Below are 54,031 nucleotides of genomic sequence, written 5' to 3' on the forward strand. Positions count from 1 at the left end.
CGCTGGACCTGCGCGAGGTGCGCGGTGCACGCGACGTCGTCGCCGCGATGCACCAGGTGGCAGTGCGTGACGCCGTGCCCGGCCTCACCGACGGCGACCTCGCCACCATGCGCGACGCCGCCCGCGAGTTCCGCGCGGCGATCGAGCGGGGCGACGTCGACGGGGCGCTGCGTGCCGACGACGTCCTGCACCACGTGCCCGTCGCCGTGGCGGCGAACCGGGCGCTGGCCTCGGTGCTCGACCAGTTCACGCCCGTGCTGCGCCGGGCCGAACGGCTGCGCTTCTCGTCGCTGGGCGGGCGGGCGTCCTTCGCCCGGCACGACGACCTGATCCGGCTGTGCGCCGCCGGCGACGCGGAGGCAGCGGCCGCCGTCGCCTTCGACACCTGGTACACCCTGCCGACCGACGAGGCCGCCGACCCGCCCGGAGCCGTGCCCGCAGCCGCGCCCGCCGACACGCCGGCGCCCCTGCCTGCCGACCCGCCCGCAGCCGCGCCCGCCGACACGCCCGCGCCCCTGCCTGCCGACCCGCCCGCGGCCGTCCCCGCCGACCCGCCCGCCGCCCCACCCGCTGACGAGGAGTGACCCATGCCCCTGTCCGACTTCCCCCGCCACCCCCTCACCTTCGGCCCGAGCCCGGTCCACCCGATGCCGCGCCTCACGGCCCACCTCGGCGGTGCCGCGATCTGGGCCAAGCGCGAGGACTGCAACGCGGGTCTCGCCTACGGCGGCAACAAGACCCGCAAGCTGGAGTACCTGGTGCCGGACGCGCTCGCCCAGGGTGCGGACACCCTGGTGTCGATCGGTGGCTACCAGTCCAACCACACGCGCCAGGTGGCGGCCGTCGCGGCCTCACTGGGGCTGAAGGCGGTGCTGGTCCAGGAGAACTGGGTGAACTGGCCGGACTCGGTCGCCGACCGCGTCGGCAACATCATGCTCAGCCGGATCATGGGCGCCGAGGTGCGGCTCGACCCGGCCGGGTTCGGCATCGGCTTCAAGGACTCCTGGGCCCGCGCGATCGACGACGTCACCGAGCGCGGCGGCACCCCGTACGCGATCCCGGCCGGAGCCTCCGACCACCGGCTGGGCGGCCTCGGGTTCGCGCGCTGGGCCTACGAGGTCGAGGAGCAGGAGCGCGAGCTGGGCGTCTTCTTCGACACGGTGGTCGTGTGCGCGGTCACCGGGTCCACATTGGCGGGCATGATCGCCGGGTTCGCGGCGCTGGAGGAGGCGGGCGGCCGTCCGCGGCGCGTGATCGGCATCGACGCCAGCGCGAAGCTCGACGAGACCCGCGACCAGGTGGCTCGGATCGCCCGCTCCACGGCGGAGCTCATCGGGGTGGGCCGCCCGCTGCGCGAGGACGAGATCATCGTGCTGCCGGGGTGGGCGGGCGACGAGTACGGGATCCCCGTGGAGTCCACGCTGGAGGCTATCCGGCTGACCGGGCGTCTGGAGGGCGTGATCATCGACCCCGTCTACGAGGGCAAGTCGATGGCCGGCCTGGTCGACCTCGTGACCGGCGGCGACATTCCCGCCGACAGCACCGTCCTCTACGCCCACCTGGGCGGCCAGCCGGCCCTGAACGCGTACGGCGGCCTGTTCGCCGACCACTGAGCGCTCGCCCGCCCCGGCGTCGGTCGGGGCGGGCGGCACGCCGGGGCTCGGGGGATGTGCTGCCACCGTCGAACGAGACGCCGTGGCGGCCTAGAATTCCGGCAGGCGCGCGATGCGGCCGCGCCGGGAGCCCGCCGATCGACGTGAGGACGAGACCATGAGCACCGACTGCACGCACCTGGACCAGGTCGCCGTCCTCGAGCCCGCCGAGCGGGAGGGCTGCCCGGAGTGCCTCGCCCTGGGTGGCACGTGGGTGCACCTGCGCAGCTGCCTCGTGTGCGGGCAGGTCGGCTGCTGCGACTCCTCGCCGGCCAAGCACGCCACGGCGCACTTCGAGGCCACGGGGCACCCGCTCATGCGGTCGATCGAGCCGGGTGAGGGCTGGGGCTGGTGCTACGTGGACGAGGCGTCGGTGCCGACTGCGGTCCTGGCCTCGCTGCGCTAGGCAGGGTGCCGGGCAGGGTGCTGGGCGGGGCTTCCGCCCGCCAGGCCGCGCAGCTCGCTCAGCACGGTCCGGGATATCTCCGTGAGCGAGCGGTCCTCGCCCTCGCGGATCCACTGGATGAACGCGATGCCGAACACCGTGCTCGCGGACTCCGCGGCGAGGGTCGCCGCAGGCTCGCCGACGCCGCGGGCCCGTAGCGCGTCGCCGATCGTCGCTGCCAGGTGGGACATCTTGTGCCGTTCCCGTTCCTGCAGGGCGGGGTTCTGCACGATCACGGACTGCCGCAGGCGGGAGTGCGGTCGGCGCTCGTCGGGGAAGATCGCCGTTCCGGAGTCCAGCCCGGCGGCCACGACGTCCATCGGCGTGGCGTCGTCCGGCGCCGCCGTGATGCCCCGGAGGAACGCGTCGGTCAGCTGTTCCTGCCCGCGGAACAACACCTCGCGCTTGTCGGTGAAGTGCCGGAAGAAGGTTCGCTCGGTGAGCCCCACCGCCTGGGCGATCTCGGCGGCCGTCGTCTGCTCGTAGCCGCGGCTGGCGAACAGCTCCAGGGCAGCAGCCTGCAGTCGTCCGCTCGTACCGGGTTGCCATCGGGCCATGCGCACAGTCTAGGTGATGACAGCGACTGACTTCAGGCGTACGGTGATGTCGGTGGCTGACATCAGTCACTGACATCACTGGAAGGACTCCACCATGCAGGTATTCGTCACCGGAGCATCCGGCTGGATCGGTTCTGCCGCCGTCGACGAGCTGCTCGCCGACGGTCACACGGTCACGGCGCTGGCCCGGTCCGACGCGTCGGCGTCCGCCCTGGCCGCCAAGGGCGTCAGCGTGCAGCGCGGCGACCTGGACAATCTCGACGGCATCCGGCGCGGGGCCGCGGCCGCCGACGCCGTGCTGCACCTCGCGAACAAGCACGACTTCGCGAACCCGGCCGTGTCGAACGCGGCCGAGCGTGCCGCCGTCGAGACCATCGGCGAGGCGCTGTCCGGCACGGGCCGGCCGTTCCTGCTCGCGGCGGGCGTCGCGGGGCTGACGGACGGCCGCCCGGCCACCGAGGACGACCCGTCCCCGGCCCACGGCCCGGACTCGCCGCGCGGCGGCGCGGAGAACCTGGCGCTCGGCCTCGTCGACCGCGACGTGCACGCGGTGGCCCTCCGGTTCGCGCCCACGGTCCACGGCGCGGGCGACCACGGGTTCGTCGCCGCGGTCGTCGAGGCGGCCCGACGCCGCGGCGTCTCCGGCTACCCGGGCGACGGCACCAACCGCTGGGCGGCGGTCCACCGGTCCGACGCCGCCCGGCTCGTCGCGCTCGCCCTGGCCAAGGCCCCCGCCGGCGTGCGCCTGCACGCGACCGCCGAGGAGGGCGTGTCCACCCGGGAGATCGCCGAGGCGATCGGCCGGGTCCTCGACCTGCCGGTGGCCTCGATCGACCCGGACGACGCCGCCGAGCACTTCGGCTGGATCGGCCGCTGGTTCGGTATGGAGGGCTCGGCGACCAGCACCCGGACGCGGGAGTGGCTCGGCTGGGAGCCGACCGGCCCCACCCTGGTGCAGGACATCGCGGCCGGCGCGTACACGACGCCGGGGGAGTGACCCCCGCGGAGGTGTGTTGCTGAGAGTAGACATTGTCTACGCGGAGCAACACACCTCCGAGAGAGGGCCCGACCACGCGGCGCGGGACCAGGCTCCACCGCTCTGTGCCGCGCGTCGGCGATGGTGGTCGTAGCCTGACACGGTGGCGCGTAACCCTGACATCCCGGAGGCGTTCGACGTCCTCACCGTCGTCGTGCTGCGCCGTCCGGACCGCGCGCCCGAGCTGCCCGACGACGAGCTCGACGCCCTCCAGGCTCGCCACCTCGCCTACCGTGCCGACCTGGCCCGCCGCGGCCTGATCGTCGCGAACGGTCCGTTCGGCGAGCAGAGCGACCCGGCCTACCGCGGCATGTCCGTCTTCGCCTGCGACCCTGCCGAGGCGGCGCGCCTGTCGGACGGCGACCCGTCCGTCGTCGCCGGGCGCCTCGCGTACGACGTCATGGAGTGGTGGGTCGCGGCGGGCTCCCTCGCCTTCCCAGGCGCGGCGGGCCCGGTCGGCACCCGCCGCTCGATGCCGGACGACTGACCCGCTTGACCTTGCCCCTGCGGCAACCCTGCACGCTGCGGTCATGACCACAGCAGACAGCACCACCGGGACCCCCGCGATCGAGGTCGCCGGGCTCCGCAAGTCGTTCGGCGACCACCGTGTGCTCGACGGCGTGGACCTCGTCGTCGCCGCCGGCTCCGTGTACGCGCTCCTGGGGCCGAACGGCGCCGGCAAGACGACGATGGTCAACATCCTGTCCACGCTCCTGACCGCCGACGCTGGCGTGGTGCGGGTCGGCGGCCACGACGTCCGGCGGTCGGCCGCGCTCGTCCGGGCACGGATCGGCGTCACCGGCCAGTTCTCCGCGATCGACCCGTTCCTCACCGGCCGGGAGAACCTGCGGCTCATGGCCGACCTCGCCCACCTCGGCCGGGTCGACGCCGCACGCGACGTCGCGGCGCTGCTCGACCGGTTCGACCTGGTGGACGCCGCCGACCGCCGCGCCCTGACCTGGTCCGGCGGCATGAAGCGCCGGCTGGACCTGGCGATGACCCTGATCACCCGGCCGCGGCTCATCTTCCTGGACGAGCCCACCACCGGGCTCGACCCGCGCAGCCGCCGGGAGGTCTGGCAGGTGGTCCGGGACCAGGTGGCCGACGGCGTCACCGTGCTCCTGACCACCCAGTACCTGGACGAGGCGGACGCGCTGGCCGACCGCGTCGGCGTCCTGGACGGCGGGCGGCTCGTCGCCGAGGGGACGCCGGCCGAGCTCAAGGCGCAGGTCCCCGGCGAGAGCACGAACCTCGACGACGTCTTCCTCGCGTTGACCGGGCACGCCCCGACGGGCGACGAGGCCGGCGTCCAGGGGGTGACCGCACGATGAGCGCCACGTACGTCGTCCGCGACTCGCTGACCATGCTGCGCCGCAACCTGCGGCACCTGAGCCGGTACCCGTCGCTGGCCCTCATGCTGGTCGCGATCCCGGTCGTGTTCCTGCTGCTGTTCGTCTACGTGTTCGGCGGCACCCTCGGTGCCGGCCTCCCGGTCGACGGCGGCGGCACGCGCGCCGACTACCTGGCCTACCTGGTGCCCGGCATCTGGGTCATGACGGTGTCCAGCGTGGCGAACGGCACCGCCGTCGCCGTCGCGATCGACCGGACCGGAGGGATGTTCGACCGGTTCCGGACCATGGACATCGCCCGGACGTCGGTGCTCGCCGGACACGTCCTGGGCGCGGTGGTCCGCACGCTGCTCGCGCTCTCGGTGATGGTCGGGTTCGCGCTGCTGCTCGGGTTCCGGCCGGACGCCGGGCCGGCCGACTGGCTCGCTGCCGCCGGGCTCGTGCTGCTCCTGGCGTTCTCGTTCACGTGGCTGACCGTCGCGATGGGGCTGGCCGCGGGAAGCGTCGAGACGGCGAGCAACACCCCGCTGGTGCTGATGGTGCTGCCGATCGTCAGCAGCGGGTTCGTCCCCACGGACCAGATGCCCGCGGGGCTGCGCCAGTTCGCCGAGCATCAGCCGTTCACGCCCGTCATCGAGACGCTCCGGGCACTGGTCACCGGCACCCCGGCCGGGGCGGACGGCTGGCTCGCCGTCGGCTGGTGCGTGGTGATCGGGCTGGGCGGATACCTCTGGGCGCGGCGGCAGTTCGCCGTCGTGCCGGTTCGGTAGTCCGGGCGGCAGGCTCGGGAGAGGAGACTGGGCACATGCTGACGATCAGCCAGCTCGCGTCGTACGCCGGGGTGACGACGCGCGCAGTGCGGCACTATCACGCCAAGGGTCTGCTCCCCGAGCCCGCCCGCGACCACTCGGGATATCGGCGCTACGGTGCGCAGGCCGCCGTCGACCTGATCCGGATCAAGATCCTCGCGGACGCCGGGGTGCCGTTGGCGCGGGTGCAGGAGCTGCTGCGGGCCGACGAGGCCGAGCTCGCGGCAGCCGTCGCCGAGATCGACACGCGGCTCCGCGCGGAGATCGAGGAACGGGAACGGCACCGGGACCGGATCGCCCGGCTCGCGGCGGGGGACAGCCTGGCCCTTCCGCCGGAGGGTGCCGCCTACCTCGACCGGTGGCGTGAGCTCGGTATCCCCGAGCGGGTCGTCGAGATCGAGCGGGACAGCTGGATCCTCTCGCTGGCCGTCCTGACCCCCGAGCAGGTGGCGCAGGCGATGGCGGCCAAGAGCCGGCTGCTCGACGACGAGGAGTTCGTCGCCGTGCTCCGGGCGATCGGGGAAGGGGTCGACTGGGCGCCCGACGACCCCCGGCTGCCCGGTGTGGCGGACAAGGTGGCGGCCCTGCTCGACCGGCACGCGGACTGGGCGGACGAGTCCGCGCGCGGGATGGAGCAGGGGCTCGTCGAGCTCTTCGACTCGATCGCGCTCGACTCCGTGCCCGGGGGCCGTCGTCTGGAGGCGCTGCTCGCGGAGCGCGGGTGGTCCGGCTGGACCCGGCAGGAACGGGTGAGCTGAGCGCATCCTGCCGGAGGCGGAGCCGGCCCTACCCTGGTGCCATGGCCATCACGACGCGCACGACGCCGTCCGGCGCGCCGCCCGCCCGCCTGGCGCGGGGCCGCGCGACCGCCGCGCGCGAGGCCGACAACCGGCGCCTGCTGCGCGCGCGTGACGCCATCGACCGTTCCTTCGCGGAGCCGCTCGACGTCGCGGCGCTCGCCGCCGTCGCCCACGTGTCGCCGTCGCACTTCATCCGCGCGTTCAAGGCGGCGTTCGGCGAGACACCGCACCGGTATCTCCAGCGGCGCCGGATCGAGCGGGCGATGGCGCTGCTGCGGGACACCGCGACGCCCGTGACCGAGGTGTCGGTCGCCGTCGGGTTCCAGAGCCTCGGCACGTTCAGCCGCACGTTCCACGACATCGTCGGTGCGTCCCCGACCACCTACCGGCGGACCGCGGCGCCGCTGCTCGCGCCCGGATGCTTCACGCGGGCGTGGACCCGGCCTGCCGGCGCGCGCTGATCGAGCGATTTCGGAGAAGCGGCCGCGGCGGGGCCGACCCTAGATTGGCGGCATGCTCACATCCATCGCCATCACCGCCGTCCGCGTCCTCGACCAGCAGGAGGCCCTCGACTTCTACGTCGGCAAGCTCGGTTTCGAGGTGAGCGCCGACGTCGACATGGGTTTCATGCGCTGGCTCACCGTCGCGCTGCCCGCCGACCCCGACCGGCACCTGCTGCTGGAGGTTCCCGCGCCGCCCGCGCTGAGCGAGGAGTCGGCCGCGCAGGTGCGCGACCTGCTCACGAAGGGCGCGCTCGGCGTGGCCTGCATCCTCAACACCGACGACTGCCAGGCGGAGTACGAGCGGCTCAGCGCCCTCGGCGTCGAGTTCACGGAGCTGCCGACCCAGCAGCCCTACGGCGTCGACGCGGCGTTCCGGGACCCGTTCGGCAACCACATCCGCATGACCCAGCCCGCACGAGGTCCCGTCACCGTGACGGAGGAGGACATCGCGCGCTGGGGCGGCGACGCACCGCACGCCTGAGCCGCGCGCCGGGGCGGCCACGCGGCCGTGTGGACCAGGGTCCCGGGCAGGCGCTCCCGCCCGGCGAGCCGTGTGCTCGCCGGGCGTCGGCGCGTTCGCGGCCGGGACCATCAGGTCCGGCCTCAGGCTCCCTCGGTCGCCACGTCGAGGATCCAGGTGACGCCGAACCGGTCCGTCAGCATGCCGAAGGCCGGCGCCCACGGCGACGGCCCGTACGGCTCGACGACGGTGGCGCCGTCGGCCAGCCGCTCCCAGAGGGCGCCGACCTCCTCCGCGGTCTCGCCCCGCACCGACACGAAGAACGGGTCCTCGGTGAGCGTGGTGCCGTTCTCCCGGCGCGTGGTGCCGGCCGCGACCGGCCCGTCCTCGCCGGGCACGTCGTAGGCCATGACCCGGAAGCCGCTGTCGGCCACGACCTGGCCGAACACCACGTTGGCGGCGCCCGGCAGCTCGGCCGGCATCCCGAAGTCGCCGTAGGTGGTGACGGTGATCTGCCCGCCGAACACCGAGTGGTAGAACTCGAGGGCCGCGCGGGCCTGGCCGTGGAAGTTCAGGTGGGTGACAGTGCTGATCGACATGGTGCTCGGTCCTTCACAGAGGGGATCGGTCGCCGGGGATCCCCGGCGGTGCTCCTCAATCTGTCACCGGTTCCGGACAGGGAACGTCCGGTACTCGTGCCAGTCTGGATCTCGTGCCGATCGCATCCTCGACCACCACGTCGTCCCGCCTCCTGGCCCTGCTGTCGCTGCTGCAGGCGCGCCGCGACTGGCCGGGGGAGCGGCTCGCGGAACGGCTGGGCGTCAGTGAACGCACCGTGCGGCGCGACGTCGACCGCCTGCGTGAGCTGGGTTACCCGGTCCAGGCGGTCCGCGGACCTGAGGGTGGCTACCGGCTGGAGGCGGGCAGCGAGCTGCCGCCCCTCCTGTTCGACGACGAGCAGGCCGTGGCGCTCGCCGTCGCCCTGCGCTCCGCGGTGGTGACCGGTGCCGGGATCGAGGAGGCCGCGGCGCGTGCCCTCGCGACGGTGCGGCAGGTACTGCCCTCCCGGCTGCGGCAGCGGGTCGACGCGCTCGACGTCACGGCGGTGGACCCCGCCGGGAACGCCCACGTCGGCGCCGACGTGCTGCTGGCGCTGAGCGCCGCCGTCCGGTCCGCCGAGGAGCTGCGGTTCGACTACCGCTCGCCCGGACGCGCGGACGACGAGGCCCGTCCGGCCCGCCGCGTGCAGCCGCACCACCTCGTCGTGCGGCACGGGCACTGGTATCTCGTGGGGTGGTCGGCGGAGCACGAGGACTGGCGCGTCCTCCGCGTCGACCGGATGACCCTCCGCGTGCCGAACGGCCCCCGGTTCACGCCCCGGCCGGTGCCGGGCGGGGACGTGACGGCCTTCCTCTCGGCGCGCTTCAAGGGTTCCGAGGGGGCGGACCGGTGGCCCTGCCAGGGCGAGGTGATCCTGGCGTTGCCGGCGGAACGGGTGGCGCCGTTCGTCGCCGACGGCGTGGTCGAGCCGCTCGGCCCCGACCGGACCAGGCTGGTGGCCGGGTCGTGGACCTGGGCCGCACTGGCGGCGACGCTGGCCCGGTTCGACGCCGAGATCGAGGTGGTGGGCCCGGCCGAGCTGCGGCATGCGTTCGCCGACCTGTCGCGTCGCGCGGCCCGCGCGGCGGGGGTGCAACGGCCCGGCGCGAGCTCGCCGGTGGGCTGACGGGCGTCCTGGTATGCGGGGTCGGTCGCTTGCTTGGACCTTGCGCGCGGTGTCGGTCGGTCGCTTGCTTGGGCCCTGCACGTGGCGTCGGTCGCTTGCTCCGACCTTGCGCGCGACGTCGGTCCCTTGCTTGGACCTTGCGCGCGACGTCGGTCCCTTGCTCCGACCTTGCGCGCGACGTCGGTCCCTTGCTCCGACCCTCCACGCGACGTCGGTCCCTTGCCGCGAGATCGGTACTTTAATTGACCGATCTCGCGGCAAGGGACCGACAACGTGGTCTGCCGCGGTTCAAGTGACCGAAGCCGGCTCGCTCAGGACAGCAGTGCCTGGGGGTGTGCGAGCAGCGGCCCGAGCCACCGCGCCGGGGCGAGGGGTCAGGCGACCGTGGCGTCGATCGTCACGGGGATGTTGCCGCGGGTGGCGTTCGAGTAGGGGCACACCTTGTGCGCGGCCTCGACCAGGCTGTCGGCCGTGGCCTGGTCCACGCCGGCGAGCTCCACGTGCAGGGCGGCGCTCAGCCCGTACGCGCCGTCCTCGGTCGGCTGGATGCCCACCTCGGCGATCACGGCGGAGTCGCTGAACGTGATCTTCTGCGCGGCGGCGACACCCTTGAGGGCGCTGTGGAAGCAGGATGCCCAGCCGGCGGCGAAGAGCTGCTCGGGGTTGGTGCCCCCGCCCGGTCCGCCCATGGCCGTGGGGACGGCGAGGGTGAGGTCGAGCACGCCGTCGTCGGACGCCGCACGGCCTCCGGCGCGGCCGTCGCCGGTGGAGGTCGCGACGGCGGTGTAGATGCTGTCAGCCATGTTCCTGCTCCTTGTCATGGATGGTGCGGTAGTCCGGCCCGGTGGGACCGGGCCGCCCGCGTCCGCATGTAGACGAACTAGTACGTCTACCGTAGGTCGGAATCTGCGCACACACAAGTCCGCCGGGGTGAAATATCCAGGTTGCGCGCTGAGTTGGGCTCTGCGTGAGGCGCCGGTCGCCGTGCCCCGGCGCGGCGCGGCGCGGCGTGGCCGACGACGAGAGGTGACCCGTGCCCGACATCGTGCAGAACCCGTTCGCCATCGAACCCGGGACGGTCCAGCGCGGCCTGACCCGGGTCCGCGCCCTGAGCGCCGGCGAGGTGGTCGCCGACGCCGCCGTGCCACTGCTGGTGTGGGAGTACTCGTACGCCCCGCGGTACTTCTTCTCGCCGGGCCACGTCAGGGCCCGGCTGCGTCCGGCCGGACCGGGCAAGCCCTCGCGGGTGCTGGGGCGCAGCGAGCTGTTCGACGTGGTGCTCGGGGACCGTGTGCTCGCGGGCGCCGCCCAGCGGTACCCCGAGGCGCCGGTCGAGGGCATGCGCGGGTCGTACACGCTGACCTGGTCTGCCATGGACACCTGGCTCGAGGAGGACGAGGTGATCCACTTCCATGCCCGCAGCCCGTACGTCCGGGTCGACACGCTGCACTCCAGCCGGCACGTGCGGGTGGTGGTGCGGGGCGAGGTGGTCGCCGACTCGCACCGGCCCGTCGTCCTGACCGAGACCGGTCTGGCGCCCCGCTACTACCTGCCGCGCGTCGACGTGCGGATGGACCTCCTGAGCCCGACCGACGCCGTGAGCTACTGCCCGTACAAGGGGACGGCGCGGTTCCGGGCCCTGACCGTGGGCGGGGTCCGGGTGCCCGACGTGGTCTGGGGGTACGAGACACCGCTGCGCGAGGCGGCGGGCGTCACGGGTCTGGTCTGCTTCTGGCCGGAGAAGAGCGCGGACGTCGAGGTCTACGTCGACGGGGAGCGGATCGGGCAGCCGTAGCCCGCAGTCGCGCCATGCCCCCGGCCGGGGGCGTCAGCCCAGGTCCTCGCCGTCGAGCGCCTTCGCCGCCAGGCGCTCCTCCTCGCTGACCTCCCACACCTCGTGGGAGGCGTGCAGGGCGAGCAGGATGATCACGCAGCCCAGCACGAGGTCGGGCCACCCGGACGCCGTCCACGCGGTGACCAGCCCCATGGCGATGATCGCGACGTTCACCAGCACGTCGTTCCGGGCGGACAGGAACGCCGCGCGACCGAGCGCCCCGCCGTGGTGGTGCGCCCGCGCCAGCAGCCAGGCGCTGGTGCCGTTCACGACGATCGCGCCGAGGGATGCCACCACGAGCGGCACGACGTCGGGCGGCGTCGGCGCGGCGAACCGCTGCACCGCCTCCCAGGCCGCCACCGCGGCCGGACCGAGGATGACCAGGGCCATGGCCTTGCCCATGAGAGCGCGCCGGGCCAGCGGCCAGCTCAGCGCCACGAGCACGAGCAGGTTGATGGCCGTGTCCTCCAGGAAGTCGACACTGTCGGCGAGGAGGGAGACCGAGCCGATGGACAGCGCGACGGAGAACTCGACGAAGAAGTAGGCGAGGTTCAGGAGGGCGACGACCAGGACCGTCCGGCGCAGGCCGACGGCGCGGGGGTCGGGGGTGCTGGTCACTGCCGTTCGCGGGGTGCCGGCGCGGCCTCTCCCGACCCGTCGCCTGCGGGCGGTCCGTCTTGGCGGCCCAGCCTGGGCACCTCGTAACCGTCCTCGGCCTCGTCGGCCCAGGCCTGGATCTGCTCGTCGCTCATCGCCTGCGCGCGCAGCCTCCCGTCGGTCATGCGAACACCGTATACGGAACGTCCCTGCCGGCTGGCGTTGACGTCGCTCGTGCCGTCCGCGCCGTAGACGCCGGGGCCGACGGTCGCCATACTCGCACCACATTTCACCCGACGACCCCTGGAGGTTCCTGTGGCGGGTACGGCGACACAGCCGCTCAGCGGCACGCAGAAGCGCACCATCGCGGGCGGTGCCATCGGCACGCTCATGGAGTACTACGACTACTACCTCTACGGTCTCGCGTCGGCGGCGGTCTTCCCCGCGGTGTTCTTCACGGGTGAGGACCCGATCGTCGCGCAGCTCTCGTCGTTCGCGACGTTCGCCGTGGGGTTCTTCCTGCGCCCGGTCGGCGGCCTGGTCTTCGGCCACGTCGGTGACCGGGTCGGCCGCAAGGCGACGCTGATGATCACGGTGGTCGGCATGGGCATCGCCACGGCGGGCATCGGGCTCATCCCGCCGGAGGCGTCGATCGGCATCGCCGCGCCGCTGCTGCTGATCTTCTTCCGCATGTGCCAGGGCTTCTTCGTCGGCGGCGAGATGGGCGGCGCTGCGACGATGGTCGTCGAGCACGCCCCCGTGGGTCGGCGCGGCATGTACGGCGCGTTCCTCATCAGCGGCGCGGGGATCGCGAACGTCGCCTCCGCCGGGCTCATGGCGGGTCTCGGCCTCGGCCCGCAGTCCTGGTTCATGACGTGGGGCTGGCGCATCCCGTTCGTGCTCGGGCTCGTGCTGGCCATCGTCGCGATCGTGCTGCGCAGCAGGCTCGAGGAGTCCGACGAGTTCAAGGAGACCAGGAAGGCCCAGGAGGACGCCGGGGTGCGCACCAACCCGGTCGCCGAGGTGTTCCGGCACCCCAGGAACGCGATCATGGGCGTGCTCATCGGCCTGCCGCAGAGCATCGCCGGGTACGTGGTGCTCACGTTCGGTATCGCCTACCTGGTCAACGAGAACGACATCCCGCCCTGGCAGGGGTTCGCCGGGACGATGATCGTCGGCGTCCTGCAGGTCTTCGTGGCGCCCGCGTACGGCGCGCTGTCCGACCGGGTCGGACGGCGGACCGTGTACATCGCGGGCTGCGTCGGGTTCGCCCTGCTGGTCTGGCCGGCGTTCCTGCTGTTCGACACGAGCAACCTGGTGCTGATCTGGGTGGGCATGATCGTCGGCTTCGTGATTCCCGGCGTGGCGATGCAGGCCACCCTGCAGACGATGCTGGCCGAGATGTTCGACCCCGAGGCCCGCACGACCGGTGTGAACATCGGGTACCAGATCTCCAACACGCTGGGCGGCGGCCTCGCCCCGTTCGTCTGCACGGGACTGGTCGCCCTCGTGGGCGGGCAGATCTGGCCCGTCGTCGTGTACTGCGCGGTGATCTGCCTGATCGGTGCGGCCGCCACGGCCACCGCCACCATCAGCACCGACGGTTCGCGCCTGCACGAGCTGCGGGCCGCGCCGGCCGCTGCCGACGCCTGACCTCGACGCGGGCGGGCCTCCCCGCGAGGCCCGCCCGCCCCGGGCGAGCACGTCCGCCGGCTCCCACCGCCCTGCCGTCCGCCTGGCGCACCGCGCGCCGACGTTCACACACCCGCGCCGCACCGGACACGCAGCCGAAACAGGCCACCCCTAGCGTTCTGAATGTTCCTCTGATCAACATTCTGCTCCCGTGAGCGCAGGAGGGGAGGCAGTGTGCAGCACCAGACCGAGCCCGGGCACGTTCCCGTCGGCCTGCCCGACGGCGCCACGCGGCTCGCCGGAACGCGCGTCGCCGCGCTGCGCGGGGTCCGGACACCGGCCGGCACGCTCGTCGACGTCGAGATCGCCGACGGCCGGGTCGTCGCGACATCGGCGACCGGCACCAGCACCGGCACCGGCGTCGGCGTCGGCACCGGCCCAGCCGGTCCGCCCCGCCCGGGCAGCCCGACCGGCACCTTCCGGTCCACTTCGGGCGTCGCCGCGGACGACGGCGCCGTCCGCCTCGACGCCACCGGCTGGCGGGTGCTGCCCGCCGCGTGCGAGCCGCACGCCCACCTCGACAAGGCGCTCACCGCCGACCGCGTGCCGCCGGGTACGGGGGAGGACCTGGTGGGGGCCGTCGCCCGCTGGCGCGAGCTCGCGCCGGGCATCGACGGTGCCGACGTGCTGCGCCGCGCCCGGACCGCCGTCGAACGGTACGCCGCGCGCGGCATCACGACCGTCCGGACCCACGTCGACGCGCCCGCCGAGGGTGACCCGTTGCGCATGCTGGACGCGCTGCTCGGGCTGCGCGAGGAGCTCGCGGGGTCCGTGACGCTCCAGGTGTGCCTGCTCGGCGGGTCGCACACGCCGGACGCCGTCTTCGCCGAGGCCGCCGCGCGCGGCGTGGACGTGCTGGGCGGCTGCCCGCACCTGGCCCCCGATCCGCGGGCGGAGGTCACGCGCGTGCTCGACCTCGCCGAGCGCACCGGGCTCCCGGTGGACCTGCACGCCGACGAGCAGACGGCGCTGCCCGGCGACGGCGCGCTCGACGTGGTCGAGCTGGCCCGGCAGGTGATCGCGCGCGGGCTGACCCAGCGCGTGACGGCGAGCCACGTGGTCCGGCTCGGCTCGCTGCCGCCCGACCGGCTCGCCCCCGTGGTGGACCTGCTGGCGCGTGCCGGCCTCGGCGTGGTGACGCTGCCGATCACCAACCTCTATCTCCAGGGCCGCGACGCCACGCACCTCCCGCCGCGCGGGCTGACCGCCGTGCGGGCCCTGCTCGACGCGGGCGTGCCGCTGGCTGCAGGCGCCGACAACCTCCGCGACCCGTTCAACCCGGCCGGTACGGGCGACCCGTTCGAGACGACGTCGCTGCTCATGACCGCGGGCCACCTGACGGCCGCCGAGGCGCTGGACGCCGTGACGGCCGGGGCGCGCACGGTGCTCGGGCTGCCGCCGGCGGGCCTGTCCGCGGGGGACCGGGCCGATCTGGTCCTCGTGCCCGACGTACCGCTCGGCGACGTGCTGGCCGGCGGGGAGCACGCACGCGTCGTCCTGACGGGCGGTCGCGTGGTGGCGGACACCCGCGTCCACCGCGCCCTCGCCCTCGCCGCGCCCACCCGGTCCGCGGACCGGCCCGCCGCGACCGAGACCCCCGATCCCGACCTGCTCGTGAGGGACACCAGTGAGCACAGTGACCACGACGACCCCACGGCCGAAGTCCATGACGCGCACGCTCGTGCTCGACGACGTGACCAAGGCGTTCCCCACCGGCACCGTCGCGCTGGAGGGGGTGAGCCTGTCCGTCACGGCCGGCGAGTTCGTCTCCGTCGTCGGCCCGTCCGGGTGCGGCAAGTCCACCCTGCTGCGCCTGGCCTCCGGGCTGGACCACGTGACCGGTGGCAGCATCGAGGTGAACGCCACCTCGACGTCCTACGTCTTCCAGGAACCGACGCTCCTGGAGTGGCGCAGCGCGCTGCGCAACGTCGAGCTGGTCGGCGAGCTGCGCGGCGCCGCGAAGCCCGACCGGCGGCGCCGCGCGCAGGAGGCCCTCGACCTCGTGGGGCTGTCCGGCTTCGAGAAGCAGCACCCGCGCCAGCTCTCCGGTGGCATGCGGATGCGGGTGTCGATCGCCCGCGCGCTGGTCGCCGAGCCGGACCTCGCGCTGTTCGACGAGCCGTTCGGCGCCCTCGACGAGATCACCCGGCTGCGCATGCAGACCGAGCTGCAGAGCCTCTTCCAGCTCAAGAGCTTCGCCGGCCTGTTCATCACGCACTCGGTGTCGGAGGCGGTCTACCTGTCCACGCGCGTCGTCGTGATGAGCGGGCGACCCGGCAGGGTGGTGGCCGACATCCCCGTGCCCTGGTCCTACCCCCGCCCGCCCGAGCTCCGGTACGACGCCGGCTTCGCCGCGCTCACCGGTGAGGTCTCCGCGGCCCTCGGGGAGCACTCGTGAGCGCCGCCACGGTGCAGGAGAGCACCGCGCGCCCCCGGGACGAGGCCGCACCGCGCCCGGTCGCCCGGACGTCGTCGGCCCGGCGGCGGCTGCTCGCCGCCGGGAGCCGGGTCGGACCGCTGCTCGCCGCCGTCGGGGGCATCGTCGCCGTCTGGTACGCCGTGACCTACCTGGTGCTCAGCCCCGAGCGCCGGTTCCTGCTGCCCCCGCTGCACCAGGTGCTCGGCACCACGCTCGGCAACCCGAACGTCATGGTGCCCATGCTCGACGCGCTGTGGCAGACCGTCGGCGTGGCGCTGTCCGGGCTCGGGATCGCCGTCGTGCTCGGCATCGGGTACGCCGTCGTCATGGCGCAGGCGGGCTGGGTCGAGAAGGTGCTCTACCCGTACGCGGTGATCCTGCAGACCATCCCCATCCTCGCCCTCACGCCGCTCATCGGGATCTGGATGGGCTACGGGTTCAGCGCCCGCATCGTGGTGTGCGTGATCATCGCCCTGTTCCCGATGATCGCGAACACCCTGTTCGGGCTCCAGTCCGCCTCGGCGGCCGCGCACGACCTGTTCACCCTGAACCGCGCCACCCGTGCGCAGCGGCTCCTCAAGCTCCAGTTCCCGGCGGCGCTGCCGTCGATCTTCACGGGCCTGCGCAACGCGGCGGGCCTGAGCGTGATCGGCGCGATCGTCGGCGACTTCTTCTTCCAGCAGGGCTCGCCCGGCATCGGCGGTCTGCTGCGCACCTACACGCTGCGGCTGAACATGGACGCCCTGTTCATGGCCATCATCCTGACCGCCCTGTTCGGCGTCGTGGTGTTCTCCGTGTTCGCCGCCCTCGACCGGGCCGTCATCGGCCGCTGGTACGGACGCGGGGCCTGACACCGACCCGCGCCCGTCCGTCACGACCCCCGCCCGGTGCGTCCCCCACGCACCGGGTGGTCCCACCGCGCCCCCACGCCCCACCCAACCCAGGAGTCCCCATGTTCCTCGCCAGACCCCGACACCTCGCCCTGGTCGCGCTGTCCGCCGTCCCGCTCCTCGTCCTGACCGCGTGCGGCGGCGCCGGCACCGCCGACCAGGCGGGCGGCGCGGCCCCGATCGACGTGCCCGCCGCCGAGGCCGACGGGCCGCTCGACCTGTCCGGCGTGTGCCCCGAGACCGTCGTGCTGCAGCAGGACTGGCAGCCCGAGGCCGAGCACGGCGCGATGTACTCCCTGGTCGGTCCTGACAGCACCGTGGACACGGAGGCCAAGTCGGTCACCGGCTCCCTCGTCGCCCAGGGCGTCGACACGGGGGTGGACGTCGAGGTGCGCCCCGGCGGACCGAACGTCAACTTCCAGCCCGTGCCGTCGCTCATGTACCTGGACGACTCGATCATGCTCGGCGCCGTGACCACCGATGCCCAGATCACCGCCCTGGCCGACAACCCCGTCGTCACCGTGGCCTCCCAGCTCACCGTGAGCCCGCAGATCGTCATGTGGGACCCGGCCAGCCACGACGGCGCGACCACCATCGAGGAGGCGGCCGCGGGCGGCGACCCGCTCGTGTCGGCGGGCGACGTCTTCCCGCGTCTGCTGGCCTCGCAGGACATCATCGAGGACGCACAGATCGACCTCAGCTACGAGGGCACGCCCCAGCGGTTCGTCTCCGACCCCGCGATCCTGCAGCAGGGGTTCGCCACGGCGGAGCCCTACATCTACGAGAACGAGATCCCGCAGTGGGGCAAGCCCGTGGGGTACCAGCTCCTGTCCGACGTCGGCTACTCGGTCTACCCCGAGGCGCTCGCCGTGCGCGCCGACAAGGTCGAGGAGAACGCCGACTGCCTCGCCAAGCTGGTGCCGATCATGCAGCAGGCGCAGCTCGACTACCTCGACGACCCGGAGGCCACGAACGAGCTGATCGTCGACCTCGTGGACCAGTACCAGACGGGCTGGACCTACTCGCTCGGGGTGGCGGACTACTCGGTGCAGACGATGAAGGACCTCGACCTCGTCACCGACGACCCGGCCTCCGGCGTGTTCGGCCGCATCGACCCCGACCGCATGGCCGAGATCGTGGACACCTTCGGCCCGATCCTCGTCGACGCCGGCCAGATCGACTCCGCCGACATCGACCCGGAGTCCCTGTACACCAACGAGTTCACCGACGACTCGATCTCGATGGGGAGCTGACCATGACGACCACCACCCCCGCCGGCACTCCGGCCGGCCCCGAGCGGGCGGCGCGCGCCGCGGACGAGATCGCCACCCGGCTCGGCCCCGACCTCGTCTCCACCGACCCCGAGCTGCTGCTCAAGACGTCCTCCGACTGGTCCCGCATGTCACCCGTGCTCCAGGAGAAGGTGCCGGCCGGGCGGTACCTGCCCGACGCCGTCGTCCGCCCCCGCTCGGCGGCGGAGGTCGCCGAGGTGCTGCGGATCGCCTACGAGCACGACGTCCCGGTGACGCCCCGCGGCTCGGGCACCGGCAACTACGGCCAGGCGACGCCGTTCGACGGCGGCTTCGTGCTGGATCTGCGCGGCCTGGACACCATCCGGGTCAACGACTCGGGCACGGTGACCGCAGGGGCGGGCGCGAAGATCACCGCGATCGACGTCGCGGCGCGCGCGGCCGGCCGCGACATCTGGATCTACCCGTCCACCAAGGGCTCGACCATCGGCGGGTTCGTCGGCGGGGGATCGGCCGGCACCGGCACGATCGAGCACGGGTCCACCTCCGACGGCTTCGTGCTGTCGGTCACGGTGGCGCCCATGGACGGCAGCGGGACCACCTTCACGGTGTCGGGCCCGGACGTGACGCCGTACGTGCACGTCTACGGCGTGACGGGCGTGATCGTGGAGCTGGAGATCGCCACGGACCCGGCCCGCGACTGGGTGGCCGTCTACGCCGCCTTCGACGACTGGGCGTCGATGACGAGCGTGCACCGCTCGCTGCTCGACCTGCCCGTGCTGCCCCGGCTGGCGTCGGCGGACCTGCCGGCCCTCGTGCCGAGCCTGCCCGCGCCCGTGCCGCTCGACGCCGCACGGCACAGCCTGCGCGTGATCGCCGAGGCGTCGACCGTGGCGGAGATCGAGGCGCGCGTGGTCGCCGCCGGCGGCGACGTCGTGGCCACGCTCGCGGACTACGCGGAGACCGACAAGCTCTCCTCGATGTCCTACAACCACCCCGTGTACTACCTGCAGAAGGCGCACCCCGAGCACACGTGGTTCCACATGGAGACCGGCGGCCTCGCCCACTGGGAGCGCGCGGACGACGTCCGCGCGGTCTACGACGGCGACGTGCACCTCCACCTGGAGCTCATGGGCAGGGCGCCCCTGGCGATGGTCGTCGCGGACTACGTCTCCGAGGAGCACACGCTCGCGGGGATCGAGCGCCTGGAGGCGCTGGGTCTCGGCGTGCACTCGCCGCACCAGTGGTACGTGGACCGCAACGTCGACCTCGCCCGCGAGACCGCCCGCACCATGGACCCGAAGGGTCTGCTCAACCCCGGCAAGCTGGTCGACGCCCCGCCCGTGGACACCCGCGTCAACATCGGGGTGCGCTGATGGCCGCCCCGCGGTTCGCCGACCTCACCTGGCGGCAGATCGAGGCCCTGCCCCCCGACACCGTCGCGGTGCTCCCGCTCGGGGCGATCGAGCAGCACGGGCCCCACCTGCCGGTCTCGACCGACCTGGTGACGGCCATCGAGGCGGCGTCGGCCGCCGTCGAGTCGGTCGCCGCCTCCGGCGCGGCGTCCGTCGTGCTGCTGGAGCCGCTCGCGTACACGAAGTCGGACGAGCACGCCGGGTTCCCCGGCACGGTCTGGCTCTCGTGGGACACGCTCATGCGCGTCCTGGTCGACGTCGGCCGCTCGCTCGCCGCGTCGGGCATCACGCGGCTGATGTTCGTCAACGGGCACGGCGGCAACTCCGCGCTCGGCCAGGTCGCCAACCGGGAGCTGCGGCGCCGGTTCGGGCTGCGCACGTTCTTCGCGCACGTCTCGATGCCGCGCGACCAGGGCGGCGTCCCGGCCTCCGGCGACGAGCACGGCCTCGGCGTGCACGGCGGCCACGGCGAGACCTCCCTCATGCTGCACCTGCGCCCCGGACTGGTCCACATGGACCTCGCGGAACGCCGCGTGCCCGAGGACCTGCTCGCCTACGAGCAGATCGGCTTCGGCCGGCCCACGTCGTTCGGCTGGCTGTCGAGCGACTTCGGCCCCGACGGCCACGTGGGCGACCCGACCACCGCCACCGCCGAGGCCGGCAAGGAGCTGTTCGAGCGTGCGGTCGCGCAGCTCGCGCGGACGCTCGTCGAGGCGTCCCGGTTCACGACGCCGGCCGACGGCGCGAGCGCGCTCGGCGCCCGGGACCGCGGGTGAGCGAGGCCGGTGCGGGGTCGCCGCCGGACGAGAGCGGGACCGTGTCGCGTCCGGTCACGGACGGGGCCGCCCCGCGCCTGGTCGCGGACCGTGCCGTGCCGCGCCTGGTCGTGCGCGGGGCGCTCGCGGTGCGCACGGGTCCGGGTGCCCGGGCGGACGGGTCGGGCACCCCCGCGTACGGGTCGGGTGCCTGGCCCGGCGGGCCCGGCGCCGCGGCCGACGGGACGTGGTCCGGTGCGGAGGAGCCCGGGGGTGACGTCGTGATCGGCGCGGACGGACGGGTGCTGGAGATCCGCACCGGTGCGGACGGTGCCGGTGCCCCGCAGGCATCCGGCGCGTCGTCCGACACCGGCATCGAGGTGCTCGACGCGACCGGCTGCGTGGTCACGCCGGGGCTGGTGAACGCGCACCACCACCTGCTCCAGACGGCGTTCCGGACGCTGCCCGGCACCCGCGGCGTCCCCATGCGCGACTGGCTCGCGCTGATGGCCGCCGCCTACCGGCGCGCCGGGGTCGACGCGGGGCTCGTGCGCGCGGCGGCCCGCGCCGGGCTGGCGGAGGCCCTGCTCAGCGGGGTCACGACCGTCGCCGACCACCACCTCACGTGGCCGGCGGGGCTCGACCCGGCCGCCACCGCCGACCTCGCGCGCGCGACGGCCGCTGCGGCGGACGACCTCGGGGCGCGCCTCGTCCTGGTGCGGGGCACCGCGGGCGACGACGCCGAGGCGGCGGCGCTGAGCGCGGACGCCGTCGCCGACGCGCTGGTGGGTGACGCGCCGGGCGGCGTGCGCGCCGACGGCCGCGTGCAGGTCGCCGTCGGCCCGGCCGGCGTGCACAGCGACGGCGAGGCGACGTTCCGGCTGCTCGCGGAGGTGGCCCAGCAGCGCGGGCTGCGGCGGCGTACGCAGGCCAACGAGCAGGTCGACGTCGCGGTCGCGCTGGAGCGGTACGGCCGGCGGCCGCTCGACCTGCTGGACGAGTGGGGCTGGCTCGCGCCCGACGTGACGGTGGCGCACCTGTGCGACGTCACCGACGAGGAGATCGCCCGGGTGGCGGCGTCCGGGGCGTCCGTGACGCACGCCCCCGGGTGCGACGTGCCGATGGGCTGGGGCGTCGCGCCGGTCGCACGGCTGCTGGCGGCCGGGGTCACCGTGGGCCTCGGCACGAGCGGCGGCGGCTCGAACGACGCCGGCCACCTGCTCGCGGACGCCCGCCTGGCGATGCAGGTCTCGGCGCTGGTGGGCCGCCAGCTCGCGGCGCGCGAGGTGCTGGACGCCGCCACGGCGGGCGCGGCGGACGGGCTCGGCAGGCCCGAGCTCGGCCGGATCGCGCCGGGGTCCGCCGGCGACCTGTGCGTGTGGGACGTCTCCGGCGTGGCCGACGCCGGCGTGGCCGACCCGGTCGCGGGCCTGCTCTGGGCCGCGCCCGGCCGTCGGCCGCGGCACGTCGTCGTGGGCGGGCGCGTCGTGGTGCGGGACGGCCGGCTGGTGACCGCCGACGAGCGCGCGGTGGCGCGCGGGCTCAGCCGGCGTCTGGCGCGAGTCGCTGCTTGACCACCAGCAGCCGGTAGGCGCCGCCGTCGGCGCTGGCCCAGCGGTGACGCGTCCCGGCGCGGTAGAAGGCCGAGTCGCCGGGGCCCACCTGCTCCAGCGTGCCGTCGAGGTCGAGCAGCACCTCGCCCTCGACCACGTAGACGAACTCGTCCTCGTCGTGGGCCCAGTACGGCCCCGGTTCGCGTGACGTGCCCGTGTACTCCATGGGGTCGAACGGGCGGTCCCCGGCGGGGGCGAGGGCACGGACCGTGCCCCCGCCCGCCGACGCCGCCGACCCCTCGTCGGTGCGCCGCACGACCGGCGTGCTGCCCGCGGGCGGTGCCGTGCCCTCGGCGAGCAGGAGCTGCTGGGTGGTGCCGAGCGTCGTCGCGACGCGGAACAGGGACGACATGCTCAGCCGTGCCCGCCCCCGCTCCACCTGGCTGAGGAACGAGTGCGAGAGTCCGGTGGCCTCGGCGAGCTGGACGAGCGTCAGACGCTGCGAGTGCCGGAGCGCGCGGATCCGCTGCCCCAGCCGGGCGACCGAGCGGCCGAGCGGATCGGTCTCCTGGTCGGCGCGCGCGTCCGTGCCCTGATGCATGCCTTGATGCTAGGCGATTGCGCCGGTCGGAGGGGGTTTACCGAGGCCGGCGGCAGACGTAACAGAACGCGTCCGCCGGAGTGATCCACGCGAAACATCGAGCACCGACGATGGACGTATGTTGATGTCATCAACATCGCGCGGGGGGTCCGTCGCCGACGGCTTCCGGGACGCGATGGCCGGGCTGGCGAGCGGCGTGTGCGTGGTCACGACGACGGCGGGCGGCGTCCCCGCCGGCCTGACGACCACCGCCGTGATGAGCGTGAGCCTCGACCCGCCGCTGGTCGCCGTCGGGGTGGGCCGGACCAGCCGCACCCTGGCGCCGCTGCGCGCGGCGCGGCGGTTCGCGGTGCACGTGCTGGCGCACGACCGCGAGGACGTCGCCGCCGCGTTCGCCTCCAAGGCCCCGGACAAGTTCATCGGCCGGGTCGTGGGCGCGGGCCGGGCCGGCGTCCCCCTGCTGACCGAGGACGCGCGGCACGTGCTGGAGTGCGAGACCTGGACCGAGGTCGAGGCGGGTGACCACGTGCTGCTCGTCGGCCGGGTCGTCGCCGTGCACGCGTCCGCCCGGGACGGCGGACGCGCCCTGGTGCACTTCGACCGTGCGTTCCACCAGGTCGGCGCCGCGGACAGCCGGGCCTGACCCGCGCCGGGGCCGTGCGCCCCGGTCGGCCCGGGGTCAGTCCACCGGGTCCGGCGCCGGACGGCGCTCGCGCAGCCACACCTCGCTCTGCGTGACGTGCGCCGCCGCGGCCACCGACGCCGCGACGGGGTCGCGCGCCGTCAGCGCGCGCAGGATCGCGCGGTGGCCCGCGTCGGAGACCCGCTTGGTGTCCGGGGTGAGCACCGGGTAGGCGCGCGACCGGGACCGGAGCACCGACACCAGGGACGCCAGCGACTCGTTGCCGCACAGCCGCACGATGCCCATGTGGAACTCGTGGTCGAGCGCCGACTGCTCGTCGACGTCCTCGCTCGCCTCCAGCCGGTCGAGGAGGTCCGCCAGCCGGGTCAGCGTGGTGTCGTCGCAGCGCGCCGCCGACAGGGCCACGGCATGCGCCTCCAGCACGCGGCGCAGCTCGTAGAGCTCGAGGATCGACTCCAGCGGCAGCAGGCCGACCGTGAGGGTGAGCGTCCGGATCATGTCGGCGGCGCGCAGCTCGCCCACGAACGTCCCGGCCCCGCGGCGCGTCTCGACCACGCCCAGGGCCGAGAGCGTGCGGATCGCCTCGCGGATCGAGCCGCGCGAGACGCCGAGCCGCTCGCTCAGCTCGCCCTCGCTGGGCAGCCGGTCGCCCGGTTGGAGGGAGCCGTCGGCGATCAGGGTGCGGACCCCGTGCAGTGCCGTCTCGACCGCGCTCACCTCGTGCATCCCTCCAGCATGTCAGGTTCTCCCTGCCGCCGCGGACATTTCGCCCCCGTAAAACCTGTCCTACAGATCTGTGTCATTTGCCAGGAATCTCTGGCCTTGTGCCGCCTGGCCTGCCATGGTTGTCCGACAACTACCCGAGGGAGGGTCGATGGACCAGGTGCACACCACCACCGCACCGGTGCCCGTCCGGCTCGCGTCCGGCCGGCCGGCCCGGGACGCGTGGCCGCTGGACGACACCGTCGTGCACCTCAACCACGGCTCCTACGGCGCCGTCCCCATTGAGGTGGGGCGCCACCAGGAGGAGCTGCGGCGGCAGGCCGACCTCAGCCCTGTCGCCTGGTTCCCCCGGACGCCCGAGCTCATCGCCGCCGCCCGCCACGAGATCGCGCCGTTCGTGGGTGCCCGCGCCGAGGACACGGCGTTCGTGCCCAACGCCTCGGCGGCCGCGACCGTGGTGCTCAACTCCCTGCGGCTCGCGCCCGGCGACGAGATCCTGGTCACCGACCACGGCTACGGCGCCGTCACCATGGGCGCCCACCGGCTCGCCCGGCGCACCGGTGCCCGCGTCCGCACGGTCGCCGTGCCGCTCGCGGCGACGGAGGACGAGGTCGTCGAGCGGTTCCGGGCCGAGCTCACCGGCACGGTGCGCCTCGTCGTCGTCGACCAGATCACCTCGCCCACCGCCCGTCTGCTCCCGACCGCCCGGATCACGCAGGTCGCCCACGAACGCGGCGCCCGCGTGCTCGTGGACGGCGCGCACGCGCCCGGCCTCGTCCCCGACGCGGCCGCCGCCGCGGGCGGCGACTGGTGGTTCGGCAACCTGCACAAGTGGCCCTGCGCGCCGCGCGGGTCCGCGCTGCTCGTCACCCGGGCCGCCGACCGTGACGACCTCTGGCCGCTCATCGACTCCTGGGGTGCCGAGGAGCCCTACCCTGAGCGGTTCGACTCCCAGGGCACCCTGGACGCGACCGCCTACCTCGCCTCCCCGCACGCCGTCCGGTTCGTCGAGCGGGAGCACGGCTGGGCCCGGGCGCGCGAGACCATGGCGGCGCTCGCCGACCACGGCGTGGACGTCATCGGCGCGGCCCTCCAGCCCCATGTCGACGGACCCGTGGCCACCGACGTCGGCATGCCCGTGCCCGCGATGCGCCTGATCCGGCTCCCGGACGGTCTCGGACGGGACCGGACGGACGCCGACGAGCTGCGCCTGCGCCTGCTCGACCTGGCCGGCGTCGAGTCGGCCTTCACGAGCTTCGGCGGCGTGGGCTACCTGCGCCTCTCGGCGCACCTGTACACCGAGCCGCGCGACTTCGAGGCGTTCGTCGAGCGCGCCGTACCCCAGATCCTGGCGTTCGCCGACGAACGTCGGGGCCAGTGACACCACACCGACCGAGAAGAAGGAGAGGTGCGCCCGTGCACCGCACCCGAGCTGCCGTCACCGCGAGCCTGGCCACGATCGGCCTGCTCGCCCTCACCGCGTGTTCCGGAGGCGGGTCCGCCGCCGACGGGACCGTCCGCCTGCAGATGGTCGAGAGCCTGACCAACCCGGCCCGGACCGCGCTCATCCGCGAGCTGCTGGACGAGTTCGAGGCGGAGAACCCGGGCGTCACCGTCGACCTGGTGTCCCCGCCCACCGACCAGGCCGACCAGAAGCTCCAGCAGATGCTCCAGTCCGGCCGCGGCGTGGACGTGCTGGAGGTCCGCGACAGCACCGTCGGGGCGTTCAGCAACAACGGCTGGCTGCACGACCTGTCCGACGAGGCCCCGCAGTGGGCGGGCTGGGACGACCTGACCGACAACGCGCAGGCCGTGACCGCGCCCGACGGTGCCCGCTACTACGTGCCGTACGGCTTCTACGGGCTGTCGCTGTTCTACCGCACCGACCTCGTCGAGGAGGCGGGCTTCGACGGGCCGCCGGCGTCGTGGGAGGACCTGCTGGAGCAGGCCACCGCCATCCAGGACCCGGGACAGAACACCTACGGCTACGCGTTCCGCGGCGGCCAGAACGGGTTCAGCAACGTGGTGGCCGCCGTGGAGGCGTACACGATCGACGACCTCGACGTGGAGAACGCCTACCTGCTGCAGGACGGGTCCACCATCTTCTCGGCGCCCGAGGCGCAGGACGCCGTCGACACCTACTTCGCCCTGTTCGACCAGGCGTCGCCGCCGTCCGCCGTGTCGTGGGGCTACCCCGAGATGGTCGAGGGCTTCACCAACGGCTCCACGGCGTTCCTGCTCCAGGACCCCGAGGTCATCGCCACGGTGTCGCAGTCGACGACCGTCACCGAGGACCAGTGGTCCACCGCGCCGCTGCTGACCGGCCCCACCGGCAAGGCGGCGCAGCCGCTGGCCACCGCGGGCTGGGGCGTCGCGGAGGCGAGCGAGCACCAGGCCGAGGCGGCCGACCTGGTCGAGTTCCTGTCGGGCGCGGAGCCGGCCACCCGGTTCGCGCAGGAGAACAGCCTGGTACCGATCATCGACGGCGCGGGGGAGGACCCGTTCTACTCCGAGGGCCCGTGGTCGAGCTACGTGACCATGACCGAGGACCCGGAGACGTACGTCAACGTGGTGCAGCCGCGCGGCGTGAGCTGGTGGACAGAGTGGGAGCAGAAGGCCGACCAGGACCTGCAGGCCGTGCTGCTGGGCGACATGACCACGAGCGAGCTGCTCGGGGAGTGGGACACGTTCTGGACCGAGAAGTACGCGTCGGAGAGCTGACGTGACCGCCACCGCCGTCCGTCCGCCGCGTGCCGGTGCGCCACGCGTGCCCCGGCGTCGTACGCCCTTCGGGCTCCGGCACGCGCTGACGATCCTCGGGTTCCTCGCCCCGGCCATCGTCTTCGTCTGCTGGTTCACGTACTTCCCCATGCTCCAGGGCGCGCAGATGGCGTTCCGGGACTGGAACCTGTGGGACCTCACCTCGACGCCCTGGGTGGGTCTGGGCAACTTCCTCACCATCCTGGGCGACCCGGTGTTCCCCGTCGTCGCGGGGAACACCGTGGTGTGGGTCGTGGGCTCGATCGTGCCGCAGCTCGTGATCGGGTTCCTGGTGGCCCTGGCGCTGTGGCGCCGGTTCCGCTTCCGCGGGCTCTACCAGGCGCTGGTGTTCTACCCGTGGGCGGTCTCCGGCTTCCTGGTGGGCATGCTCTTCCGCTGGATGTTCAACGCGGAGTTCGGCGTCGTGAACGACCTGCTGATGAAGGCGGGCCTCGTGGACGCGCCCCTGCCGTGGCTCGCCGACCCGACGCTGGCCATGGTCGCCGTCATCGTCGCCAACGTCTGGTACGGCGTGACGTTCTTCGCGATCATGATCCTCGCCGCGCTCCAGTCGGTGCCCGACGAGGTGCTGGAGGCCGCCGCCATCGATGGCGCCGGGACCGTGCGCCGGCTCTTCTCGATCGTGATCCCGTACATCTGGACCACGCTCGCGCTCACCGTGCTGCTCCGGGCGATCTGGACGTTCAACTCGCCCGAGATCATCTATGCGATGACGGCCGGCGGCCCCGCGGGACGCACGCACATCGTGACCACCTGGATGATCGAGTACACGCAGCAGGGCTCCTACGGCCTGGCGAGCGCGATCGGCCTGGCCGTCATGGTGGTGCTGTTCGTGTTCTGCGCGTTCTACCTCGTGGCCATGAAGCGGGTGAACCAGCGATGACGGGGCGCGTCGTCCGGGTCGCGGGACTCGCGCTGTGGCTGGTCATCACGCTCTTCCCGCTCTACTGGGTGGTGGTCACGTCCTTCAAGGCGCCCGGGTCCATCAACCGGTGGCCGCTGGAGTACTGGCCGTCCGAACCGTCCACGGCCAACTACACCGACCTGTTCGCCACGTCGAGCTTCGGCACCTTCATCGGCAACTCGCTGACGGTCGCGCTGCTGGCCGGGGGCACGGCGACGCTGATCGCCCTGCTCAGCGCCTACGTGCTGGCGCGGTTCGAGTTCCGCGGCAAGGGTGCGGTGCTCGGGGCGTTCCTGCTCACCCAGATGATCCCGGCGTTCATCGCGCTCGGGCCCCTGTACGCGATGCTGTCCGACCTGGGACTGGTCGACACCCGGCCGGGGCTGGCCCTGGTCTACGTGGCCATGTGCATCCCGTTCTCCACCGTGATGCTGCGGGGGTTCTTCGAGAACATGCCCGACGCGCTGGAGGAGGCGGCGATGATCGACGGGTGCTCGCGCCTGGGCGCGCTGTTCCGCGTGCTCGTGCCGGTGATGGCCCCGGGGATCGCCGCGGCGTTCATCTTCAACTTCGTGAACTGCTGGAACGAGCTGTTCCTGTCCGTCGTCCTGCTGAACTCCGACGCCACCAAGACCATCCCGGCGGCGCTCAACGGGTTCATCTCGACGTTCAACATCGCCTGGGGCCCGATGTCGGCCGCGGCGGTGCTCACGATCCTGCCGACCATGGTGCTGTTCGCGGTGGCGAGCCGCTGGATCGTGGAGGGCCTGACGGCCGGGTCGGTGAAGGAGTAGCGCGGCCCTGGCCTGTGTGATCATGGGCGCGTGACGGCCTCGGGTCGCCCGCCTCGCGGGTTATCACCCGGGTTTCTGTCCCGTGTGCCCCCGCCCGCCCTGCGCGCACCGCCGCGCCGTCGGATCCTGTCGTAGGGGGCGGGACCGGCGCCGCGTCGGCCCCGAGGAGCCTTGCCGGGCGAGGTGGCGCCTCGCACCGCGAAGGGAGACGGGAACGTGCCCAAGATTGTCACGGACGACGGTGTCGAGATCTTCTACAAGGACTGGGGCAGCGGCCAGCCGATCGTGTTCAGCCACGGCTGGCCCCTGTCGTCGGACGACTGGGACGCCCAGCTGCTGTTCTTCCTCCAGCAGGGCTACCGCGTGATCGCCCACGACCGGCGGGGACACGGCCGGTCGACGCAGGTGGCGGACGGCCACGACATGGACCACTACGCCGCCGACCTCGCCGCGCTGACCACGTACCTCGACCTGCACGACGCCGTGCACGTGGGGCACTCCACCGGCGGCGGCGAGGTGGTGCACTACATCGCCCGGCACGGTGCGGACCGGGTGGCCAAGGCGGCGATCATCGCCGCCGTGCCGCCGCTCATGGTGCAGACCGACGCGAACCCCGACGGGCTGCCGAAGAGCGTGTTCGACGACCTGCGGGCCCAGCTCGCCGCCAGCCGCGCCGAGTTCTACCACGCCCTCCCGGCAGGGCCGTTCTACGGGTTCAACCGGCCCGGCGTCGAGACGCGCGAACCGCTGGTGCGCAACTGGTGGCGCCAGGGCATGGCGGGCGGCGCGAAGGCGCACTACGACGGCATCGCCGCCTTCTCCGAGACCGACTTCACGGAGGACCTGCGCGCGATCACCGTGCCGGTGCTGGTGATGCACGGCGACGACGACCAGATCGTCCCGTACGCCAACGCCGGCCCGAAGTCGGCCGAGCTGCTCCCGAACGGCACGCTGATGACCTACGAGGGCTTCCCGCACGGCATGCCGACCACGCACGCGGACGTCATCAACGCCGACCTGCTGGACTTCATCCGGTCCTGACCGGGGTCAGGGCAGGGTGATCGGCAGCTTCTGGCCGTCGAGCACCTGGTGGCAAGTGCACTCGTCGTCGGGCAGGGCCGCGACCGTGGCCTCCAGGACGCCGGCGAGCTTCGTGACGTTCTGTGCGAACAGCTCCAGCACCGCCGCCTGCGTGACGTGCTCACCGCCCTCGACGCCGGCGTCCGCGTCCGTGACGAGCGCGAGCGTGGTGCAGCACAGGGCGAGCTCGCGGGCCAGCGCGGTCTCGGGCATCGCGGTCATGTTGACGAGCGTCCCGCCGTCGCGGGCGTTGCGCCTCGACTCCGCGCGCGACGAGAACCGCGGGCCCTGGATGACGACCATCGTGCCGCCGTCCACGGCCGGCAGCGGGCCGGCCTGGGCCGCCGCGACCGCGGCGGCCCGGCCGCGTGGGCAGTACGGGTCGGCGAACGGGACGTGGACCACGGGGCCCTCCACGTCGTAGTAGGTGTGCTCGCGGTCCCAGGTGCGGTCGATCACCTGGTCCGGCACGACGACCGTCCCGGCGGTCAGCTCCGGCACGAGCCCGCCCACCGCGCACGACGTCACGACCTGGCGGACGCCGAGCGCGCGCAGTGCCCAGAGGTTCGCCCGGTAGGGGACGCGGTGGGGCGCGAACCGGTGGTCGGCGCCGTGCCGCGGCAGGAACACCACCTCGCGTCCGCCGAGCACGCCCCGGGCCGGGGCCTCCGACGGAGGGCCGTAGGGGGTGTCGACGTGGACCGGCTCCGTCTCCGTCAGCAGCTCGTACATGCCGGATCCGCCGATGATCCCGATGGGTGCGCTCATGCTGCCCAGGCTAGGCCGGACGTCCCCGCCGGAGGGGCGCCGCGGCCGCGCCGTCAGCAGATGGTCAGGTTCAGGCGCTCGCGCGGGCCGGTCCCCGGCGGTTGACTCGACACCAGGACCGAGACACCACGAACGAGACACCACGAACGGGACGTCGTGCGAGAGGGGACGAGGATGCGGGTGCTGGTGACGGGAGGAGCCGGGTTCATCGGCCGGGAGGTGGTCGCGGAGCTGACCCGGCGCGGCGACGAGGTGGTGGTGCTGGACTCGCTGCGCGAGGACGTCCACGGCCGGGAGCCGGTGGTCGACGGGCGTACCGTCGTGGGCGACGTGCGCGACCCGGAGGTGGTGGGGCGGGTCCTCGCGGGATGCGACGCGGTGGTGCACCTCGCGGCGAAGGTCGGCCTGGGGGTGTCGCTGGCAGACATCGACGACTACGTCTCCTCCAACGACCTCGGCACCGCCGTCCTGCTGCGTGCCGCGCAGGTGCCGCACGTCGTGTACGCGAGCTCGATGGTCGTGTACGGCGAGGGGCGCTACGACTGCCGTGAGCACGGCCAGGTGGCGCCGCCGCCGCGCCGTGCCGAGGACCTGGAGGCGGGGCTGTTCGAACCACGCTGCACGGTGTGCTCGGCGCCGCTGCGGCCCGGCCTGGTCGGCGAGGACGCGCGGCTCGACCCGCGCAACGTGTACGCGGCGACCAAGGCCCACGGCGAGGCGCTGCTCGCGGCGTGGGCACGGCAGACCGGTGGCAGCGCGACCGCGCTGCGCTTCCACAACGTCTACGGGCCGGGCATGCCTCGGGACACCCCCTACGCCGGGGTGGCGGCGCTGTTCCGCGCGGCGGTCGAGCGGGGCGAGGCCCCGACGGTCCTGGAGGACGGGCAGCAGCGCCGGGACTTCGTCCACGTCGGTGACGTGGCCCGCGCGGTGGTCGCCGCGGTCGCCGCACCCCAGACGGCGGGGAACGTGACGCCGCTGAACATCGGCTCCGGGGTGGTGACCACCGTGGGCGAGATGGCCCAGGTCACCTCGAAGCTCCTCGCGGGGCCGGAACCCGTGGTGACCGGCGGCTACCGGCTCGGCGACGTGCGGCACGTCACCGCGTCGAGCGAGGCCGCGGCCGCGGCCCTGGGCTGGCGCGCCCGCGTGGGGCTGGCCGAGGGGCTGGCCACCCTGACCTGACCCGCGCGCCTCGTCCGGTGGCGGGCCCGCGCCTCACTCGGCGGCGGGCAGCCGCACCTCGACGTCGCAGCCCGCGCTGGTGCTGCGCACCGACACCTTGCCGCCGTGCTCGTCGACCACCCGGTCGACGTAGGCGAGGCCCAGGCCCGAGCCGCCCGCCTTGTCACCCTGATAGCCCGCGCGGAACATGTGCGGCACCTCGTCGTCGGGGATGCCGCCGCAGGTGTCGCGCACCGAGAGCCGGGCGAAGCCGTTTTGGCTCGTGACGCCCACCAGCACGCGGCCGCCCGGGCCGCTGGACCGGATCGCGTTGGACACCAGGTTGTCCAGCACCCGGCTCAGCTCGTCCCGGTCGCCCTGCACCCGGACGTCCCCGGCCACCGACTCCGCGAGCTCCACGCCGCGCTCCGCCGCGGCCGGGCGGGCGTGCGCCAGCACGCCCTCGAGCACCGAGCCCATGTCCACGGGCCCGGGGGCGGCCCGGCGGGGCAGCTCGTCCGAGCGGGACAGCTCGCCCAGGTCACCGATCATCCGGGACATCCGGTCCACGGCCGCGGCGATGCCGTCCAGCGCCGTGGTCGGGTCCGGGAACGCGCCGTCCCGCAGCCCGTCCGTCGCCGCGCGGATGCCCGACAACGGCGAGACCAGGTCGTGGCTGACGAAGCCGACCACCTGCCGGCGTGCGTTCTGGGCCGCCCGCTCGGCGGCACGGGACGCGTCCAGCCGGGCGCGCGTCGCCTCCAGCTCGGCCATCACCGCCGCCAGCTCGGCCGTCTCCGGGGCGGGCACCGCCGCGCGGTATGCCGCGGGCGGGGCGTCCTCGCCGGGGAACGGCACCTGACCGAGCCGCCGCGCGCCGTCGGCGACCAGCAGCACCTCCTGGCCCACCATCCGGCCCAGCGCCAGGGCGAGCAGCACCTCCAGCACGGTCGCCGTGCCGAGCACGAGCCAGACCACCGACGCGTCGTGCGGGGAGATGAACATCGCCGACACGTTGACCGCCAGCGCCGCGACCACCGCGGCGACCGGGATCAGCGCGGCCAGGAGCAGGGCGAGCATGAGCGACAGGCGGCGGGCCACCCGGATCGCGACGATGCCCACCACGCCGGCCACGACCGAGCACGCGACGGTGACGAGCACCATGAACTGGACGTCGGTCATCGCGCGGCCTCCGTCGAGCCCGGGGCGACGGGCGCACCCGCCTCCGGCATCAGCGCGTACCCGCTGCCGCGCAGGTTCACGATCAGCGCGGGGCGGGCCGGGTCGTCCTCGAGCTTCCTGCGCAGCCGCCGCACGTGGACCATCACGGTCGAGTCGTCGCCGAACGTCCAGCCCCAGACCCGGCGCAGGAGCTCCCGCCGGCCGAACGGGTGCCCGGGCCGCTGGGCGAGGAAGCTCAGCAGCGCGAACTCCCGCGGCGTCAGCTCCTCCACGCGGCCCCGGTAGCTGACCGTGCGCGAGGCGCCGTCGAGCACCAGCCCGCCCACCTCCAGGCGCACGGGCGCGTGCTGCACGTCGAACGGTCCGCGGCGCAGCAGCGCCTCGACGCGCAGCACGAGCTCCCGGGCGTCGAACGGCTTGGTCACGTAGTCGTCGGCCCCGTGCTCCAGGCCGACCACCCGGTCGTCGGCGCTCGACAGACCCGACAGCAGGAGCACCGGTGTCGCGTCGCCGTCCCGCCGGCGCCGGGTCAGCATCTCCAGGCCCGAGCTGCCCGGCAGGCGCACGTCGAGCACCACCGCGTCCGGCTGCCACGTCCGCCACGCACGCTCGCCCTCCGCGGCGTCGGTCGCGGTGCGCGGGTCGTGGCCGGCCGCGGTGAGGTAGGCGGCGACGCTGGAGGCCACCAGGGCGTCGTCGTCCACCACGAGAACCTTTGTCATACGGAAACCATAGCCACGGCGTTCCGGGCCGGACCGGGCGCACGACGGGGACAGGCCGCCCCACGGCATCGGACGTCAGGTATCTGTCAGGTCGGTCGGCGTACCTCCGTGCAGGTCCGGCGCCTAACGTCGAGGACATGCTGCCGACACCCGACCCCACCGTGGACCTGGTCCTGCCCTGCCTGGACGAGGCCGAGGGCCTCGCCTGGCTGCTTCCCCGCCTCCCGGACGGGGTGCGTGCGGTGGTGGTGGACAACGGGTCCACCGACGGGTCCGCCGAGGTCGCCCGTGAGCACGGCGCCCTCGTGGTCCGGGCCGAGCAGCGCGGGTACGGCGCCGCGTGCGCCGCCGGGCTGGAGGCCGCGACCGCGGACGTGGTCGCGTTCTGCGACGCCGACGCGAGCCTCGACCCCGCGGACCTGCCCCGCGTCACCGGCCCGGTGCTCGACGGCCAGGCCGACCTCGTGCTCGGCCGCCGACGCCCGGAGCCGGGCGCCTGGCCCTGGCACCTGCGCCTGGCCAACGCCGAGCTGGCCCGGCGCGTACGCCGCCGCACGGGCGTCGCCGTCCGCGACATGGGGCCCATGCGCGCCGCCCGGCGTGAACCCCTGCTCGCCCTCGGCCTGCGCGACCGGCGCAGCGGCTACCCCCTGGAGACGCTCGTCGCGGCCGCCGAGGCCGGCTGGCTCGTGACGGAGGTGGACGTGCCCTACCGCACGCGGCGAGGCCGGTCGAAGGTGACCGGCACCCCGCTCGGCGCCTGGCACGCCGTCCAGGACATGTCGAAGGTCCTCGCCTCGTGACCGGCCCCACCCCGCCCCGGGTCGTCGTGGTGCTGGCCAAGGAACCCCTGCCCGGCAAGGTCAAGACCCGCCTGATCGGCCGGCTCACCGCGGCCGAGGCCGCCGGGCTGGCGCGGGCGGCGCTCGCGGACACGCTCGACGCCGTCCGCGCGCTGCCCGGGGTGCGGACCGTGCTCGCGCTGGACGGGCGCCCCGGGCCGTGGGTGCCGCCCGATGTCACGGTGGTCCCGCAGGCCTCCGGCGGGCTGGACCGCCGGATCGCCGCGGCGTTCGGCGACGTGCTCGGACCCGACGGCGAGCAGGGCCCCGCGCTGCTCGTCGGCATGGACACGCCCCAGCTCGGCCCGCTCCTGCCCGCGGTGGACTTCGCCGGCCACGACGCGGTGCTCGGCATGGCGGACGACGGCGGGTACTGGGCCGTCGGCCTGCGCCGACCGGACCCCGCACTGTTCCACGGCGTCCCGATGTCCGAACCCGTCACGGGTCAGGCGCAGCTCGACCGGCTCCGGGGTGCCGGCCTGCGAGTCCGGCTCCTGCCGCCCCTGCGTGACGTCGACACCGTGCCCGACGCCGCGGCCGTGGCCCGCGCCGCACCCGGGACGCGGTTCGCGCGCGCGTGGGCCGCGGTCTCGCACCGGGTGCCGGCCGGCGCGGGGCCGGAGCGCCGCGGATGACCGCCGAGGCCCAGCGCCCGGTGAACCCGCTCGTCCTGTTCGAGGCGGCGCTCGGCGGCTCGCCGGTGACCGCCGTGCACCTGTCCCACGTCGCACCGGTGGACGTCGCGGCCTGGACCGCCGAGCGGGACGCCGTCGACGAGGCGATCGTGGCCCTGTGCGAGGGGCCGGTGCTCGACGTGGGCTGCGGTCCGGGCAGGTTCGCCGCGGCGCTCGCGGTGCGTGGTGTGCCCGCCCTCGGCATCGACGTGTCGCGGGCCGCCGTGCGTCGCGCCCGCGCGCGCGGTGCCGTGGCCCTGCGCCGGGCCGTCGAGGGGCCGGTGCCCGGCGAGGGCCGGTGGGGGACCGTGCTCCTGGCGGACGGGAACATCGGCATCGGCGGGGACCCGCGCGCCCTGCTGCGGCGGTGTCGCGAGCTCGCCCGGCCGGGCGGCCTCGTGCTGGTGGAGGCCGACCCAAACCCCGACACCGACGTGTCCGGCCCGCTGGTGCTGCACGCCGAGGACGGGCGGCGCTCCCGCCCGATGCCGTGGGCGCGCGCGGGCAGCCGTGTGCTGCGGGCGATCGGCGCGGAGCTGGGGCTCACGACGGCCCAGGAGTGGGAGCTGGCGGGCCGCGTGATGATGTCGCTGCGGACACCGTCGGCCGCCGAGCCGTTCTGAGCCGGACACGTCAAAGGCCGGGCCGGGGAGACCGGCCCGGCCTTCGACGCACCCGTCAGCGCGCCGCGCTCCAGAGGGCCACGAACCAGACCAGCAGGAGCGTCCCGAGCACCAGGACGGCGCCGCGCAGGACCACGCCGGCCCGCACGCGCCCGGGACCGTCGGCGACGACGCGGCCCCGCGTCCGGTCGCGGGCGAGCGCCGGCAGCCAGACGAGCACCAGCCAGCCCAGCACGATGACCAGCGGGGCGATGATCGCGTCGTTCAGCGCCACCGAACCCGCCAGCCAGACGGCCCACAGCAGCCACCAGTGGGACGGCACCGACGTGAGGGCTAGCCACGCCCACCAGGCCATGGCGGCGGTGCCGGCGAGGACCAGCACCCGGCGTGACCACACCGTCGCCGCGCTCATGCCGCGCTCCCCACGACGAGGCGCGAGACCCACTTGGTCTGCAGCACGCCCGGGCGGTTCGGCGCGATGATGCGCGCCGGGAAGCCGTGGTCGAGGTGGAGGTCCTCGCCCGCCAGCGTCAGCGCCAGGAGGGTGTCGTCGTGCGCGACGTAGGAGCCCGGCAGGTCGGACGTCGAGTAGGACGTGCCCGCTGGTTGCAGGCTCACCACGTGGACGGGATCGTCGGGCCGCCCGCCGCAGAGCGTGGCCAGGTCACGCAGCCGGACGCCGCTCCACCGCGCCGAGGCGCTCCAGCCCTCGACGCAGGCGATCGGCAGCACCGCCTCGTGCTGCGCCATGGCGAGCAGCTCGACGCGGCTCAGGCGTGACGTGCCGGCGGGGCCGACCAGCTCGAGCGCCCAGTCCGGGTCGGTGGCCAGCTCCTCGACCCGGGCGCCCCGGGCCGTCTTGTTGACGGCCAGCCGCTGCGGGCCGTCGAACGGGTCGCGCGGGGCGAGCAACGCGATGGCACGCAGCGGGGTCACGGTCTGCCCCACCGTCAGGGCCGTCAGCGCGAGAATGGCCACCGCCACCGACCCCAGGAAGCCGCGGCGGGTCGCCCCGGCGCCGGGGGCAGTGTCCGCAGGTACCGGGACCTCGCCTTCCGGCGCGCCCGCACCGCCGGCGGCGTCCGGACCGTCCGCGGCGTCCGGACCGTCCACCGCGGGTCGTCCCGTGCCCGCCGCCACGTGGGGACCGGCGCCCGGACCGTCCAGGTCCCGCGCCGACGCCGCGAACGCCCGGAGCACGATCGGCAGCTTGATCCCCACGTGCACGAGGGCGGCGCCGAACGCCAGCCACGCCGTGGCGTAGTGCACGCTGGTGAAGCCGAACCCGAAGACGTAGAGCTTGAAGACGTTGAGGATCCCCGTGACCACCTGGAACACGGTCGCCGCGACGAGCACGCCCACGGACCCGCGCTCCAGCGCGTGCCGCCACCCGGTCAGCGGCGGGCGGACGAAGAGCTGGGGGTAGACGGTGTACAGCTTGGCCAGGACGAGGGGCAGGCTGGCGAAGCCGACCGCCACGTGCAGGCCCTGGTTCAGCCGGTACGCCCAGACGGGCTCCGGGCCGAACGGCAGCCACGACACGGGGTGCTGGTGCAGGTGCGAGACCAGACCCGTGACGAACAGGATCAGGATCGCGGCGCCGAGGAACGCCCCCAGCCGGGCCACGACGCGTTCGTCGTGGACGGGGGAGCGGAAGTCGGCGGGCTCGGGCACCCGCAACCAGGGCGGGCGGGAGGTGGACAGCGGTCGGTTCACCATGGTGACTCCAGGATCGTGTCGAGCAGGATGGTCAGGCCGCCCTGCGCCCACAGCCAGGCGGCGGGCACGGGGCCGTACGCGGTGGTCGCGGCACCCGCGGGGTCGCCGCGGGCCGCCCGGAGGCCGGCTGCCGCGGGGACGACCCAGAACGCCACCGGGAGCCAGATGCGCTCCACCTCGCCGCGCTCGAACCCGAGCAGCGCTCCCGACAGTGCGGCGGCCAGGGCGAGGCCCACCACGACGCGGGTGACGGTGCCGGTCCGCCGCAGGCGGGTGAGCCCGCCCACGGCCGCGGGGCCGGTGATGGCGCCCAGGACCGCGAGGTCCACGAGCAGGAAGTAGAGATAGGGCCGGGCGTTCCCGACGGGCGCCCAGACCGCGTGGGTCGCGGCGATGCCGTCCCACACCCAGAACCCGCCCAGCCCGGCTGCGACCACCACGCCTGCCGCGACCGCACCCGCCCCGACGGTGGGCGCGACCCGGCGGGTCAGCAGCAGCGGGGCGAGAGCGATCAGCCCCATGTGGAGCAGGCCGTACGACAGCAGCGGGCAGGCACCCAGCAGCAGACCGGCCGCGACCGCGTACACCCACCGCGTACCGCCGTTGCCCGGACGGGAGGCGAGCGCCAGGAACGCCACGCCCCACGCGAGCACCCCGGCGAAGAACGCGTCGGCCGACGTCGCCACCCACAGTGCGGCCGGTGCCAGCACCAGGGCGGGCACGACGGCCCGGGCGGTGCCCTCGGCGGCTGCACCCCGGGTCGTCCCGCCTGCGCGGCCTCGCTCGAGCGCCCGCAGGGTGACCAGGACCGCGGGCACGGCCGCCGCCCCGGCCAGGACGAAGAGCGCCGTCGCCCAGCCCGGTCCGCCCAGCCCCGCGCGGTCGAGCACGGCCAGCAGCAGCACGAGCCCGGGCGGATGGCCCCGCACGTGGATCGGGTAGTCGGGCAGGTGGTCGACGAAGCCGGCGAGGAACGCCGCGGGGTCGGCGGCCGCCGACGGGACCACGGGCAGGTACTCGTGCTCCCCGCGGACGGGCGCCGTCAGCTCGTTCCACGAGGTGATCACGGCCAGCGCCACCGCCCAGGCGGCGGTGGCGGCCCAGGAGACGAGCAGCAGCACCCGCCAGGGCAGGCGCGCCGCGAGGCCCGGGCCGTACCGGACGACGGCGACCAGGAGCACGACCGCGGCGAGGATTCCCGGCCCCGTCCGGACGACCCAGTGCCCCACGAAGGGTTCGGCCCCGGTGAGCAGCGGCACGTCGCTGCCGTACCGCAGGAGCGCGCCGACGAGCCAGAGCAGGGGGACCGACACCGCCCACGCGGACACCGCGAGGACCGGTCCGCGGCGCTCCCACCAGGTCGCGCGCGGGACCGGGGGCAGGGCGGCGGGGCGCCGTCCGGCCGCCGGTGCGGTCTCGGGCTGCGGGGTGGGGGTCACGGTTCCATCGTGGCGTCCGGCCGTCGCCCACGGGGTCCGGACGACCTGACGAAAGGCTGACGATGGGTATCCCTGACGGCCCCGCGCCGACGCGCCTCCGGCGGCACCGGATGCCGGTACCGTGACCGCGTGATGCAGCACCTGCGTGTGGTCAGTCCCTCCGGCACCACGGCGGACGTGGTGGACCTGTTGCGCTCCGACCCCGCCACCACCAACGTCGTCGTGCTCCCCGACTGCGCCGTGGACCCGCCGGGGGACGTGGTCATGGCCGACGTCGCCCGCGAGGGGCTGAGCCCCGTCCTGGACCGCCTGACCGACATGGGCCTGCACCGCGACGGGTCCGTCGCCGTGGAGACCGTCGACACGTCCCTGTCGCACCACGCCACGCGTGCGGAGGCCGTGACGCCGGGGCTCTCGGAGGACGCGCTCGTGTGGCCCGAGGTCGTGGACCGGACGGAGTCCGAGTCCCGGGCCTCGCTCGGCTACCTCGCGCTCATGGCCCTGGCCACCACGATCGGCATGATCGGCGTGCTGTTCGACCAGCCGATCCTGATCGTGGGCGCCATGGTGACCGGCCCCGACTTCGGCCCGCTCGCCGCGATCTCCGTGGCCCTCGTCGGCCGGCGCTGGCGGACCGTCGGACGGGCCGTGGCGACGCTCGGCGCGGGGTTCGCGGCCGGGTTCGTGGCGTCCGTCGGCATGGCGCTGCTGCTGCAGGCCTGGGGGCTGGCCGACCAGTCGACGCTCCTGGCCGACCGCCCGCAGACCTCGTTCATCTGGGCGCCCGACGCCCTGAGCTGGGTGGTGGGCGCCCTCGCCGGCGCGGCCGGCATGATCTCGCTGACCACCGGCCGGGCCGGCGTGCTCGTGGGAGTCCTGATCTCGGTGACCACGGTGCCGGCTGTCGGCAACGCGGCCGTGGCCCTCGCCTACGGCGTCGGTGAGGAGGCCACGGGGTCCCTGGCCCAGTTCGCCATCAACGTCGCCATGATCGTGGCGGGCGCGGTCGTGTGCCTCGTGATCCAGCGGACGTGGTGGCACCTGCGGCCACGGTGGCAGGTCGAGCGGCCGGTCACCGCTACCGGTTCTGCCGGCCGGCCTGCGCGCGGTCCTGCCGACGGGTGAGGAGCGCGCGCAGCGCGGCCACCACCTCGTGCGGTGACTGCTCGGCCATGAAGTGGCCCGCGTCCAGGGTGCGGTGCTCCAGGTCCGTGGCCCACGCCGACCACAGGCCGGCCGCGTCGTACCCGAGCGCGGCGCCCCAGTCCTGCTGGAGCACGGTGACCGGCATGGTCAGCCGCCGTCCGGCAGCCCGGTCGTCCCGGTCGTGCTCGACGTCGATCCCCGCCGACGCCCGGTAGTCCGCCACGATCGAGGGCACCGCCGCACGGGAGGCACGCAGGTACTCGGACCGTACGTCGGCCGGGATCGCGTCGGGCCCGGTGCCCCACGCGTCGAGGAAGAAGCCGAAGAAGTCGTCGGCCGCGGCGGCGATCATCCGCTCGGGCAGGCCAGGCGGCTGCGCCATCAGGTACAGGTGGAACGCGACGGCGGCGTCCGCGCCGCGCAGCACGTCCCACATGTCCAGGGTGGGCAGCACGTCGAGCACGGCCAGGTGGGTGACGCGGCCGGGGTGGTCCAGACCGGCCCGGACCGCGACGAGCGCGCCCCGGTCGTGACCGGCCAGCGCGAACGTCTCGTGCCCGAGCGCTCGTGCCAGGTCCACCACGTCCTGGGCCATGGTGCGCTTCGCGTAGGTGGTCCGGTCGTGCTCGGCGGGCTTGTCGCTCGCGCCGTACCCGCGCAGGTCGGGCACGATCACCCGGTGGTCGCGGGCGAGGTCCGTGGCGACGTGCCGCCACATGAGGTGGGTCTGCGGAAAGCCGTGCAGCAGCACGACCGGGCTGCCGGAGCCGCCGGCGGCTACGTTGAGGACGATGTCGCCCACGGCGACGCGCTGGTAGTCGAACTCAGGGATTCTCGGTGTCATGCCCCGAATCTCCCGGACGTGGATGAGCAGATGATGAGTGACGGTACGGACGTCCGGATCGGCGTGCTCGGCCCGGTGACCGCCTGGGTGGGCGGGGCCGAGGCCGTGCTGGGCGGCCCCCGGCAACGGGCGGTGCTCGCGCGCCTGGTCGTGGCGCGCGGTCGCGTGGTCACGGCCGGCCGGCTGGTCGAGGACCTGTGGCCGGACCCCTCCCCGGGGGCGCTCGCCGCGCTGCGCACCTTCGTGGCCGCACTGCGCCGCGGGATCGAGCCGGACCGGCCGGCGCGCACCCCGGCCCGCCTGCTGGTGACCGACGGCCCGGGGTACGCGCTGCGCGCCGTGGCCGTCGACGCGTGGTCGTTCGAGGCGGCGGTGAGCGGTGCGCGCGACCAGCCGCCCGCGACGGCGCGCGCCGCGCTCGACCAGGCCCTCGACGCCTGGCGCGGCACCGCTTACGCCGGCCTGGACGAGCCCTGGGCCGTGGCCGAGCGCGCGCGGCTGGCCGGGCTCCGCCTGGTCGCCGTCGAACGGCGGGCCGAGGCGCGCATCGCCCTGGGGGAGGTGGCCGACGTCGTACCGGGGCTGGACGCGCACGTGTCCGAGCATCCCTGGCGCGAGGAGGGGTGGCGCCTGCTCGCGCTGGCGCTGTACCGGTCGGGGCGGCAGGCGGACGCGCTCGCGGTGCTGCGCCGTGCCCGTTCCCTGCTGGTGGGTGAGCTCGGCGTGGACCCCGGCCCGCGGCTCGCGGCGCTGGAGTCCGCGGTGCTCCGGCACGACGCGGGGGCGGGGCCGCCGGCGGCGGGGGACGACGTCTGGCGGGACACCACCGCGGCCTACGACCGCGTGGTGGCGGCCGGTGCCCGCACGCGGCTGGAGTCCACGGCCACCCTCCTGCGCACCCTCGCCCTGGCCGGTGGTGAGGGTCTGGCCGCGGCTCGCGCGCAGCGGGTCGCGGCGGTCCACGCGGCCGAACAGCTCGGCGACCCCGAGCTCACCGCCCGGGTGATCGGTGCGTTCGACGTCCCCGGCGCCTGGACCCGGTCGGACGACGCCGGCCTCGCCGCCGAGCTGGTCGCCGCGGCGGAGCGTGCCCTCACGGCCCTGCCGCAGGACGCGCCCGACGCCGTCCGCGCACGGCTGCTGGCGACGGTTGCGGTCGAGTCGCGCGGTCTGCCCGGGCCCCGTGGACCCGAGGCCGCCCGCCGCGCGGAGGAGCTGGCGCGGCGGGCCGGCGACCCCGGCGTGCTCGCGTTCGCGCTGGCGGGCCGGTACCTGACCCGGTTCGAGCGGACCGGCCTGGCGGCCGAGCGCGACGAGATCGGCGCCGAGCTGGTGTCCCTGGCGGCGCGGCACGGCCTGACCACGTTCGAGATCCTCGGGCACCTGGTCCGGCTCCAGGCGCTGTCGGCGCTCGGGCGGTGGGAGGCGGCCGGGCGCCACGCGGAGGACGTCGCCGCGCTGGGCCGGCGCCACGAGCGGCCGCTGGTCGAGGTGTTCACCCGCTGGTTCGCCGCGCTGCGGACGGCGGCCACCGGGGCACCCGTCGACGTCGCGGACCGGGCCTACCGCGACGCCGCCGCGACCCTCGACGGCTCCGGCATGCCCGGGCTCGCCGACGGCCTGCTGCCGCTCTCGCTGCTCGCGCTGCGGGTGGGCCGCGGCCTGCCGGCCCGAATGCCGACCGGCGCCGGGCCGGGAACGGCCGCGGGGGACGACCCGGGCGGTCGCGCCGCCGGCGACACGTGGGGCCCCTACGCCCCCTGGGCCGAACCCCACCTCCTGCTCGCGCGCGGTGCGGACGCGGCGGTCGCCGTCCGCCGGCTCCCGGACCCGCCGCCCGGGCTGCTCGCCGAGACGCTGTGGGTGCTGGCCGGCCGGGCGGCCGTCGCGGTGGGTGACCGGCGGGTCGCCGAACGCGCCCACGCCGCCCTGCTCCCGGCCGCCGCCGAGGTGGCGGCGGGCAGCGGCGTCCTCACGGCCGGCCCCGTCAGGGACCACCTGGACGTGCTGGCACGGTTCCTCGCCGGGTGACGGCGGGCTTCCTCCCGGCCGCCGCCGTCCGGCGCGGCGGACCTGCCGTCACGCACGGGCCGGGGCGTCAGCCGAGCGGCGTCCCGGTCTCGCGGGCCAGCGCCGCCAGGAGCCGGTCCTGGAACGCGACGTCGGGGACCGCCGGGTGCGGCTCCTCGCGCTCCTGGTGGTACCAGTAGCCGCCGGTCGTCAGCGCCTCCGCGTCGTCGCTGGTGGCCAGCCACTCCTGCGTGCGGTGGCCCAGCTCGAGGTCGTCGGGGGCGCCCGCCCCGCCCATCCGGGTGGGTACCCACCCGGGGTCCACGGCGTTGCTCGGCACACCGGGCCGCAGCCGGGCGACGGCGGCCGCCAGGGCCGTGACGAACAGCTTGCTGTCGCCGTACGAGCCGGGGGTGCGGCCCTGCCAGTCGATGCCGTCGAGCTCAGGGCGCCCGGTGAAGTGCGAGCCGCTGCTCAGGTAGACCAGGCGGCGCGGGCCGGGCAGCAGAGCGGTGAGCAGGTACGGGGCCACGATGTTGACCGGCATGACGGCCCGGCCGCTCCACACCCCGGCGTTGTGGATCACGGCGTCGAGCGGGGCGCCGCCGGCCAGCGTGGCGGCGAGGTCGCGGACGGCGTCGCGCTCGGCGAGGTCGGTCACCACCAGGTCGGCGCCCCGGTCGAGGAGCGGGCGCAGGGCCTCGACCCGGCCGGGGTTCCGCGCGTGCACCACCACCTCGTACCCCTGGTCCAGGAGCGCCTCGGCCGCGAGACGGCCCAGTCCGTCGGCGGACCCTGTGACGAGGATCCGGTGGATCGCATCGGTCATGCTCCTGATCCTAGGCCGCACGGTGAAGCCTGCCCGGGCGAACCGGGCCGGCCGGCCCGGCCGTCAGGGTGTGCCGGAGGTTCCCGCCAGCGCCTCGCCCAGGGGCGTGCGGGTGTGCAGCACGCGGACGCCGCTGCGGCGGCTGTCGATCAGGCCGGCGTCGCGCAGCACGGTGAGGTGGTGGGACGCGGTGGACACCGCGAGGTCGGTCAGGGCGGCGCACTCGGACGTCGACAGCGGCTGCTGGAGCTCCAGCACGAGGCGGGCGCGGGCCGCGCCGAGCAGCGCGGTGAGGGCGGCCTCGGCGTCGGCCTGGCCGCGGTGCCAGGTCTCGGACACCCCGTGGGCGGGGTAGAAGATCGTGGGCTGCGCGGGGCGTTCGGTGAGCACGGCGCAGCCGCGGGCGTTCATCATGACCGAGGGGACCAGCACCAGGCCGGTGCCGCCGCAGTCGACCACCTCCTCGTGCTTGCGCATCTGCACCCGGACGATCTCGTCGGCCCAGGTCACCGTGGAGTGCAGGGTGCTTGCCATGTCGGCGAGCCCGTTCTCGCTGCTGCGCCGGGCGCGGACCGCGATGTCGGCCCGGAGCAGGTGCAGCATCTGCGGCCAGACGGGGGCGAGCAGCGCGTCCCACACCTCCTGCCACGCCTCGACGATCATCGCCCGGGCGCGGGCGGGCGCCGCGATGAGCTCGCGGATCTCCTGCTGACGGGCACCGGTGGAACGGAGCACCATCTTCCCCAGGTCGAACGTGAGCCGTTCGTCGGGCACGTGCCGCAGCCGCTCGGCCTCCTCCTCGGGCGTCATGTCGCCCGACGGCGTGGCGGTGAGGAAGTCGGGCATGTAGCCGTCCACCCCGCAGATCACGGCCATCAGGCGGAACGACTCGCCGGCCGGCTTGGCGCGCAGGTCGCGGAACCACCCCCAGTGCAGCGGCGAGCCCTGCGGGCGAAGGATGGTGCGCAGGGCGTGCACCAGCTCGTGCCCGGGGGAGATGCCGAACCGGACGGCCGAGATGTCGCTCGATCCGAGGCGGAACTCCACGAACTTTCGATCCACGTCGAAAGCGTAGCGAGCGGTGCGCGGCACGACGGAGGGTGGGCACATCAGCGCACCACCCGCTCCGCAGAGAGGACCAGACCATGACCACCACCGCTCCCGTCCCCGCCCCGATCCCCGCCGACGCGATCCGGATCGGGGAGAGCCGCACCCTCCGCTTCGAGGGGGCCGCGCACGGGTCGAACGTGTCGTTCTTCCTCGTCACGTCCGACCCCGGGCAGGGCCCGGCCCTGCACCGCCACCCGTACGACGAGACCTGGTCGGTGCTGGAGGGCGAGGCGACCATCGTGGTCGGCGACCGCACGTTCGTCGCCCGCGCGGGCGACACCGCCGTCGCCCCGGCCGACACGTGGCACCGCTTCACCAACACGGGCACCGGGACGCTCCGGATCGTCTGCATCCACGCGTCAGCGGTGATGATCCAGGAATTCGCCCCCGAGGACTGAGCTGCTTTCCTTGCTCGGTTTGCTCAGGTGACCTAACTTCAGCTCAACCAGACAGAAAGGCACGACCATGGCCCAGTATTTCCTGACCGTCCCGCACGACACGGCCGACGAACCGACGATGGAGTCGATGCAGGAGATGGATCCCGCGGAGCTCGAGGCGGTGATGGCCGCCGTCGAGGGCTTCAACACCGCGCTCAACGAGTCGGGTGCGTTCGTGTCGGCGGGCGGCCTGCTGCCGCCCTCCACGGCGATCACCGTCGACGCCACCGGCGAGGAGACCACGCGCGTCGCCGCCCCGTTCGTGGACGCCACGCAGTACGTCGGCGGGTTCTGGATCATCGACGTGGCGGACGAGGAGGCGGCGGTCGGCTGGGCCGAGCGGGCCTCGGCCGCGCTCCAGTCCCGGATCGAGGTGCGCGGCCTCCAGTAGACCGCTCACCAGGCAGCGCGGTAGGCCGCGGCGGCCCCGGCGGACGACGCCGGGGCCGCCGCGCCCGTGCGTCCCGGTGCTTAGATCTAGTCATGCGCACCGGCCCGTCCTTCACCACCACCGCCCGCCGCGCCCAGATCGTCGAGGCCGCGGTCCGGGTGATCGCGCGCGAGGGACTGTCCAAGGCCTCCTTCGGCCGCATCGCCGCGGAGGCGGGCCTGTCCAGCGCCGGGATGATCAGCTACCACTTCGCGGACAAGGACGAGCTGCTCACGGTGCTCAGCGACGCGGCCCTGGGCGACTGCGTGGCCGCCGTCGAGGGCGCCGTCGCGCAGGCGGACGGGCCCGCCGAGGGGCTGAACGCCTACCTCACCGCGTTCGTGCGCTGGCAGGACACGCACCGCGACGAGGTCGACGCGCTGTGGCGGCTGTCCGCGGGCTGGAAGCGGCCGGGGGAACCGGCCGCCTTCGACGAGGGCCTGCTGCGCGACCCCCTGCTCGGCGTGCTCCGCGCCGGCCGCGAGTCGGGCGTGTTCCGGCCGGTGCCGGTGGAGTGGACCGCGCACACGATCCTCTGCGCGGTGGAGGGCTACCAGCAGGCGATGCACGACGACCCGGACCTCGACGCGGACGCGTACGCGGCGATGCTCGCCGACCTGTTCGGACGAGGGCTCACCTCGGTCTGAGGGCGAACGAGGTCAGAGGCCCTCGGGTGCCTGGCGGCGCGCGCGCGAACGGGTGGCCGCCCGCTCCAGGCGGCGGGCCAGCTGGTCGGCCAGCGTTCTCGCGTTCGCCAGCTCCTCGCTGATCCGGTGCGCGGCGGACTCGTCTCCGCGCCGGTCGTGCCGGAAGCCGTCCAGCCATGGTTGCCTCGGTGCTGTCCATGCGGCGCCCGTCATCGTGTGCGAGGCGTCCCGGCGGCGGCCGTCGGCATCGAGGAGGTCGATGGTGACCCGCCACATCCTGTTCATGCCCTGCTCCTGTCGAACCTGGTCCCGGTCGTCACCGCGGTCCGCGGTGAGCACCGAACCAGCGTCGTCGGCGTACCCGCTGTCCGACCAGGGACCAAAGGCCCGGTCTCCGCGGGCCCAACGACACCCGCTGCTCGGCTTGGCTTCGAGCGCGCTCGAATCCGTAGCGTCGCCGGCATGACGACGAACACCAGCAGAACCTGGCTCATCACCGGCGCGACCTCGGGCCTCGGCCTGGCCCTGGCGGAGGCGGCGCTGCGCGCCGGCGAGCGCGTGGTCGGCACCGCCCGCCGCGCCGACCGGTTCGGCACGCTCCGGGCGCGGTACGGCGACCGGCTGCTCGCCGTGGAGCACGACGTGCGGGACACGGGCGCGGCCGCCGGCGTCGTCGATCGGGCGCTGGTGGCGTTCGGGCACATCGACGTGCTCGTGAACAACGCCGGTGGCGGACAGGTCGGCGCCGCCGAGGAGATTACCGACGCCCAGCTGCGCGACATGATCGACCAGCACCTGTTCGGCCCTGCCGCCTACGTCCGCGCGGTGCTGCCGGGCATGCGGGAGCGCGGGGACGGGGCGATCGTGCAGATGAGCAGCCAGGGCGGGCGCCTGTCGTTCCCCGCCGTGGGCAGCTACTCCGCGGGCAAGTTCGCGCTCGAGGGCTGGTCGGAGGCCCTCGCGGGCGAGGTCGCGCCGTTCGGCGTCCGGGTGCTGATCGTGGAGCCCAGCCGCTTCCGCACCGCGTTCAACGCCGAGCTCCGCACGGCGGAGCCCGACGCCTCGTACGACGCCGTGACCGGGGCCGTCCGCGCCGACCTGGCCGATGCCGACGGCGTCCAGGAGGGCGACCCGGCCCGGGCCGCCGCGGTGGTCCGCGCCGTGCTCGGCGCGGACGATGCCCCGCTGCGCCTGCCGCTGGGCGCCGAGGCCGTGCGCAACCTGCGCCGCACGTACGCCGCGGCGCTCGACGAGGTGGAGACGTGGGCGCACGCGAGCGAGTCCGCCGACTTCCCGGGCCTGCCCCCGGCCGTCCGCGCCTTCCGGGCCGGCGCCTAGGCTTCGGGAATGGCTTCCGGCACGGCTTCGGGGATGACTTCGGGTACGGCTCACGGCACGGCGTCTCGCACGGGCTCCGGAACGGCTGCTCGCCCGGCGTCCGGCATGGCGACGGACGACCTGATGGCGCGGGCGCTCGCCGCCCTGGGCGAGGACGGCGCCCCGTCGGTCGAGGCGATCCACGCCCTGGCCGACCTCGACGAGGCGACCGGCCCCATGGCGATCGCGGAGGCCGCCGCCCACCTCGACGTCTCGCCGCACACGCTGCGCTACTACGAGGGCGCGGGTCTGGTCGAGGTGGACCGAGACGCCGCCGGCCACCGGGTGTACGACGCCGCGGCGCTGCGCCGTCTCGTGTTCGTCACCAGGATGCGGCTGTCGGGCATGCCGATGCGCGCCCTGCAGCACTACGTCGCGCTGGTGGACGCCGGGCGGCAGACCGAGCCCGAGCGTCTGGACCTGCTGGTGGAGCACCGTGACACGATCCGCCGCCGGATCCGGGAGCTGACGCTCGCGCTGGTGGCCACTGAGCACAAGATCGCCACCTACGGCGGGGCGACGGGGCCGGAGGTGCTGTCCGCGGACAGGCCCCCGCCAGTCCGCGGTCCCGCTCCCTGATCCGCGGTGACGAGGAGGCCCGGCCCAGCCCTCCGCCCGGTGTGCGAGCCGGGTCCTGGGTGCGCTGCACCCAGGAACAGGTCTGCCTTCCTGCGGCGGAGGTACCCGAGCAGGCTGAGGGCATGACCGACGACGACCTCAACACGACACCGCGAACCCACGAGGGCGGACGGACCTGGCTCATCACGGGCGCATCGCGTGGCTTCGGGCGGGCTTTCGCCGAGGCTGCGCTGGCCCGCGGCGACCGGGTGGCGGCGACGGCGCGCGACGTCGCCGCCCTTGCCGATCTCGCGGCCGACCACCCTGCCCTGCTGCCGCTGCGGCTCGACGTGACCGACCCGGCCGCCGTGGCCTCCCGGGTGGCGGAGGCCGAGGAATGGTCGGGCGGGCTCGACATCGTCGTGAACAACGCCGGCTACGGGCACTTCGGTGCCGTCGAGGAGGTCACCGACGCCGAGCTGCGCGACCAGCTCGAGACCAACCTGTTCGGACCGCACCGCGTGGTACGTGCCGTGCTGCCCGGTATGCGCGCCCGAGGCACCGGACACCTGGTCCAGGTGTCCACGATCGGAGGAGTGGGGGCGTTCACGAACCTCGGTGCCTATCACGCGTCCAAGTGGGCACTGGAGGCGATGAGCGAGTCGCTCGCCGCCGAGGTGAGCCCGTTCGGGATCCGGGTCACGATCGTCGAGCCCGCCGGGTTCGCCACCGACTGGGCCGGCTCCTCCGCGCGCCGGAGCACGCAGGATGTCGCTTACGACCCCATGCGTGCACAGGCCGCGGCCCGCCGCGGGGCCAGTGCGCCCGGCGACCCCGCGGCCGCCGCCCGAGTACTGCTCGACGTGGTCGATTCTCCGGAGCCGCCGCTGCGCGTGCTGTTCGGTGCGGCTGCACCCGCGACGGTTCGCGGCATCTACGAGCGACGGCTCGCCGAGTGGTCCGCAGGGGAGCACCTGGCGCACCGCGCGCAGGGTGCCGGGGTGTGATCCGCCCTACTGCTCGGGCCCGGACCCGAGGCCGGTGCCGGCCAGGACCAGCCGCCCCTGCCCCGTCACCGTGAGGGCACGCTCGTCGGGGGTGACGAACACCGACTCGCCCGCGTGCAGCGCCGCGCCGTCCCGTTCCCCGGTGACCTCTCCGGTGACCCGGACCACGCCCTCCACCGCCAGCGCGATCGCAGGGCCTGGCAGGTCGAGGGTGGTGGTGCCGGGCGCCGTCACCACGGTCAGTGCGAAGTCGGGCAGGCCCGCGTCGAAGAGTTCCGCCCCGGCTGCCGCCCGGACGGGGGTGACCCGCGGCTCCTCGGTGACCTGGAACGCCGCCAGGCGCTGCAGCTCGCGCCCGTCGACGTGCTTGTCGGTGAGGCCGGCCCGCACCACGTTGTCCGACGCCGCCATGACCTCGACCGCGACGCCCCGCAGGTAGGCGTGCACGGTGCCCGGCGGCAGGTAGACGGCTTCGCCGGGCTGCAGCGTCACGCGGTTCAGCAGCAGCGCGACGAGGATCCCCGGGTCGCTCGGCCGTCCGGCCGCAAGCTCCGCGAGGGTGCCGAGCTCGGCGTCGAGCCCGCGCCCGCAGGGTGCCTTGCGGGCAGCCTCCGTCACCGCGTGCACCAGGTCGTCCGCCGCCCCGGCGCCCGACAGGAACTCGCCGACCAGGCGGCGCAGCACCGGCTCCGGGCCGGCGTCGGCGCCCGGCCTGAGCGTGTCCAGGAGGCGGGCGAGCCGGTCCGCGCCCGCCAGCCCGTGCTCCTGCGCCGTCCCGGCCAGCTCCGCCACGAGCCGCCGGGTGGCGCCGAGCGGCCGGAAGCCCACCAGCGCGTCGAACGGGCCGTCCAGGGCCAGGGCCAGCTCCGGCTTGTGCCGGGCGTCCCGGTACACGCGGGCGGGGCTCGTCAGGGGCACGCCGCGGCGGTTCTCGTCGTCGTACCCCTGACGGGCGCGGACGGCGTCGGGGTGCACCTGGATCGACAACGGAGCCTCGGCCGCCACGACCTTGAGCAGGAACGGCAGGTCGTCCGACGCCCGGTCCGCGCCCAGGGCACGGGCCGGGTCGGCGGCGATCCAGGCGTCGAGGGTCGCGTGGCCGCCCGCCCGGTCCGGGTCGACGACGCGGCTGGGGCACAGCGGGTGCGCCCCCAGCCAGAGCTCGGCCTCGGGCCGCCCGCTGGGGGTGCGGCCGATGAGCCGGGCGATCGCGGTCCGCGACCCCCACGCGTAGTCGCGCGGCGTGTTGGTGACCCGCAGCAGCACCGTTACCTCGTCTCCGTGCCGCGCACGAAGGCCTTGACGGTGGCGTGCCGGGGTTCGTCGCCCAGGGGCCGGACGCGGTAGCGGCCCGCGGCGGCGGGCACGATGAAGGTCTCGGCGTAGTGGACCACGAACGGCTCGAACGCCCCGTCCGGGCTCTCGACGACGGCCTCGGACCCCTCGACCAGGTTGAGCACGTTGACCGTGCCGCCGGTGTCGTGGTCCACCGGGCCCGTGAACCAGTGGCGGCGCACCTCGATGAACTCGAGCTCGTGCAGCCCGGTGCGCTCCTCGCGCCAGCCGTCCCCCTCCGCGACGGTCTCCACCCGGTCCACGAGGTGCTCGGCGGTCCACTCGGTGTCCCGGTCCCACTGGACGTTGGCCAGGGCGTGGTCCAGGTGGATGGGCCGGGGCACGCCGTCGAGCCCGACGCGGCCCCAGTCCCACATCTTGAAGGTGAAGATGTAGGGGGTGGCGGAGATCTCCAGCACCATCGAGTCGGCACCCGAGCAGTGGACGGTCCCCGCGGGGATCAGGAAGTGGTCGTGCTTCTTCGCGGGGAACGAGTTGACGTACTTCTCGACGGGGAAGTCCACCTCGCCGGACCGGGCGCTGCGCAGGTCCGCGGCCATCGCCTCGGGGTCGGTCCCCGTCTTCATGCCCAGGTAGACGACGGCGTCGTCGGCGGCGTCCAGCAGGTAGTAGCTCTCGTCCTGCGTGTAGTGCATGCCGAAGGTGCGCTGGATGTAGTCGGTCAGCGGGTGCACCTGGAGGGAGAGGTTGCCGCCCTCCATGGTGTCCAGGAAGTCGAACCGGATGGGGAACTCCGCGCCGAACCGGGCGAAGGTCCGCTCACCGAGCAGCTCCACGGGCCGGGCCAGCACGGCGTCCATGGCCGGGATCTCGACCACCTCGTCGCCCACGGCCAGCAGCAGGCTGTTCTCCTCCGGCACGCAGTCGAAGCACCACGCGTAGTTCTCCTGGGCCGGGTCCAGGTCGCACACGTCCTTCATCCACTGACCGCCCCAGACGCCGGGGTCGAAGAACGGCACCACCCGGAAGGGACCGGCGGTCGCCGCGGCCAGCCCGGCGCGGAAGGCGTCACCGGTGACGAGCTTCGCGTCGGCGACGGAGCCGTTGGCGTCCAGCAGGAAGTCGATGCGGTCGAAGAGCTCTCGCTTGTGCCGGTCGGCGAGCCGCCACTCGACGAAGTACCCCCGCTTGAACTTGCGCAGCGCGTCGTCGGACCCGTTCGCCGCGCGCCAGTTGGGCAGGCCGGACCGGTACCGCTGCTGGATCTCCCAGCGGGCGAGGTCGGCCAGCACGAGGGTGGACGCAGGCACGGGGACGAGCGAGGCGCCCCAGCCGACCAGCACCACCTGCCCGTCGGCGTCGGCGACCCGGCGGGCCACCTCGTCGAGGCGGGCGGGGTCGTAGAGCGCGTCGAGGGTGCGGTGGGACATGACGCCGAACACGCGGTCGTCCGTCAGGTTGTCGCCGATCAGCGCCTCGATGTCCTCGGGGCTGCGCGCGGCGGCCCGCTCGACGTCGAGCACCGTCGCGGCGGGCAGGGCACGCTCGATCTCCGTGACGTACGCGTCGACGTCGCTCGCGGGATAGGTGTCGACGACGATCGTGCCGCCGGCCGCGTGCTCGGCCAGGGCCGCCCAGACCCCGTCGCCGCGCCAGGCCTGGTGCGTTCCGGGCACCCGGACCACGGGCGCCTTGTCGTAGCGGTGCGGTGCGGCCGATGGGGGAATGCGCATGTGGCCCTCTCTACGGGTCGGACGAACCAGGGCGGCGCGGTCCGGTTCGGAAGCTCGTCCTGGTAACGATACCAAGACTATGTCATCATCGATCCGTGCCGTCCAGGCACGGGCGGGCCGCACCGAGGCGGCCGCCGGGAAGGGAGCTGATGACGTCTCGTGAGCCCACGCCGCGGGCGCCGCTGCGGCCGGAAACCGTCCCGCCGGACCGGCGGGACGGCGGCGCGGACCTGCTCGGCACGGCCGTGGACGTGGGCGGTACGCACGTCACGGCCGCCACCGTGGACGCCGGCTGGCGGGTCCGCGACGAGCATCGCGTGCCGCTGGACTCGGCCGCGCCCGCAGCCGAGGTGCTCGACGCCGTGGCGGACTGCGTGCGCCGCACGTGGGCGGCCGGTGCGGCGACGGTGACGGGGCCGGTGGCGGTCGCCATCCCGGGGCCGTTCGACTACGAGCGGGGCATCGGCGACTTCCGTGGCGTCGACAAGTTCGCCGCGCTGCGTGGCGTCGACCTGCGCGGCGAGCTCGCCGCGCGTTGGGGCCGGGCGCCCGCGACCGTGCGCTTGGTCAACGACGCGGAGGCCTTCGGCCTGGGCGAATGGGCTGCCGGGGCCGGGTCGGGCGCCGCCCGCGTCGTGGCCGTGACGCTCGGGACCGGCGTCGGGTCGGCGTTCGTCGACCGGGGCCGCTGTGTCACGACGGGGCCGCTGGTCCCGGCCGACGGCAACATCCACGTGGTGCGGGTGGCCGGCCGGCCCCTGGAGGAGGTGGTCTCGCGGCGGGCGCTGCGGCTCGCCTACCGGGCGGGCACGGGCCGGGACGTCGACGTGGTGGACATCGCCCGGCACGCGCGGGCGGGAGACGCCGCCGCCGTCCGGGCGCTGGAGGGCGGCATGCGTACCCTGGCCGGCGCGCTGGCGCCCTGGCTGACGGCGTTCGCGCCCGAGCGGCTGGTCGTGGGCGGTTCCATGGCGGCCTCCTCGGACCTGCTGTTCCCGCCCCTGGTCGCGGGCCTCGCCGCGGCGATGGCGCGCCCGCCCGACGTGCGCGCGGGCATGCTGCCGCGGGAGAGGGCGAGCCTGCTGGGTGCGTTGGTCGCGGCGCGAGCCGCCGCGGAGGGGTCGGTCGACGGCCTCGTGCGATAGCGATACCAGTGATCCCCCTCCAGTGGCGCTGTGTTGTGGGCTCTGGCCTGCGATAACACCATTCCTCACCAGGGAGTGTCACCGCGAGCCTTGCTCCGACCGTGTTGGTATCGATACCATTCCGAACATCATGCTCGCCGGCGCCGGAGCCGGCGACGAGACCAGGAGGTCCGAATGCCAGCGAAGACGCTGCCCCGAGCGATGGTCGACAGGCGGACCGTCCTGCGCCTGGGCGCGGGTCTCGGTGCCGCCGCCGTGCTGTCGTCGTGCGCGCGCGGCACCCTGACCCGGGCGGCGTCCGGCACGGACGTGACGCTCACCAACGACAACCCCACCTGGGCACCCGGCTTCGAGAGCATCGGCAAGGTGCTCCGGTCCCGCACCGGCCACGGCGTCTCCGTGCGGGCGGTGCCCGACGTGAGCGGGTACCAGCAGCTCGTGCGCATGTCGGCCCGCACCGACTCGACCACCGACCTGGTCAAGTGGTGGAACGGCTACCGCCTGCGCGACATCGCCCGGTCCGGCATCTTCGCCGACCTGTCGACGATCTGGGACGACGCCGAGCGCCAGGGCTGGGTCTCTCCGGCAGCCCGCGAGAGCTTCAGCCACGACGGCCGTCCCTACGCCATCCCGCTGTACCAGTCGTACTACGCGATCTTCTACAGCAAGCCGGCCTTCGAACGGCTCGGGCTGACCGTTCCCCGCACCTGGGACGAGTTCGTCGCCACGGCGGAAGCCCTGCGCGACGGCGGCGTGGTGCCCATCGGGAGCGGCGGCGCCACCACCTGGGAGTCGCTCATCTGGTTCCAGCAGCTCGTCAACGGCCTGGACCCCGGTTTCTACCGGGCACTGACCGAGGGCGAGGCTTCCTACACCGACGGCACCGCGCAGGAGGCCATGGCGCTCTGGGCCGACCTGTACGACCGCGGCCTGTTCTCCCCGCCCGACTTCGCGGTGCAGGAGGCGCCGGGCCGGTTCGCGGAGGGCACCGTCGGCATGAACCTCTACGGCACGTGGCAGGCCGCCAGCTACACCCAGGCGGGGCTCGACGAGGAGACGTT

Annotated in this window: 58 protein-coding genes and 1 pseudogene (2 of these 59 cut by a window edge); 40 read left to right on the forward strand and 19 right to left on the reverse strand. The window is 74.4% G+C overall.

What is annotated here, in order from left to right:
- From ACIG47_RS05040 to ACIG47_RS05050, 3 genes are all read left to right on the forward strand, one after another.
- Positions 1-584: the 3' portion of a GntR family transcriptional regulator gene (locus ACIG47_RS05040; protein ID WP_397429877.1), read on the forward strand. The gene continues 235 nt to the left of window position 1, outside the view; only the last 584 of its 819 coding nucleotides appear in the window; its start codon lies off the left edge, out of view; the stop codon is at positions 582-584.
- A 3-nt stretch (positions 585-587) separates the two neighbouring features.
- Positions 588-1,613 (forward strand): 1-aminocyclopropane-1-carboxylate deaminase, encoded by a 1,026-nt coding sequence (locus tag ACIG47_RS05045; protein WP_397429878.1) that lies wholly within the window; start codon positions 588-590, stop codon positions 1,611-1,613.
- Between the two features lie 157 nt (positions 1,614-1,770).
- Positions 1,771-2,058: a ubiquitin carboxyl-terminal hydrolase 14 gene (locus ACIG47_RS05050; protein WP_397429879.1), complete on the forward strand. Its 288-nt coding sequence runs from the start codon at positions 1,771-1,773 to the stop codon at positions 2,056-2,058.
- On the opposite strand, the gene ACIG47_RS05055 is transcribed toward ACIG47_RS05050, so the two are convergent.
- Positions 2,055-2,654, reverse strand: coding sequence for a TetR/AcrR family transcriptional regulator (locus tag ACIG47_RS05055; RefSeq protein ID WP_397429880.1), 600 nt, complete (start codon positions 2,652-2,654; stop codon positions 2,055-2,057). The genes ACIG47_RS05050 and ACIG47_RS05055 overlap by 4 nt on opposite strands.
- Positions 2,655-2,748: 94 nt before the next feature.
- Between ACIG47_RS05055 and ACIG47_RS05060 the strand changes: the two genes are divergently transcribed.
- The 7 genes from ACIG47_RS05060 (at position 2,749) to ACIG47_RS05090 (ending at position 7,632) form a co-directional block, all read left to right on the forward strand.
- Positions 2,749-3,651 (forward strand): NAD-dependent epimerase/dehydratase family protein, encoded by a 903-nt coding sequence (locus ACIG47_RS05060; protein WP_397429881.1) that lies wholly within the window; start codon positions 2,749-2,751, stop codon positions 3,649-3,651.
- Between the two features lie 142 nt (positions 3,652-3,793).
- On the forward strand, positions 3,794-4,177 hold the full coding sequence (locus tag ACIG47_RS05065) for a YciI family protein (RefSeq protein ID WP_397429882.1): 384 nt from the start codon (positions 3,794-3,796) through the stop codon (positions 4,175-4,177).
- A 43-nt stretch (positions 4,178-4,220) separates the two neighbouring features.
- Complete coding sequence (locus ACIG47_RS05070; protein WP_397429883.1) at positions 4,221-5,021, forward strand: ABC transporter ATP-binding protein; 801 nt, start codon at positions 4,221-4,223, stop codon at positions 5,019-5,021.
- Positions 5,018-5,809: an ABC transporter permease gene (locus ACIG47_RS05075; protein ID WP_397429884.1), complete on the forward strand. Its 792-nt coding sequence runs from the start codon at positions 5,018-5,020 to the stop codon at positions 5,807-5,809. The genes ACIG47_RS05070 and ACIG47_RS05075 overlap by 4 nt, the downstream gene beginning before the upstream one ends.
- Before the next feature lie 35 nt (positions 5,810-5,844).
- Positions 5,845-6,606 (forward strand): MerR family transcriptional regulator, encoded by a 762-nt coding sequence (locus ACIG47_RS05080; RefSeq protein WP_397429885.1) that lies wholly within the window; start codon positions 5,845-5,847, stop codon positions 6,604-6,606.
- Positions 6,607-6,647: 41 nt separating this feature from the next.
- A complete protein-coding gene (locus ACIG47_RS05085) occupies positions 6,648-7,109 on the forward strand; it encodes a helix-turn-helix domain-containing protein (protein WP_397429886.1) in 462 nt (153 codons plus the stop codon).
- Positions 7,110-7,161: 52 nt separating this feature from the next.
- Positions 7,162-7,632, forward strand: coding sequence for a VOC family protein (locus ACIG47_RS05090; RefSeq protein ID WP_397429887.1), 471 nt, complete (start codon positions 7,162-7,164; stop codon positions 7,630-7,632).
- Positions 7,633-7,754: 122 nt separating this feature from the next.
- On the opposite strand, the gene ACIG47_RS05095 is transcribed toward ACIG47_RS05090, so the two are convergent.
- The gene (locus tag ACIG47_RS05095; protein ID WP_397429888.1) at positions 7,755-8,210 is read right to left on the reverse strand and encodes a VOC family protein; all 456 of its coding nucleotides are present in this window, start codon (positions 8,208-8,210) and stop codon (positions 7,755-7,757) included.
- A gap of 113 nt (positions 8,211-8,323) precedes the next feature.
- Between ACIG47_RS05095 and ACIG47_RS05100 the strand changes: the two genes are divergently transcribed.
- A complete protein-coding gene (locus ACIG47_RS05100; protein WP_397429889.1) occupies positions 8,324-9,337 on the forward strand; it encodes a helix-turn-helix transcriptional regulator in 1,014 nt (337 codons plus the stop codon).
- 374 nt (positions 9,338-9,711) lie between these two features.
- Here ACIG47_RS05100 and ACIG47_RS05105 read toward each other — a convergent pair whose 3' ends face one another.
- Complete coding sequence (locus ACIG47_RS05105; protein WP_397409664.1) at positions 9,712-10,140, reverse strand: organic hydroperoxide resistance protein; 429 nt, start codon at positions 10,138-10,140, stop codon at positions 9,712-9,714.
- Positions 10,141-10,370: 230 nt separating this feature from the next.
- Here ACIG47_RS05105 and ACIG47_RS05110 point away from each other — a divergent pair, with 230 nt between their 5' ends.
- Positions 10,371-11,132 carry a DUF427 domain-containing protein gene (locus ACIG47_RS05110; RefSeq protein ID WP_397429890.1) on the forward strand — a complete coding sequence of 254 codons (762 nt, stop codon included), beginning with the start codon at positions 10,371-10,373 and terminating at the stop codon, positions 11,130-11,132.
- A 33-nt stretch (positions 11,133-11,165) separates the two neighbouring features.
- Here ACIG47_RS05110 and ACIG47_RS05115 read toward each other — a convergent pair whose 3' ends face one another.
- Together ACIG47_RS05115 and ACIG47_RS05120 are read right to left on the reverse strand one after the other, a co-directional pair.
- Complete coding sequence (locus ACIG47_RS05115) at positions 11,166-11,789, reverse strand: cation transporter (RefSeq protein ID WP_397429891.1); 624 nt, start codon at positions 11,787-11,789, stop codon at positions 11,166-11,168.
- Positions 11,786-11,953, reverse strand: coding sequence for a hypothetical protein (locus ACIG47_RS05120; RefSeq protein WP_397429892.1), 168 nt, complete (start codon positions 11,951-11,953; stop codon positions 11,786-11,788). Before ACIG47_RS05120 ends, ACIG47_RS05115 begins: the two co-directional genes overlap by 4 nt.
- 130 nt (positions 11,954-12,083) lie before the next feature.
- On the opposite strand from ACIG47_RS05120, the gene ACIG47_RS05125 reads away from it, so the two are divergent.
- The 8 genes and pseudogenes from ACIG47_RS05125 (at position 12,084) to ACIG47_RS05160 (ending at position 21,763) form a co-directional block, all read left to right on the forward strand.
- Entirely contained in the window at positions 12,084-13,421 is a 1,338-nt protein-coding gene (locus tag ACIG47_RS05125) for an MFS transporter (protein WP_397429893.1), read from the forward strand.
- 582 nt (positions 13,422-14,003) lie between these two features.
- Positions 14,004-14,843: pseudogene (locus ACIG47_RS05130) on the forward strand (amidohydrolase family protein); the annotation flags it as partial.
- A 283-nt stretch (positions 14,844-15,126) separates the two neighbouring features.
- The gene (locus ACIG47_RS05135) at positions 15,127-15,858 is read left to right on the forward strand and encodes an ABC transporter ATP-binding protein (RefSeq protein WP_397429894.1); all 732 of its coding nucleotides are present in this window, start codon (positions 15,127-15,129) and stop codon (positions 15,856-15,858) included.
- On the forward strand, positions 15,855-16,730 hold the full coding sequence (locus ACIG47_RS05140) for an ABC transporter permease (RefSeq protein WP_397409674.1): 876 nt from the start codon (positions 15,855-15,857) through the stop codon (positions 16,728-16,730). The genes ACIG47_RS05135 and ACIG47_RS05140 overlap by 4 nt, the downstream gene beginning before the upstream one ends.
- 101 nt (positions 16,731-16,831) lie before the next feature.
- A complete protein-coding gene (locus tag ACIG47_RS05145; protein WP_397429895.1) occupies positions 16,832-18,022 on the forward strand; it encodes a hypothetical protein in 1,191 nt (396 codons plus the stop codon).
- Positions 18,023-18,024: 2 nt separating this feature from the next.
- Complete coding sequence (locus tag ACIG47_RS05150) at positions 18,025-19,395, forward strand: FAD-binding oxidoreductase (protein WP_397429896.1); 1,371 nt, start codon at positions 18,025-18,027, stop codon at positions 19,393-19,395.
- Positions 19,395-20,210 (forward strand): creatininase family protein, encoded by an 816-nt coding sequence (locus tag ACIG47_RS05155; protein WP_397429897.1) that lies wholly within the window; start codon positions 19,395-19,397, stop codon positions 20,208-20,210. Before ACIG47_RS05150 ends, ACIG47_RS05155 begins: the two co-directional genes overlap by 1 nt.
- A complete protein-coding gene (locus ACIG47_RS05160; RefSeq protein WP_397429898.1) occupies positions 20,207-21,763 on the forward strand; it encodes an amidohydrolase family protein in 1,557 nt (518 codons plus the stop codon). Before ACIG47_RS05155 ends, ACIG47_RS05160 begins: the two co-directional genes overlap by 4 nt.
- On the opposite strand, the gene ACIG47_RS05165 is transcribed toward ACIG47_RS05160, so the two are convergent.
- Positions 21,732-22,343 (reverse strand): helix-turn-helix domain-containing protein, encoded by a 612-nt coding sequence (locus tag ACIG47_RS05165; protein WP_397409685.1) that lies wholly within the window; start codon positions 22,341-22,343, stop codon positions 21,732-21,734. The genes ACIG47_RS05160 and ACIG47_RS05165 overlap by 32 nt on opposite strands.
- 124 nt (positions 22,344-22,467) lie before the next feature.
- On the opposite strand from ACIG47_RS05165, the gene ACIG47_RS05170 reads away from it, so the two are divergent.
- Positions 22,468-22,986, forward strand: a complete 519-nt coding sequence (locus tag ACIG47_RS05170; RefSeq protein ID WP_397429899.1) for a flavin reductase family protein — start codon at positions 22,468-22,470, stop codon at positions 22,984-22,986.
- A gap of 36 nt (positions 22,987-23,022) precedes the next feature.
- Here ACIG47_RS05170 and ACIG47_RS05175 read toward each other — a convergent pair whose 3' ends face one another.
- Complete coding sequence (locus tag ACIG47_RS05175) at positions 23,023-23,712, reverse strand: FadR/GntR family transcriptional regulator (protein ID WP_397429900.1); 690 nt, start codon at positions 23,710-23,712, stop codon at positions 23,023-23,025.
- Positions 23,713-23,860: 148 nt separating this feature from the next.
- Here ACIG47_RS05175 and ACIG47_RS05180 point away from each other — a divergent pair, with 148 nt between their 5' ends.
- The 5 genes from ACIG47_RS05180 to ACIG47_RS05200 all read left to right on the forward strand — a co-directional run bounded on the left by ACIG47_RS05180 (position 23,861) and on the right by ACIG47_RS05200 (position 29,229).
- Complete coding sequence (locus ACIG47_RS05180) at positions 23,861-25,090, forward strand: aminotransferase class V-fold PLP-dependent enzyme (protein ID WP_397429901.1); 1,230 nt, start codon at positions 23,861-23,863, stop codon at positions 25,088-25,090.
- 35 nt (positions 25,091-25,125) lie between these two features.
- Positions 25,126-26,430 (forward strand): ABC transporter substrate-binding protein, encoded by a 1,305-nt coding sequence (locus tag ACIG47_RS05185; RefSeq protein WP_397409693.1) that lies wholly within the window; start codon positions 25,126-25,128, stop codon positions 26,428-26,430.
- 1 nt (position 26,431) lies between these two features.
- Positions 26,432-27,373: a carbohydrate ABC transporter permease gene (locus ACIG47_RS05190; protein ID WP_397429902.1), complete on the forward strand. Its 942-nt coding sequence runs from the start codon at positions 26,432-26,434 to the stop codon at positions 27,371-27,373.
- On the forward strand, positions 27,370-28,188 hold the full coding sequence (locus ACIG47_RS05195) for a carbohydrate ABC transporter permease (RefSeq protein ID WP_397429903.1): 819 nt from the start codon (positions 27,370-27,372) through the stop codon (positions 28,186-28,188). The genes ACIG47_RS05190 and ACIG47_RS05195 overlap by 4 nt, the downstream gene beginning before the upstream one ends.
- Before the next feature lie 216 nt (positions 28,189-28,404).
- Positions 28,405-29,229, forward strand: coding sequence for an alpha/beta fold hydrolase (locus ACIG47_RS05200; RefSeq protein WP_397409715.1), 825 nt, complete (start codon positions 28,405-28,407; stop codon positions 29,227-29,229).
- A 6-nt stretch (positions 29,230-29,235) separates the two neighbouring features.
- Here the strand turns inward: ACIG47_RS05200 and ACIG47_RS05205 are convergent, their stop codons facing one another.
- A complete protein-coding gene (locus ACIG47_RS05205; RefSeq protein ID WP_397429904.1) occupies positions 29,236-30,036 on the reverse strand; it encodes an S-methyl-5'-thioadenosine phosphorylase in 801 nt (266 codons plus the stop codon).
- Between the two features lie 174 nt (positions 30,037-30,210).
- Here ACIG47_RS05205 and ACIG47_RS05210 point away from each other — a divergent pair, with 174 nt between their 5' ends.
- Positions 30,211-31,221, forward strand: a complete 1,011-nt coding sequence (locus tag ACIG47_RS05210; RefSeq protein ID WP_397409718.1) for an NAD-dependent epimerase/dehydratase family protein — start codon at positions 30,211-30,213, stop codon at positions 31,219-31,221.
- A gap of 33 nt (positions 31,222-31,254) precedes the next feature.
- On the opposite strand, the gene ACIG47_RS05215 is transcribed toward ACIG47_RS05210, so the two are convergent.
- Together ACIG47_RS05215 and ACIG47_RS05220 are read right to left on the reverse strand one after the other, a co-directional pair.
- Entirely contained in the window at positions 31,255-32,382 is a 1,128-nt protein-coding gene (locus tag ACIG47_RS05215) for a sensor histidine kinase (protein WP_397429905.1), read from the reverse strand.
- Complete coding sequence (locus ACIG47_RS05220; RefSeq protein ID WP_397429906.1) at positions 32,379-33,104, reverse strand: response regulator transcription factor; 726 nt, start codon at positions 33,102-33,104, stop codon at positions 32,379-32,381. Before ACIG47_RS05220 ends, ACIG47_RS05215 begins: the two co-directional genes overlap by 4 nt.
- Positions 33,105-33,241: 137 nt before the next feature.
- Here ACIG47_RS05220 and ACIG47_RS05225 point away from each other — a divergent pair, with 137 nt between their 5' ends.
- From ACIG47_RS05225 to ACIG47_RS05235, 3 genes are read left to right on the forward strand one after another with little or no spacing between them, the layout of a single operon-like run.
- Positions 33,242-33,907, forward strand: coding sequence for a glycosyltransferase family 2 protein (locus ACIG47_RS05225; protein ID WP_397429907.1), 666 nt, complete (start codon positions 33,242-33,244; stop codon positions 33,905-33,907).
- Positions 33,904-34,581 carry a DUF2064 domain-containing protein gene (locus ACIG47_RS05230; RefSeq protein ID WP_397429908.1) on the forward strand — a complete coding sequence of 226 codons (678 nt, stop codon included), beginning with the start codon at positions 33,904-33,906 and terminating at the stop codon, positions 34,579-34,581. Before ACIG47_RS05225 ends, ACIG47_RS05230 begins: the two co-directional genes overlap by 4 nt.
- On the forward strand, positions 34,578-35,243 hold the full coding sequence (locus ACIG47_RS05235) for a class I SAM-dependent methyltransferase (protein WP_397429909.1): 666 nt from the start codon (positions 34,578-34,580) through the stop codon (positions 35,241-35,243). The genes ACIG47_RS05230 and ACIG47_RS05235 overlap by 4 nt, the downstream gene beginning before the upstream one ends.
- A 55-nt stretch (positions 35,244-35,298) precedes the next feature.
- On the opposite strand, the gene ACIG47_RS05240 is transcribed toward ACIG47_RS05235, so the two are convergent.
- From ACIG47_RS05240 to ACIG47_RS05250, 3 genes are read right to left on the reverse strand one after another with little or no spacing between them, the layout of a single operon-like run.
- Positions 35,299-35,655 (reverse strand): hypothetical protein, encoded by a 357-nt coding sequence (locus ACIG47_RS05240; RefSeq protein ID WP_397429910.1) that lies wholly within the window; start codon positions 35,653-35,655, stop codon positions 35,299-35,301.
- Entirely contained in the window at positions 35,652-36,962 is a 1,311-nt protein-coding gene (locus ACIG47_RS05245) for a molybdopterin-dependent oxidoreductase (RefSeq protein WP_397429911.1), read from the reverse strand. The genes ACIG47_RS05240 and ACIG47_RS05245 overlap by 4 nt, the downstream gene beginning before the upstream one ends.
- A complete protein-coding gene (locus ACIG47_RS05250; protein ID WP_397429912.1) occupies positions 36,956-38,401 on the reverse strand; it encodes a hypothetical protein in 1,446 nt (481 codons plus the stop codon). The genes ACIG47_RS05245 and ACIG47_RS05250 overlap by 7 nt, the downstream gene beginning before the upstream one ends.
- Before the next feature lie 132 nt (positions 38,402-38,533).
- Here ACIG47_RS05250 and ACIG47_RS05255 point away from each other — a divergent pair, with 132 nt between their 5' ends.
- Positions 38,534-39,526 carry a DUF389 domain-containing protein gene (locus ACIG47_RS05255; RefSeq protein ID WP_397410661.1) on the forward strand — a complete coding sequence of 331 codons (993 nt, stop codon included), beginning with the start codon at positions 38,534-38,536 and terminating at the stop codon, positions 39,524-39,526.
- Here ACIG47_RS05255 and ACIG47_RS05260 read toward each other — a convergent pair.
- On the reverse strand, positions 39,480-40,391 hold the full coding sequence (locus ACIG47_RS05260) for an alpha/beta fold hydrolase (protein ID WP_397429913.1): 912 nt from the start codon (positions 40,389-40,391) through the stop codon (positions 39,480-39,482). The genes ACIG47_RS05255 and ACIG47_RS05260 overlap by 47 nt on opposite strands.
- A gap of 33 nt (positions 40,392-40,424) precedes the next feature.
- Here ACIG47_RS05260 and ACIG47_RS05265 point away from each other — a divergent pair, with 33 nt between their 5' ends.
- On the forward strand, positions 40,425-42,422 hold the full coding sequence (locus ACIG47_RS05265; protein ID WP_397429914.1) for a BTAD domain-containing putative transcriptional regulator: 1,998 nt from the start codon (positions 40,425-40,427) through the stop codon (positions 42,420-42,422).
- Positions 42,423-42,489: 67 nt separating this feature from the next.
- Here ACIG47_RS05265 and ACIG47_RS05270 read toward each other — a convergent pair whose 3' ends face one another.
- Both ACIG47_RS05270 and ACIG47_RS05275 read right to left on the reverse strand, forming a co-directional pair.
- The gene (locus ACIG47_RS05270) at positions 42,490-43,218 is read right to left on the reverse strand and encodes an SDR family NAD(P)-dependent oxidoreductase (RefSeq protein WP_397429997.1); all 729 of its coding nucleotides are present in this window, start codon (positions 43,216-43,218) and stop codon (positions 42,490-42,492) included.
- A gap of 75 nt (positions 43,219-43,293) precedes the next feature.
- Positions 43,294-44,292, reverse strand: coding sequence for a DUF5937 family protein (locus ACIG47_RS05275; RefSeq protein WP_397429915.1), 999 nt, complete (start codon positions 44,290-44,292; stop codon positions 43,294-43,296).
- Between the two features lie 83 nt (positions 44,293-44,375).
- Between ACIG47_RS05275 and ACIG47_RS05280 the strand changes: the two genes are divergently transcribed.
- The 3 genes from ACIG47_RS05280 (at position 44,376) to ACIG47_RS05290 (ending at position 45,854) form a co-directional block, all read left to right on the forward strand.
- Entirely contained in the window at positions 44,376-44,738 is a 363-nt protein-coding gene (locus tag ACIG47_RS05280) for a cupin domain-containing protein (RefSeq protein WP_397409740.1), read from the forward strand.
- Positions 44,739-44,805: 67 nt separating this feature from the next.
- Positions 44,806-45,168 carry a YciI family protein gene (locus ACIG47_RS05285; RefSeq protein ID WP_397409742.1) on the forward strand — a complete coding sequence of 121 codons (363 nt, stop codon included), beginning with the start codon at positions 44,806-44,808 and terminating at the stop codon, positions 45,166-45,168.
- A 92-nt stretch (positions 45,169-45,260) separates the two neighbouring features.
- Positions 45,261-45,854, forward strand: coding sequence for a TetR/AcrR family transcriptional regulator (locus ACIG47_RS05290; RefSeq protein ID WP_397429916.1), 594 nt, complete (start codon positions 45,261-45,263; stop codon positions 45,852-45,854).
- A gap of 12 nt (positions 45,855-45,866) precedes the next feature.
- Here ACIG47_RS05290 and ACIG47_RS05295 read toward each other — a convergent pair whose 3' ends face one another.
- Positions 45,867-46,139, reverse strand: coding sequence for a hypothetical protein (locus ACIG47_RS05295; protein ID WP_397429917.1), 273 nt, complete (start codon positions 46,137-46,139; stop codon positions 45,867-45,869).
- 177 nt (positions 46,140-46,316) lie between these two features.
- On the opposite strand from ACIG47_RS05295, the gene ACIG47_RS05300 reads away from it, so the two are divergent.
- From ACIG47_RS05300 to ACIG47_RS05310, 3 genes are all read left to right on the forward strand, one after another.
- Positions 46,317-47,192 carry an SDR family NAD(P)-dependent oxidoreductase gene (locus ACIG47_RS05300; protein WP_397429918.1) on the forward strand — a complete coding sequence of 292 codons (876 nt, stop codon included), beginning with the start codon at positions 46,317-46,319 and terminating at the stop codon, positions 47,190-47,192.
- 105 nt (positions 47,193-47,297) lie between these two features.
- The gene (locus ACIG47_RS05305; RefSeq protein WP_397429919.1) at positions 47,298-47,810 is read left to right on the forward strand and encodes a MerR family transcriptional regulator; all 513 of its coding nucleotides are present in this window, start codon (positions 47,298-47,300) and stop codon (positions 47,808-47,810) included.
- Between the two features lie 122 nt (positions 47,811-47,932).
- A complete protein-coding gene (locus tag ACIG47_RS05310; RefSeq protein ID WP_397429920.1) occupies positions 47,933-48,796 on the forward strand; it encodes an SDR family NAD(P)-dependent oxidoreductase in 864 nt (287 codons plus the stop codon).
- A 6-nt stretch (positions 48,797-48,802) separates the two neighbouring features.
- Here ACIG47_RS05310 and manA read toward each other — a convergent pair whose 3' ends face one another.
- Together manA and ACIG47_RS05320 are read right to left on the reverse strand one after the other, a co-directional pair.
- Entirely contained in the window at positions 48,803-50,062 is a 1,260-nt protein-coding gene (gene manA, locus ACIG47_RS05315; protein WP_397429921.1) for a mannose-6-phosphate isomerase, class I, read from the reverse strand.
- 2 nt (positions 50,063-50,064) lie between these two features.
- Positions 50,065-51,825 (reverse strand): class I mannose-6-phosphate isomerase, encoded by a 1,761-nt coding sequence (locus tag ACIG47_RS05320; RefSeq protein WP_397429922.1) that lies wholly within the window; start codon positions 51,823-51,825, stop codon positions 50,065-50,067.
- A 149-nt stretch (positions 51,826-51,974) separates the two neighbouring features.
- Between ACIG47_RS05320 and ACIG47_RS05325 the strand changes: the two genes are divergently transcribed.
- Both ACIG47_RS05325 and ACIG47_RS05330 read left to right on the forward strand, forming a co-directional pair.
- Positions 51,975-52,970 carry an ROK family protein gene (locus tag ACIG47_RS05325; protein ID WP_397429923.1) on the forward strand — a complete coding sequence of 332 codons (996 nt, stop codon included), beginning with the start codon at positions 51,975-51,977 and terminating at the stop codon, positions 52,968-52,970.
- 174 nt (positions 52,971-53,144) lie between these two features.
- Positions 53,145-54,031, forward strand: partial view of an ABC transporter substrate-binding protein gene (locus ACIG47_RS05330; RefSeq protein WP_397429924.1) — the 5' portion only. The gene runs 415 nt beyond the window's last position; only the first 887 of its 1,302 coding nucleotides appear in the window; the start codon lies at positions 53,145-53,147; its stop codon lies off the right edge, out of view.

This window comes from Promicromonospora sp. NPDC052451, assembly GCF_044547525.1.
Classification (GTDB): Bacteria; Actinomycetota; Actinomycetes; order Actinomycetales; family Cellulomonadaceae; genus Promicromonospora.

What these genes read in the sequence shown, in the direction of transcription:
- ACIG47_RS05045 (WP_397429878.1), top strand. Translation starts at nt 588, where the DNA reads ATGCCCCTGTCCGACTTCCCCCGCCACCCCCTCACCTTCGGCCCGAGC.
- ACIG47_RS05050 (WP_397429879.1), top strand. Translation starts at nt 1,771, where the DNA reads ATGAGCACCGACTGCACGCACCTGGACCAGGTCGCCGTCCTCGAGCCC.
- ACIG47_RS05055 (WP_397429880.1), bottom strand. Translation starts at nt 2,654, where the DNA reads ATGGCCCGATGGCAACCCGGTACGAGCGGACGACTGCAGGCTGCTGCC.
- ACIG47_RS05060 (WP_397429881.1), top strand. Translation starts at nt 2,749, where the DNA reads ATGCAGGTATTCGTCACCGGAGCATCCGGCTGGATCGGTTCTGCCGCC.
- ACIG47_RS05070 (WP_397429883.1), top strand. Translation starts at nt 4,221, where the DNA reads ATGACCACAGCAGACAGCACCACCGGGACCCCCGCGATCGAGGTCGCC.
- ACIG47_RS05075 (WP_397429884.1), top strand. Translation starts at nt 5,018, where the DNA reads ATGAGCGCCACGTACGTCGTCCGCGACTCGCTGACCATGCTGCGCCGC.
- ACIG47_RS05080 (WP_397429885.1), top strand. Translation starts at nt 5,845, where the DNA reads ATGCTGACGATCAGCCAGCTCGCGTCGTACGCCGGGGTGACGACGCGC.
- ACIG47_RS05085 (WP_397429886.1), top strand. Translation starts at nt 6,648, where the DNA reads ATGGCCATCACGACGCGCACGACGCCGTCCGGCGCGCCGCCCGCCCGC.
- ACIG47_RS05090 (WP_397429887.1), top strand. Translation starts at nt 7,162, where the DNA reads ATGCTCACATCCATCGCCATCACCGCCGTCCGCGTCCTCGACCAGCAG.
- ACIG47_RS05095 (WP_397429888.1), bottom strand. Translation starts at nt 8,210, where the DNA reads ATGTCGATCAGCACTGTCACCCACCTGAACTTCCACGGCCAGGCCCGC.
- ACIG47_RS05105 (WP_397409664.1), bottom strand. Translation starts at nt 10,140, where the DNA reads ATGGCTGACAGCATCTACACCGCCGTCGCGACCTCCACCGGCGACGGC.
- ACIG47_RS05120 (WP_397429892.1), bottom strand. Translation starts at nt 11,953, where the DNA reads ATGACCGACGGGAGGCTGCGCGCGCAGGCGATGAGCGACGAGCAGATC.
- ACIG47_RS05135 (WP_397429894.1), top strand. Translation starts at nt 15,127, where the DNA reads ATGACGCGCACGCTCGTGCTCGACGACGTGACCAAGGCGTTCCCCACC.
- ACIG47_RS05145 (WP_397429895.1), top strand. Translation starts at nt 16,832, where the DNA reads ATGTTCCTCGCCAGACCCCGACACCTCGCCCTGGTCGCGCTGTCCGCC.
- ACIG47_RS05150 (WP_397429896.1), top strand. Translation starts at nt 18,025, where the DNA reads ATGACGACCACCACCCCCGCCGGCACTCCGGCCGGCCCCGAGCGGGCG.
- ACIG47_RS05155 (WP_397429897.1), top strand. Translation starts at nt 19,395, where the DNA reads ATGGCCGCCCCGCGGTTCGCCGACCTCACCTGGCGGCAGATCGAGGCC.
- ACIG47_RS05165 (WP_397409685.1), bottom strand. Translation starts at nt 22,343, where the DNA reads ATGCATCAGGGCACGGACGCGCGCGCCGACCAGGAGACCGATCCGCTC.
- ACIG47_RS05170 (WP_397429899.1), top strand. Translation starts at nt 22,468, where the DNA reads ATGTCATCAACATCGCGCGGGGGGTCCGTCGCCGACGGCTTCCGGGAC.
- ACIG47_RS05175 (WP_397429900.1), bottom strand. Translation starts at nt 23,712, where the DNA reads ATGCACGAGGTGAGCGCGGTCGAGACGGCACTGCACGGGGTCCGCACC.
- ACIG47_RS05180 (WP_397429901.1), top strand. Translation starts at nt 23,861, where the DNA reads ATGGACCAGGTGCACACCACCACCGCACCGGTGCCCGTCCGGCTCGCG.
- ACIG47_RS05195 (WP_397429903.1), top strand. Translation starts at nt 27,370, where the DNA reads ATGACGGGGCGCGTCGTCCGGGTCGCGGGACTCGCGCTGTGGCTGGTC.
- ACIG47_RS05205 (WP_397429904.1), bottom strand. Translation starts at nt 30,036, where the DNA reads ATGAGCGCACCCATCGGGATCATCGGCGGATCCGGCATGTACGAGCTG.
- ACIG47_RS05210 (WP_397409718.1), top strand. Translation starts at nt 30,211, where the DNA reads ATGCGGGTGCTGGTGACGGGAGGAGCCGGGTTCATCGGCCGGGAGGTG.
- ACIG47_RS05215 (WP_397429905.1), bottom strand. Translation starts at nt 32,382, where the DNA reads ATGACCGACGTCCAGTTCATGGTGCTCGTCACCGTCGCGTGCTCGGTC.
- ACIG47_RS05220 (WP_397429906.1), bottom strand. Translation starts at nt 33,104, where the DNA reads ATGACAAAGGTTCTCGTGGTGGACGACGACGCCCTGGTGGCCTCCAGC.
- ACIG47_RS05225 (WP_397429907.1), top strand. Translation starts at nt 33,242, where the DNA reads ATGCTGCCGACACCCGACCCCACCGTGGACCTGGTCCTGCCCTGCCTG.
- ACIG47_RS05235 (WP_397429909.1), top strand. Translation starts at nt 34,578, where the DNA reads ATGACCGCCGAGGCCCAGCGCCCGGTGAACCCGCTCGTCCTGTTCGAG.
- ACIG47_RS05240 (WP_397429910.1), bottom strand. Translation starts at nt 35,655, where the DNA reads ATGAGCGCGGCGACGGTGTGGTCACGCCGGGTGCTGGTCCTCGCCGGC.
- ACIG47_RS05245 (WP_397429911.1), bottom strand. Translation starts at nt 36,962, where the DNA reads ATGGTGAACCGACCGCTGTCCACCTCCCGCCCGCCCTGGTTGCGGGTG.
- ACIG47_RS05255 (WP_397410661.1), top strand. Translation starts at nt 38,534, where the DNA reads ATGCAGCACCTGCGTGTGGTCAGTCCCTCCGGCACCACGGCGGACGTG.
- ACIG47_RS05260 (WP_397429913.1), bottom strand. Translation starts at nt 40,391, where the DNA reads ATGACACCGAGAATCCCTGAGTTCGACTACCAGCGCGTCGCCGTGGGC.
- ACIG47_RS05265 (WP_397429914.1), top strand. Translation starts at nt 40,425, where the DNA reads ATGAGTGACGGTACGGACGTCCGGATCGGCGTGCTCGGCCCGGTGACC.
- ACIG47_RS05280 (WP_397409740.1), top strand. Translation starts at nt 44,376, where the DNA reads ATGACCACCACCGCTCCCGTCCCCGCCCCGATCCCCGCCGACGCGATC.
- ACIG47_RS05285 (WP_397409742.1), top strand. Translation starts at nt 44,806, where the DNA reads ATGGCCCAGTATTTCCTGACCGTCCCGCACGACACGGCCGACGAACCG.
- ACIG47_RS05290 (WP_397429916.1), top strand. Translation starts at nt 45,261, where the DNA reads ATGCGCACCGGCCCGTCCTTCACCACCACCGCCCGCCGCGCCCAGATC.
- ACIG47_RS05295 (WP_397429917.1), bottom strand. Translation starts at nt 46,139, where the DNA reads ATGAACAGGATGTGGCGGGTCACCATCGACCTCCTCGATGCCGACGGC.
- ACIG47_RS05300 (WP_397429918.1), top strand. Translation starts at nt 46,317, where the DNA reads ATGACGACGAACACCAGCAGAACCTGGCTCATCACCGGCGCGACCTCG.
- ACIG47_RS05305 (WP_397429919.1), top strand. Translation starts at nt 47,298, where the DNA reads ATGGCGACGGACGACCTGATGGCGCGGGCGCTCGCCGCCCTGGGCGAG.
- ACIG47_RS05310 (WP_397429920.1), top strand. Translation starts at nt 47,933, where the DNA reads ATGACCGACGACGACCTCAACACGACACCGCGAACCCACGAGGGCGGA.
- ACIG47_RS05320 (WP_397429922.1), bottom strand. Translation starts at nt 51,825, where the DNA reads ATGCGCATTCCCCCATCGGCCGCACCGCACCGCTACGACAAGGCGCCC.
- ACIG47_RS05325 (WP_397429923.1), top strand. Translation starts at nt 51,975, where the DNA reads ATGACGTCTCGTGAGCCCACGCCGCGGGCGCCGCTGCGGCCGGAAACC.